The 57,671-nt window shown below is 35.4% G+C and carries 60 protein-coding genes and 1 other annotated feature (2 of these 61 cut by a window edge); of the genes, 6 read left to right on the top strand and 54 right to left on the bottom strand.

Going from position 1 to position 57,671, the window contains the following annotated elements:
• From dnaJ to gpr, 8 genes are all read right to left on the bottom strand, one after another.
• On the bottom strand, positions 1-782 hold the 5' portion of the coding sequence (gene dnaJ, locus CS063_RS05570; protein ID WP_099448728.1) for a molecular chaperone DnaJ. Its footprint begins 355 nt before the window's first position; only the first 782 of its 1,137 coding nucleotides appear in the window; its start codon is at positions 780-782; its stop codon lies off the left edge, out of view.
• A gap of 132 nt (positions 783-914) precedes the next feature.
• The gene (gene dnaK / locus CS063_RS05565; protein WP_099448701.1) at positions 915-2,759 is read right to left on the bottom strand and encodes a molecular chaperone DnaK; all 1,845 of its coding nucleotides are present in this window, start codon (positions 2,757-2,759) and stop codon (positions 915-917) included.
• 18 nt (positions 2,760-2,777) lie between these two features.
• Entirely contained in the window at positions 2,778-3,341 is a 564-nt protein-coding gene (grpE, locus tag CS063_RS05560; RefSeq protein WP_099448700.1) for a nucleotide exchange factor GrpE, read from the bottom strand.
• Positions 3,342-3,354: 13 nt separating this feature from the next.
• The gene (gene hrcA, locus CS063_RS05555) at positions 3,355-4,392 is read right to left on the bottom strand and encodes a heat-inducible transcriptional repressor HrcA (RefSeq protein ID WP_099448699.1); all 1,038 of its coding nucleotides are present in this window, start codon (positions 4,390-4,392) and stop codon (positions 3,355-3,357) included.
• A gap of 113 nt (positions 4,393-4,505) precedes the next feature.
• The gene (gene hemW / locus CS063_RS05550) at positions 4,506-5,636 is read right to left on the bottom strand and encodes a radical SAM family heme chaperone HemW (protein ID WP_099448698.1); all 1,131 of its coding nucleotides are present in this window, start codon (positions 5,634-5,636) and stop codon (positions 4,506-4,508) included.
• A gap of 9 nt (positions 5,637-5,645) precedes the next feature.
• On the bottom strand, positions 5,646-7,457 hold the full coding sequence (gene lepA / locus CS063_RS05545; RefSeq protein ID WP_099448697.1) for a translation elongation factor 4: 1,812 nt from the start codon (positions 7,455-7,457) through the stop codon (positions 5,646-5,648).
• A gap of 63 nt (positions 7,458-7,520) precedes the next feature.
• Positions 7,521-8,708, bottom strand: coding sequence for a stage II sporulation protein P (locus CS063_RS05540; RefSeq protein WP_099448696.1), 1,188 nt, complete (start codon positions 8,706-8,708; stop codon positions 7,521-7,523).
• A gap of 55 nt (positions 8,709-8,763) precedes the next feature.
• A complete protein-coding gene (gene gpr, locus CS063_RS05535) occupies positions 8,764-9,777 on the bottom strand; it encodes a GPR endopeptidase (protein WP_099448695.1) in 1,014 nt (337 codons plus the stop codon).
• Positions 9,778-9,981: 204 nt separating this feature from the next.
• Here gpr and rpsT point away from each other — a divergent pair, with 204 nt between their 5' ends.
• Entirely contained in the window at positions 9,982-10,245 is a 264-nt protein-coding gene (rpsT, locus tag CS063_RS05530) for a 30S ribosomal protein S20 (RefSeq protein ID WP_099448694.1), read from the top strand.
• A gap of 87 nt (positions 10,246-10,332) precedes the next feature.
• Here the strand turns inward: rpsT and holA are convergent, their stop codons facing one another.
• Genes holA through CS063_RS05500 form a run of 6 tightly spaced genes read right to left on the bottom strand, consistent with a single transcriptional unit; the run spans position 10,333 to position 17,367 of the window.
• A complete protein-coding gene (gene holA, locus CS063_RS05525; RefSeq protein WP_099448693.1) occupies positions 10,333-11,319 on the bottom strand; it encodes a DNA polymerase III subunit delta in 987 nt (328 codons plus the stop codon).
• Positions 11,316-13,604, bottom strand: coding sequence for a DNA internalization-related competence protein ComEC/Rec2 (locus CS063_RS05520; RefSeq protein ID WP_308415435.1), 2,289 nt, complete (start codon positions 13,602-13,604; stop codon positions 11,316-11,318). Before CS063_RS05520 ends, holA begins: the two co-directional genes overlap by 4 nt.
• Positions 13,591-14,547: a GerMN domain-containing protein gene (locus CS063_RS05515; RefSeq protein WP_099448691.1), complete on the bottom strand. Its 957-nt coding sequence runs from the start codon at positions 14,545-14,547 to the stop codon at positions 13,591-13,593. Before CS063_RS05515 ends, CS063_RS05520 begins: the two co-directional genes overlap by 14 nt.
• Positions 14,544-15,986, bottom strand: coding sequence for a sensor histidine kinase (locus tag CS063_RS05510; protein ID WP_099448690.1), 1,443 nt, complete (start codon positions 15,984-15,986; stop codon positions 14,544-14,546). Before CS063_RS05510 ends, CS063_RS05515 begins: the two co-directional genes overlap by 4 nt.
• 1 nt (position 15,987) lies before the next feature.
• Positions 15,988-16,674, bottom strand: coding sequence for a response regulator transcription factor (locus CS063_RS05505; RefSeq protein ID WP_099448689.1), 687 nt, complete (start codon positions 16,672-16,674; stop codon positions 15,988-15,990).
• 18 nt (positions 16,675-16,692) lie between these two features.
• Positions 16,693-17,367 carry a helix-hairpin-helix domain-containing protein gene (locus tag CS063_RS05500; RefSeq protein WP_099448688.1) on the bottom strand — a complete coding sequence of 225 codons (675 nt, stop codon included), beginning with the start codon at positions 17,365-17,367 and terminating at the stop codon, positions 16,693-16,695.
• Between the two features lie 114 nt (positions 17,368-17,481).
• Between CS063_RS05500 and CS063_RS05495 the strand changes: the two genes are divergently transcribed.
• Positions 17,482-18,813: a D-alanyl-D-alanine carboxypeptidase family protein gene (locus CS063_RS05495; RefSeq protein WP_099448687.1), complete on the top strand. Its 1,332-nt coding sequence runs from the start codon at positions 17,482-17,484 to the stop codon at positions 18,811-18,813.
• A 61-nt stretch (positions 18,814-18,874) separates the two neighbouring features.
• On the opposite strand, the gene rsfS is transcribed toward CS063_RS05495, so the two are convergent.
• The 39 genes from rsfS to CS063_RS05300 all read right to left on the bottom strand — a co-directional run bounded on the left by rsfS (position 18,875) and on the right by CS063_RS05300 (position 52,691).
• On the bottom strand, positions 18,875-19,222 hold the full coding sequence (gene rsfS / locus CS063_RS05490) for a ribosome silencing factor (RefSeq protein ID WP_308415434.1): 348 nt from the start codon (positions 19,220-19,222) through the stop codon (positions 18,875-18,877).
• On the bottom strand, positions 19,203-20,465 hold the full coding sequence (gene nadD / locus CS063_RS05485) for a nicotinate-nucleotide adenylyltransferase (RefSeq protein ID WP_099448686.1): 1,263 nt from the start codon (positions 20,463-20,465) through the stop codon (positions 19,203-19,205). Before nadD ends, rsfS begins: the two co-directional genes overlap by 20 nt.
• A 207-nt stretch (positions 20,466-20,672) precedes the next feature.
• Entirely contained in the window at positions 20,673-20,972 is a 300-nt protein-coding gene (yhbY, locus tag CS063_RS05480) for a ribosome assembly RNA-binding protein YhbY (RefSeq protein ID WP_099448685.1), read from the bottom strand.
• An 11-nt stretch (positions 20,973-20,983) separates the two neighbouring features.
• A complete protein-coding gene (gene obgE, locus CS063_RS05475; RefSeq protein ID WP_099448684.1) occupies positions 20,984-22,261 on the bottom strand; it encodes a GTPase ObgE in 1,278 nt (425 codons plus the stop codon).
• A gap of 78 nt (positions 22,262-22,339) precedes the next feature.
• Positions 22,340-22,630, bottom strand: coding sequence for a 50S ribosomal protein L27 (rpmA, locus tag CS063_RS05470; protein ID WP_099448683.1), 291 nt, complete (start codon positions 22,628-22,630; stop codon positions 22,340-22,342).
• A gap of 12 nt (positions 22,631-22,642) precedes the next feature.
• Entirely contained in the window at positions 22,643-22,978 is a 336-nt protein-coding gene (locus CS063_RS05465; RefSeq protein WP_099448682.1) for a ribosomal-processing cysteine protease Prp, read from the bottom strand.
• A 5-nt stretch (positions 22,979-22,983) separates the two neighbouring features.
• Positions 22,984-23,295, bottom strand: coding sequence for a 50S ribosomal protein L21 (gene rplU / locus CS063_RS05460; RefSeq protein ID WP_099448681.1), 312 nt, complete (start codon positions 23,293-23,295; stop codon positions 22,984-22,986).
• 130 nt (positions 23,296-23,425) lie between these two features.
• Positions 23,426-24,847 (bottom strand): ribonuclease E/G, encoded by a 1,422-nt coding sequence (locus tag CS063_RS05455; RefSeq protein WP_099448680.1) that lies wholly within the window; start codon positions 24,845-24,847, stop codon positions 23,426-23,428.
• Between the two features lie 2 nt (positions 24,848-24,849).
• Positions 24,850-25,530, bottom strand: a complete 681-nt coding sequence (locus CS063_RS05450) for a TIGR03936 family radical SAM-associated protein (protein WP_099448679.1) — start codon at positions 25,528-25,530, stop codon at positions 24,850-24,852.
• Positions 25,520-27,367, bottom strand: a complete 1,848-nt coding sequence (locus CS063_RS05445; protein ID WP_099448726.1) for a TIGR03960 family B12-binding radical SAM protein — start codon at positions 27,365-27,367, stop codon at positions 25,520-25,522. Before CS063_RS05445 ends, CS063_RS05450 begins: the two co-directional genes overlap by 11 nt.
• Positions 27,368-27,392: 25 nt before the next feature.
• Complete coding sequence (locus CS063_RS05440; protein WP_099448678.1) at positions 27,393-27,650, bottom strand: hypothetical protein; 258 nt, start codon at positions 27,648-27,650, stop codon at positions 27,393-27,395.
• 98 nt (positions 27,651-27,748) lie between these two features.
• Entirely contained in the window at positions 27,749-28,144 is a 396-nt protein-coding gene (mgsA, locus tag CS063_RS05435; protein WP_099448677.1) for a methylglyoxal synthase, read from the bottom strand.
• Positions 28,145-28,159: 15 nt separating this feature from the next.
• Positions 28,160-29,278, bottom strand: a complete 1,119-nt coding sequence (locus CS063_RS05430; protein ID WP_099448676.1) for an FtsW/RodA/SpoVE family cell cycle protein — start codon at positions 29,276-29,278, stop codon at positions 28,160-28,162.
• Positions 29,279-29,328: 50 nt separating this feature from the next.
• Positions 29,329-29,613 carry a cell division topological specificity factor MinE gene (gene minE / locus CS063_RS05425; protein ID WP_099448675.1) on the bottom strand — a complete coding sequence of 95 codons (285 nt, stop codon included), beginning with the start codon at positions 29,611-29,613 and terminating at the stop codon, positions 29,329-29,331.
• 12 nt (positions 29,614-29,625) lie between these two features.
• Positions 29,626-30,426 carry a septum site-determining protein MinD gene (gene minD, locus CS063_RS05420; protein WP_099448674.1) on the bottom strand — a complete coding sequence of 267 codons (801 nt, stop codon included), beginning with the start codon at positions 30,424-30,426 and terminating at the stop codon, positions 29,626-29,628.
• A 27-nt stretch (positions 30,427-30,453) separates the two neighbouring features.
• Positions 30,454-31,146 (bottom strand): septum site-determining protein MinC, encoded by a 693-nt coding sequence (locus CS063_RS05415; protein ID WP_099448673.1) that lies wholly within the window; start codon positions 31,144-31,146, stop codon positions 30,454-30,456.
• 12 nt (positions 31,147-31,158) lie between these two features.
• A complete protein-coding gene (locus tag CS063_RS05410) occupies positions 31,159-34,122 on the bottom strand; it encodes a penicillin-binding transpeptidase domain-containing protein (RefSeq protein ID WP_308415436.1) in 2,964 nt (987 codons plus the stop codon).
• A gap of 2 nt (positions 34,123-34,124) precedes the next feature.
• The gene (locus CS063_RS17605; protein ID WP_180270704.1) at positions 34,125-34,295 is read right to left on the bottom strand and encodes a hypothetical protein; all 171 of its coding nucleotides are present in this window, start codon (positions 34,293-34,295) and stop codon (positions 34,125-34,127) included.
• A 17-nt stretch (positions 34,296-34,312) separates the two neighbouring features.
• Entirely contained in the window at positions 34,313-34,822 is a 510-nt protein-coding gene (gene mreD, locus CS063_RS05405) for a rod shape-determining protein MreD (protein WP_099448671.1), read from the bottom strand.
• Positions 34,823-34,833: 11 nt separating this feature from the next.
• Positions 34,834-35,655: a rod shape-determining protein MreC gene (gene mreC / locus CS063_RS05400; protein WP_180270703.1), complete on the bottom strand. Its 822-nt coding sequence runs from the start codon at positions 35,653-35,655 to the stop codon at positions 34,834-34,836.
• A gap of 17 nt (positions 35,656-35,672) precedes the next feature.
• On the bottom strand, positions 35,673-36,683 hold the full coding sequence (locus CS063_RS05395; protein ID WP_099448669.1) for a rod shape-determining protein: 1,011 nt from the start codon (positions 36,681-36,683) through the stop codon (positions 35,673-35,675).
• 146 nt (positions 36,684-36,829) lie between these two features.
• A complete protein-coding gene (gene radC / locus CS063_RS05390) occupies positions 36,830-37,507 on the bottom strand; it encodes a RadC family protein (RefSeq protein WP_099448725.1) in 678 nt (225 codons plus the stop codon).
• A 100-nt stretch (positions 37,508-37,607) separates the two neighbouring features.
• Entirely contained in the window at positions 37,608-38,180 is a 573-nt protein-coding gene (locus CS063_RS05385; protein WP_099448668.1) for a Maf family protein, read from the bottom strand.
• An 18-nt stretch (positions 38,181-38,198) separates the two neighbouring features.
• Complete coding sequence (locus CS063_RS05380; protein ID WP_180270702.1) at positions 38,199-38,459, bottom strand: DUF4321 domain-containing protein; 261 nt, start codon at positions 38,457-38,459, stop codon at positions 38,199-38,201.
• 32 nt (positions 38,460-38,491) lie between these two features.
• Positions 38,492-39,301: an RnfABCDGE type electron transport complex subunit B gene (locus CS063_RS05375; RefSeq protein ID WP_099448666.1), complete on the bottom strand. Its 810-nt coding sequence runs from the start codon at positions 39,299-39,301 to the stop codon at positions 38,492-38,494.
• A gap of 14 nt (positions 39,302-39,315) precedes the next feature.
• Positions 39,316-39,891, bottom strand: coding sequence for an electron transport complex subunit RsxA (rsxA, locus tag CS063_RS05370; RefSeq protein ID WP_099448665.1), 576 nt, complete (start codon positions 39,889-39,891; stop codon positions 39,316-39,318).
• Between the two features lie 11 nt (positions 39,892-39,902).
• A complete protein-coding gene (gene rsxE / locus CS063_RS05365; protein WP_099448664.1) occupies positions 39,903-40,499 on the bottom strand; it encodes an electron transport complex subunit RsxE in 597 nt (198 codons plus the stop codon).
• Complete coding sequence (locus tag CS063_RS05360) at positions 40,500-41,060, bottom strand: RnfABCDGE type electron transport complex subunit G (RefSeq protein WP_099448663.1); 561 nt, start codon at positions 41,058-41,060, stop codon at positions 40,500-40,502.
• Complete coding sequence (locus CS063_RS05355; RefSeq protein ID WP_099448662.1) at positions 41,057-42,010, bottom strand: RnfABCDGE type electron transport complex subunit D; 954 nt, start codon at positions 42,008-42,010, stop codon at positions 41,057-41,059. The genes CS063_RS05360 and CS063_RS05355 overlap by 4 nt, the downstream gene beginning before the upstream one ends.
• Positions 42,011-42,030: 20 nt before the next feature.
• Entirely contained in the window at positions 42,031-43,350 is a 1,320-nt protein-coding gene (gene rsxC, locus CS063_RS05350) for an electron transport complex subunit RsxC (RefSeq protein WP_099448661.1), read from the bottom strand.
• A gap of 132 nt (positions 43,351-43,482) precedes the next feature.
• A complete protein-coding gene (locus CS063_RS05345; protein ID WP_099448660.1) occupies positions 43,483-44,040 on the bottom strand; it encodes an ATP-binding protein in 558 nt (185 codons plus the stop codon).
• Between the two features lie 68 nt (positions 44,041-44,108).
• Positions 44,109-45,266 (bottom strand): phosphoglycerate dehydrogenase, encoded by a 1,158-nt coding sequence (locus CS063_RS05340; protein WP_099448659.1) that lies wholly within the window; start codon positions 45,264-45,266, stop codon positions 44,109-44,111.
• A gap of 11 nt (positions 45,267-45,277) precedes the next feature.
• Positions 45,278-46,354 carry a 3-phosphoserine/phosphohydroxythreonine transaminase gene (serC, locus tag CS063_RS05335; RefSeq protein WP_099448658.1) on the bottom strand — a complete coding sequence of 359 codons (1,077 nt, stop codon included), beginning with the start codon at positions 46,352-46,354 and terminating at the stop codon, positions 45,278-45,280.
• A 113-nt stretch (positions 46,355-46,467) separates the two neighbouring features.
• Positions 46,468-47,403, bottom strand: a complete 936-nt coding sequence (argF, locus tag CS063_RS05330) for an ornithine carbamoyltransferase (protein ID WP_099448657.1) — start codon at positions 47,401-47,403, stop codon at positions 46,468-46,470.
• Between the two features lie 294 nt (positions 47,404-47,697).
• A complete protein-coding gene (locus CS063_RS05325; RefSeq protein WP_308415433.1) occupies positions 47,698-48,420 on the bottom strand; it encodes a pseudouridine synthase in 723 nt (240 codons plus the stop codon).
• 12 nt (positions 48,421-48,432) lie between these two features.
• Complete coding sequence (locus CS063_RS05320) at positions 48,433-49,797, bottom strand: RsmF rRNA methyltransferase first C-terminal domain-containing protein (RefSeq protein WP_099448723.1); 1,365 nt, start codon at positions 49,795-49,797, stop codon at positions 48,433-48,435.
• Positions 49,775-50,521 (bottom strand): metallophosphoesterase, encoded by a 747-nt coding sequence (locus CS063_RS05315; RefSeq protein WP_099448656.1) that lies wholly within the window; start codon positions 50,519-50,521, stop codon positions 49,775-49,777. The genes CS063_RS05320 and CS063_RS05315 overlap by 23 nt, the downstream gene beginning before the upstream one ends.
• Before the next feature lie 289 nt (positions 50,522-50,810).
• Positions 50,811-51,764: a TIGR01212 family radical SAM protein gene (locus CS063_RS05305; RefSeq protein ID WP_099448654.1), complete on the bottom strand. Its 954-nt coding sequence runs from the start codon at positions 51,762-51,764 to the stop codon at positions 50,811-50,813.
• Between the two features lie 3 nt (positions 51,765-51,767).
• Positions 51,768-52,691: a M14 family metallopeptidase gene (locus CS063_RS05300; RefSeq protein WP_099448653.1), complete on the bottom strand. Its 924-nt coding sequence runs from the start codon at positions 52,689-52,691 to the stop codon at positions 51,768-51,770.
• 199 nt (positions 52,692-52,890) lie between these two features.
• Between CS063_RS05300 and CS063_RS05295 the strand changes: the two genes are divergently transcribed.
• From CS063_RS05295 to pepT, 3 genes are all read left to right on the top strand, one after another.
• Complete coding sequence (locus CS063_RS05295) at positions 52,891-53,112, top strand: DUF378 domain-containing protein (protein WP_099448652.1); 222 nt, start codon at positions 52,891-52,893, stop codon at positions 53,110-53,112.
• 183 nt (positions 53,113-53,295) lie between these two features.
• Positions 53,296-53,709 (top strand): twitching motility protein PilT, encoded by a 414-nt coding sequence (locus tag CS063_RS05290; protein WP_099448651.1) that lies wholly within the window; start codon positions 53,296-53,298, stop codon positions 53,707-53,709.
• A gap of 107 nt (positions 53,710-53,816) precedes the next feature.
• Positions 53,817-55,043, top strand: coding sequence for a peptidase T (gene pepT / locus CS063_RS05285; protein WP_099448650.1), 1,227 nt, complete (start codon positions 53,817-53,819; stop codon positions 55,041-55,043).
• 120 nt (positions 55,044-55,163) lie between these two features.
• Here the strand turns inward: pepT and CS063_RS05280 are convergent, their stop codons facing one another.
• A complete protein-coding gene (locus tag CS063_RS05280; RefSeq protein WP_099448649.1) occupies positions 55,164-57,116 on the bottom strand; it encodes an alpha-amylase family glycosyl hydrolase in 1,953 nt (650 codons plus the stop codon).
• Positions 57,117-57,285: 169 nt separating this feature from the next.
• Positions 57,286-57,476: a binding site (T-box leader), on the top strand.
• Between the two features lie 49 nt (positions 57,477-57,525).
• On the opposite strand from CS063_RS05280, the gene tyrS reads away from it, so the two are divergent.
• Positions 57,526-57,671, top strand: the beginning of a protein-coding gene (tyrS, locus tag CS063_RS05275; protein WP_099448648.1) for a tyrosine--tRNA ligase. It continues 1,081 nt past the right edge of the window; the window shows 146 of its 1,227 coding nt (coding positions 1-146); its start codon is at positions 57,526-57,528; the stop codon falls past the right edge of the window.

Raw genomic sequence — 57,671 nt, 5'->3', positions numbered from 1 at the left:
GGTTTTACAGAAACGGTTACTAATAAGTCACCATTTTGTGCTCCTACATCTCCTACTTCTCCTTTACCTGAAACACGTAAAGTCTGTCCGTGGTCAATACCTGCTGGAATAGTAATAGTTACTTTTTTAGTTGTCCTTATCTTACCTTGACCGTGACAAGCTTGACAAGGTTCTTTAATAATCTTACCTTGACCATGACAAGCATCACATGTTTGAACACTTTGCATAGCTCCCAAAATAGTACGTTGTGTTACACGAATTTGACCACTACCCCCACATTTGCTACAGGTTGTTGTACTGGTACCTGGCTTAGCCTTTGAACCGTTACAAGTGCTACAGGTTTCAGACGTATTAATAGTTATTTCTTTTTCGCACCCAAAAGCTGCTTCTTCAAAAGAAATTTGAATAGTTTGACGAATATCTGCACCTGGCATTGGACCACGTTGTCTTTGGCGACCTCCTCCAAAAATATCACCAAATACACTTCCAAAAATATCATTCATATCAAATTCTGCACCAAAACCACCACCAAAGCCACCAGCACCACCACCCATTTGGTCAAAGGCGCTATGTCCATAGCGGTCATATGCTGCACGTTTATCTGTATCACTTAAAACCTCATAGGCTTCTGTCACTTCTTTAAACTTAATTTCTGCTTCTTTATTGTCTGGATTGGCATCCGGATGATATTTTTTTGCTAATTTTCGATAAGCTTTTTTTATGTCTGCATCACTAGAAGATTTATCAACTCCTAAGACTTCATAATAATCTCTTTTATCCACGCTTTTCACCACCACAATCCTTCTTTATTTATTTCTCATTGTTCTATCTTACACCATTTATAAGAAGAATACAATTTTCAAGACAGAAACAGTCAAAGAGAGAGTTCTCTTTGACTGTTTGCCTAGGGCTATTTATTCTTCTTTAAAATCGGCATCAATGACGTCATCATTTTGAGCACCACCGGTTGCCCCAGCATTCATATCAGCACCTTGCATATCAGGAGCTGCTTGGCTATACAATTTCTCAGATACAGCATAGAAAGCTTGTGTAAGCTCTTCTTTAGCTGCTTTAAGTTCTTCTACCTGTGCATCAGTCATCGCACCTACTACTGCTTTATCATTCAGTTCTTTAAGTTTTGTTAAGCTTGCTTCGATTTTTGCTTTATCTTCTGCCTGAAGCTTATCTTCCATATCTTTCATCATTTTTTCAGTTTGGAATACCATACTATCCGCTTCATTTTTTACATCAATAGCTTCTTTACGTTTCTTATCTGCTTCTGCAAATTGCTCTGCTTCTTTTACAGCTTTATTAATTTCATCATCACTTAAGTTTGTACTTGCTGTAATGGTAATATGTTGTTCTTTACCTGTACCTAAGTCTTTAGCAGATACTTTAACGATACCATTCGCATCAATATCAAAGGTTACTTCGATTTGTGGTACCCCACGAGGAGCTGGCATGATACCATCTAATTTAAAGTTACCAAGGGTTTTATTGTCATTTGCCATTGGTCTTTCACCTTGAACAACATGGATATCAACGGCTGGTTGATTATCTGCTGCTGTTGAGAAAACTTGTGATTTCTTAGTTGGAATCGTTGTATTTCTTGGAATAATAGCTGTTGCCACACCACCCATTGTTTCAATACCAAGTGTAAGAGGTGTAACGTCAAGAAGAAGGATATCTCCAGAACCTGCTTCACCAGAAAGCTTACCACCTTGGATAGCAGCTCCTACAGCTACACATTCATCTGGATTAATACCTCTAAATGGATCTTTACCTGTTAAACGTTTTACAGCATCTTGAACAGCTGGAATACGTGTAGAACCACCTACTAATAAAACTTTATCCAGTTCAGAAGCATTAATACCTGCATCACTAAGTGCTGTACGAACAGGTACCATTGTACGCTCTACAAGATCAGCTGTAAGCTCATCAAATTTAGCACGTGTAAGCGTTATATCTAAGCTTTGACCTCCTGCACAAATAAATGGGATAAGTATATTTGTACTTGTTTTTTGAGAAAGTTCTTTTTTAGCTGTTTCAGCTGCTTCTTTTAAGCGTTGCATAGCTACTTTATCTTGAGAAAGGTCAATGCCTTCTTGTTTGTTAAATTCTGCAACTAAGTAGTTAATAATTTTTTGATCAAAGTCATCTCCACCCAGGTGATTATCACCACTTGTTGCTAATACTTCAATAACACCGTCTCCAATATCAATAACAGAAACGTCAAAGGTACCACCACCAAGGTCATAAACCATGATTTTTTGTTCATGTTCATTATCTAATCCATAAGCAAGAGCTGCTGCTGTTGGTTCGTTAATAATACGTTTAACATCTAATCCTGCAATTTTACCTGCATCTTTAGTAGCTTGACGCTGACTATCTGTAAAGTAAGCAGGTACTGTAATAACAGCTTCCGTTACACTTTCACCTAGATATGCCTCTGCATCTGCCTTTAATTTTTGAAGGATAATAGCTGAAATCTCTTGTGGAGAAAAAGCTTTATCATCAATTTTCACACGGTAATCTGTTCCCATGTGTCTTTTAATAGAAATAACAGTTCTTTCATGATTCGTTACAGCTTGACGTTTTGCCACGTCACCTACTAGTCTTTCACCTGTTTTACTAAAACCTACCACTGAAGGAGTTGTACGGTTGCCATCTGCATTTACAATAACAACAGGTTTACCACCTTCCATAACTGATACACATGAGTTAGTTGTTCCTAAGTCAATACCTATAATTTTTCCCATAATTGTTTCCTCCTATCATTAATTAGCTACTTTTACCATACTATGTCTAACTACTTTTTCTTTATAGAGATATCCTTTTTGAAGTTCTTCTACAATGATATTTTCACCTACATTTTCATCTTCTATGTGAAAAACTGCATTGTGAAGATTTGGATTAAAAGTTTCATTTACTGCCGGAATAACTGTGACTTGTAAAGTTTCAAGAATACTCATCATTTGCTTGTAAATCATTGAAACACCATCAAAAAACTTCTTATCAGAACTTTCTACTTGAAGTGCTCTTTCAAAATTATCTACAAGTGGAAGTAACTCTTGAATAGTATTACCTACGGCAAAGTCATACATATCTTTTTTTTCCTTTTCACTACGTTTTCTGTAGTTATCAAACTCAGCCATTAAACGTTGTAGTCGTTCGAGATACTCGGCAGCTTTATCTTTGGGTTCTGATTCTATTTTTTCTTCTACTACCTCTGTTTCTTCTACTGTCTCAGCTTCTTCTGCATTTGACTTTGTTTCCTCCACCGATTCGACAGTAGATTCCTCCATCACTATGTCTTCTACTACTTCCTTATTCTCTTCCATTGTGCCACCCTTTCTATGAATCATTTAGTGAACTTAACATACTGGTAATATAATGTGAAACATATTCAAGCACTGAAACAACTTGCCCATAATCCATACGGGTAGGACCAATAATGCCAATGTTACCAAGCGTATAGGGTCCAATAGTATAACTCGTCGTAACAATGCTACAATCCTTCATTGGTGTAAAAATATTTTCTTCACCAATACGGATATTAACTTGGTTACTTGGACTATTATCCAGAAGTTCCATTAAATAAGGCTTCTCTTCTAAAAGCTTAAAGATTTCACGTGTTTTATCTTTATCAGTGAATTCTTGAAAATCTAAAATGTTCGTTGCACCACGAATAAAAACATCAGGAATAGCTTCTTCTTTTAAAATATGATGAATAGCACCTAAAATACTTTCGGCAATGCCACTATATTCCCTTAATTTTTCTTCTATGGAAAGTCTTATTTTATCTAAGCTAATCTCGCTTAAAGTTACACCTTTTAAGCTGTCATTTAAAATATTTGAAAGCACTGTACATAAATTCATATCTAGGGCTTTAGGTGTACGTAGGATATGATTTTTCACACTATTCGTATCTGTTACAATAACACACGCCACACTTCGTTCATCTACAGGTACAAGCTGTAAATGTTTAACCTTAGTTTGGCTCATTGTAGGTGTTGAAGCAATAGTTGCATAATTGGTAAGCATAGAAATCAGTTTCGCTGTCTCTTCGATAAGGGTGTCCATACGCGTTACCTTTTCTTTTATCATCTCTACAATTATTCGTTCCATTTCAGGCTGTAGGCGTGTTCTTTGCATCAGATTGTCTACATATAAGCGGTAACCTTTATCGGAAGGAATCCTTCCGGCGGAAGTGTGAGGTTGCATAATAAATCCAAGCTCTTCAAGATCAGCCATTTCATTACGAATGGTTGCAGAACTAATACCTAAATCATATTTCTTTGAAATGGTTCGTGAACCAACCGGATCACCCGTTTGTATATAATCACGAATGATAGCTTCTAGTATTCTCACTTTTCTTTCATTCATGTCCATATCATCACTTCCTTCCAGCTTGTTAGCACTCACCACTAACGAGTGCTAACTATAGATTAAAGATATCACTATTCTCGGCATCTGTCAATCCTTTCTTTAAATATTTTTTAAGATTATAAGAACGAACTAAACACCACATTACAGATATCCATACCGTAGTCAGATAAAAATAATCTATCTCTATTTTGAACCAACACCTTATAATCTATCCATTTTTTAAGCTGGGAAGGATAGACATTCCAAAGGTCTTGTCCAAATAGAGCTTTAAATTCCGAAAGTGAAATTCCTTCTGTCATACGAAGACCTAAAAACATAAACTCTTCCCTAGCCATTTCTAATGTAAGTGGTTCTATATCTACTCTTAGACTATTTAAATCACCTTTTAATGCCAAATAAGTATCTAAATTAGTTACATTATGGTAACGTGTTTCTTGAAATAAAGAATGCGCTCCAAGTCCTACACCGATATAAGGTTCACGACGCCAATAAAGGCTATTATGACGACTCGGTTTACCTGGCTTAGCCCAATTAGAAATTTCATATTGATGATAGCCTTGTTCCTTGAGGTAAGTTTTTGCCCAATGATACATTTGACGGTCTAATTGCTCGCTTACTTTTTCTAACTGACCTTTAGCTTCTAAATTACCAAAAGGTGTATCTGCTTCTATAATAAGAGCATATAGTGAAAGGTGGGAAAGTTCATAGCTCCCCACACAACGTACACTTTTCTTAAAACTTTCAAAGCTTTGACCTGGCAAGGCAAACATCAAATCTGTACTAATGTCACAGTCTGTTTCTTCTTTTAAAAAACACATACTCTCTTCCCACTGTTTAAAAGTATGAATACGTCCTAATTTTTTAAGAAGCTGATCATCAGTTGTTTGCAATCCCATACTTACTCGGTTGATAGGATGCGCATGAAATACTTTTGTCATCTCCTTAGATAACGTCCCTGGATTAGCTTCAATGGTCCATTCCACGTCCTCTTCTATTTGAAAATATTTTTCCACTGCTTCACAGATTTTATCCAATAAAAGGGGTGGAAGAACCGTAGGGGTCCCTCCACCAATAAAAACGGATTGCAGTGTATAAACTTTACCTAGTTTTTTACCTACTGCCTGTAACTCTGCAATTAAAGCTTCTACATAAGGTGCCTGCATATCTTGTCTGGGAAAAGAAAGGAAGTCACAATAGTAACATTTAGAGTGGCAAAATGGTATATGAATATACAGTCCTATTTTCATACAATCCCTCTATTCATCTAATTTAAGTACACTCATAAAGGCTTCTTGAGGTACTTCTACACTACCTACTTGACGCATACGCTTTTTACCTTCTTTTTGTTTCTCTAACAGTTTACGTTTACGCGAAATATCTCCACCGTAACATTTTGCAAGAACATCTTTACGCATAGCACTGATGGTTTCACGCGCAACAATCTTATTACCAATGGCTGCTTGAATAGGGATTTCAAACAGATGTTTTGGAATTTCTTTCTTAAGCTTTTCTGCAATCTTACGTCCTTTTTCTGCGGCATTGGATTCATGTACAATAAGAGAAAGGGCGTCTACTACTTCTTTATTAACTAAAATATCTAGTTTTACAAGTTTAGATTCTTGATAGCCTTTAAGTTCATAGTCAAAAGAAGCATAACCACGTGTTCTAGATTTTAAAGCATCAAAGAAGTCATAAATGATTTCATTAAGTGGTAAATCATAGGTTAGTACTGCACGTGTGGCCTCTAAATACTCCATACCATGATAGATACCACGTCTTTCTTGGCAAAGTTCCATAACAGCTCCCACATATTCAGAGGGCACAATAATTTTAGCACTCACCATCGGCTCTTCCATATAGGACATACTTGAAGGATCTGGTAAATTAGAAGGATTAGATAGTTCTATCATTTCACCATTCGTTTGATGTACACGATAGATAACATTAGGTGCTGTTGTTACAAGGTCTAGATTATACTCCCGTTCTAATCTTTCCTGAATAATTTCCATATGAAGAAGTCCTAAAAAACCACAGCGGAAACCAAAACCTAAAGCAATAGAAGTCTCTGGTTCAAATACAAGAGCAGCATCATTGAGTTGTAACTTTTCTAGGCTATCACGTAAATCTCCATACTTTGCACCATCTGCAGGATAAAGTCCACAATAAACCATAGGATTGACTTTTTTATAGCCTGGAAGAGGTTCTACTGCTGGATTATTGGCATCGGTTACTGTATCACCTACATGTGTATCTTTTACATTTTTAATACTGGCTGTAATATAGCCTACTTCACCTGCCATCAGTGTTTCACAAGGTCTAAATTGACCTGCCCCAAAAGTACCTGTTTCCACAACCTCAAACTCCGTTTTAGTAGCCATCATACGTATCTTCATACCCTTTTTAATTTTACCTTCCTTAATACGACAGAAGATAATAACCCCTTTGTAAGGATCATATAGAGAGTCAAATATAAGTGCTTTAAGTGGTGCATCCACATCCCCTTGTGGTGCTGGTACTGCTTTTACGATTTTTTCAAGAACAGCTTCAATGTTTAAGCCCGTTTTAGCTGAAATAAGAGGTGCATCACTTGCATCTAACCCTATAATGTCTTCAATTTCATGTTTTACTCGTTCAGGGTCTGCACTCGGTAAATCAATTTTATTGATAACAGGCATAATTTCCAAATCATGCTCAAGAGCTAAATATACATTAGCTAGGGTTTGTGCTTCGATACCTTGAGCCGCATCCACTACTAAAATAGCCCCCTCACAAGCAGCTAAGCTTCTAGATACTTCATAGTTAAAGTCTACATGACCAGGTGTATCTATGAGGTTAAAAATATATTCCTGTCCGTCTTGGGCCTTATAGACTAAACGTACAGATTGAGATTTAATCGTAATACCACGTTCACGTTCGAGATCCATATTATCTAGCACTTGAGCTTGCATTTCACGAGTAGTTAGTGTACCTGTCAGTTGAATAATACGGTCGGCTAACGTACTTTTACCATGATCAATATGTGCAATGATACAAAAATTTCTAATTTTATGTTGCATTGAAAGAGACATTATGCCCCTCCTTCTATCTTTTGTTAGTTTTCGCTCTATTATAGCATAGCCTTTCTTGAAGGTTCAATCTTTTTGCAGTACTTTTGCGATAATATTCGCCATAGGCTCTACTGCATTTAAAGCTTCCTCTCCTGTATTATTTTGATTACCTAGCTCAATAAGTGTGGATAGAGGCTTCATATGTAAACTATAGCGATACGGTTTAAAATAAATTTTTCGTGTTAAACCAGGATAATATTTATAAGCAATAGCTTGCATTTGGAAGGATAATGAAAGATTTTCAGGCAAATAAGGATTTTGTAAATCTTGCATAGGTACTAAATCTCCTGCCATATTACGATTCATACACACACCATTAAAATACATCCACTGAGCAGTGGGTTTGTCATTATATTGTTTAACAAATTTATAGTCACCATCTACCCCATCACGGTGTAAATCAATACACATTTGAATAGAGGGATAAGCCTTTAGAACCTTTTGAATAACAGGTTCCATAATTTCATAACATCCGGTTACATTTTCTGTTTCATCCTTATAAAAACTATCTGTAATATGCAAAGTTTCAATATCATAGCGTGCTTTTAATTCTTTTGCAAGAGCTTCTCCTACATCGACGACTGTTGTCCCACCAACGAATTTTTCCCGAGCATGTGTATGAAAAATGAGAATCTTTGGACCAGGTAAGTTCTCGTCTAATCGTAAGTCTCTTGTCATCAAATCATAAAAATCCCATTGCCTTAAAAAGTCAGCATCTATCTCTAGTACAGCTTCACCTGTTACAAAATTTTTAAGAAGGTAATAGGGATCTTTATAGTTTTCTATCTTTAAATCCTTTTGTGAAACAATTGGTAGTTGGGGTGCATAGTCACTTCCTTCCCTTTCTATATAGGGCAACTCTTGATCTTGCGGGAAGTAACCTGGTAAATCTTCAGTAAATAATCCATTGGTGTAGGTTTTTAACCTCAAACTAGGTAATACGCTTTGCACAAAAGTTAAAGGCTCTTTCCAATAAATGTGAGTTGCTTCATAAAACACTTGCTGAAAAAAGCCCGTATTTGCACACTTAAAACCATATGGCATAGCTTGGCTTACAAGTTGCCAACTTACCTCTTGCTTCTGAAATCCCTGTTCACCTGTTAAGCTCTTTAGAAATAGAAGTGCCAGCATACTGTAAAAAATAAGTTGCTTTATACCTATACCACTTTTTAGATGTTGCATTCTATAGGTTGTTTCTTCTTTTTGCCTCAATCCTGGCCCCCCTTTCACTCTTTACTAGTCTATAAACCTAGTCCACCATTTATGACTAATAGGTATATTTATTTATATCTTCTAAAGTAATACCGGGGTGGACAGCAATATTAATTGCATTAGCAATAATACTTGTTAGATACTCCATTACCTCATCAATGTCTTTAGGTGTTACAAATAAATCTGCTATTTCAGGAAAAATATTTTCACGAATTAATTGATACTTTTCTTGCTCTGTAAGTTCTTTAAGCATATCATAAAAAGGTGAATGTTCTGCTTCTTTTAACATACTTTGTAGCAAGGTATCAAACGTATCAGCAACTAATGTCGTCGTATCTACAACAGTTGGAACACCTATACCGATTACTGGACATCCCATAGACTCTTTATTAAGCTGTTTGCGACAGTTTCCTACACCTGCCCCAGGGGATATGCCTGTATCTGCAATTTGAATAGTCGAGTTGATACGTGAGGCACTACGAGCAGCTAAGGCATCAATGGCAATAATGCAATCGGGTTTTACATGTTCTGCTACCCCACTAATAATTTCAGCTGTTTCAATACCAGTTAGCCCCATTACCCCTGGTGCTAAACTACTTAATTTACACACTGACTCATCAATGGCATTAGGTACTTTGATGCTAAGATGGCGGGTAACGAGAACTTTATTAGCTACTTTAGGACCCAGTGTATCAGGTGTTGCAAAGCGATTACCTAGCCCAATTACTAAAACTTCTAAATATTTATTTTTCTTTTTAGGTAACACAGATTGGAGTGCTTCTGCTACTGCCTGAATAACAAAGTGATGGGCTTCAGGGTCATTTTCTTTAATAGTTGGACTTTCCACTGTAATATAATGTCCTTGAGGTTTACCCATTTGCTCTTCCCCTGTCTTATCTTTAATAATTACTTTTGTAACAGTAAGTCTATGCTCCTCATCTTGCTCAGTTTGCACATCTACACCTGGGATAACGTAATCTTCTTCTTTATTCGCTCTAAGCGTGTTACTAATCTCCAGTGCTAAATCAGTTCGAGGTGACCAATTGTCAAATTTTGTTTTTTTATTCATTCCAATTTCCTTCTTTCCTATTTGCGCACTCAAGGAGTAGCAGAGTTGTTATTTAAATTTTTTAGACTTTCTTTATGTATTTTTACCATAATTTTAGTCTGTATGCATTGACGAGATTCTATTCATACTATATACTGTAGAGTGTTGAAACCGTTCATAATTCCCCAAACCGTGTCCATAGAATATGAATGGAGGGACCATACAATGGCCAATATTAAATCAGCAAAAAAACGTATCCAAGTTATCGCAACAAAAACTGCTCGTAATCGTTCAATTCGTTCAGCAGTAAAAACTCAAATGAAAAAAGTTGTAGTGGCTGTAGAAGCTAACGATTTAACAGCAGCTAATGCAGCTTTAACAGTAGCTGTAAAAGCTATTGATAAAGCTTGTGCAAAAGGTGTTTATCATAAAAACACTGCTGCTCGTAAAAAATCTACACTTGCTCGTTTAGTAAAAACGATTGCATAAGGATGACGTTCCAACAAAAACCCCCTTTAGGAGTTAGACTCCTAAAGGGGGTTTTTGTCTCTTTTTAGGAAAAGCGACTAGACTCTCTTATCCTATCTTAGGTTGGTTTAAACAATTCATAATTAAAACTTCTACGCACTTAACCCCTTCCATTTTTCCTGTTTTAATTGCTTGATCTGTCTCTAAGCAAGCAGCTAAAATAGCTTCCAATTGCTTAAAAGAGTACTTTCTACTTTGCTCAGTGAGTTCTTTCACAGCAAAATAGGGTAGCTTAAGCTGAGTTGCTAACTCCTTTTGTGAAAGATTACGTTTACTACTTAGATATTTTATTTGAAGCATCACACGGTAATGTCTTGCAATAAGCACTAAAATACCAATTGGGGATTCCTTACTCTGAATCATACGATTATAGATGGCTAAAGCTTCACTTGATTCTTTGGCACCTATCTTTTTTACAAGTTCAAAGACCCTTTTCTCTAGAGAAAATATGCAGACTGCATCAATGGCTTCTTGAGTTATTTTTCCCTCTTCTACATAGGTGATAAGTTTCTGAAACTCTGTTAAGATAGCCTCCACATTTTCTGGCATATTCCGTATAAAGTAAAGAAGATTCCCCTTATCCATTTCAAGTCTGTTTTTTTTAAGCTCTTTTTGCAGAATAGTGATAACTTGTTCTTCACCTGGATAGTCACAAACAATGATTGCATAACGTTCTTTAAAGACCTTGTAAAGTTTATTGCGTTTATCCACTTCCTTTTCGTCAACAACTAAAAGAATATACTCAGGTAAATCCTTTATAAGTCCTAAGAAACTATCACTTTCTTCTTTTTTACCTGCTTTAAATAAACCTGAATCCTTTAAGTAAATTAATTTATGCGATGCAAAAAAAGGAAGCGTATTCAATGTATCTTCTAACTTACTAAAGGAAAGGTCTTTAGCTTTTATTTCTACATAATTCATCATATCTTGTTCATCAATGCAGTAGTCTTGCTTAAAAGTTTTAAACCATTTAGCTTTCAACCAATTGTCCTCTCCCATCAAAAGATAACCTTGTGTATTTAACATTTTTGTCATTCTTCTTCCCCCTTTCTATAAGTCCACATTTTTAATGTGTCCCCATCTGTTTCAAATGTAATAGCTCCTCTTTCATCTGTTCTTAAGATAGATATATCTTGAAGCTCTAAACGTCTCAAGACTTCTGCATGAGGGTGTCCGAACCGATTAGCTTTACCACAGCTTATCATAGCATATTTAGGTTTTACTTCATAGAGTGTTTTTTCATGAGTTGATGTACGGGAACCATGATGTGCTATCTTTAAAACATCAATATTTCCTAACTTATTAATGGCTCGCATCTCATCATTTGCTGATAAATCACCTGTCCATAGTGCATTAAATTGTTTATAGCCAATAAAGCAACTAAGAGAATTATCGTTTGAGTTATTGGCTCTTTCTCCTTTAAAAGGCGTCAAAATATGAACCTCTAAAGCTCCTCTTTTAAAATAGTCTCCTCGTATAAGGCGCTGAACGGAAACTTGTTTTTGTTCACATATTTCTAGAAGCTGTTGTTCTAGCTCTGAAGAATCCGTAGCAGATAGAAAAACTTTTTTAATCCGTAAGTTACTTTGTAAAAGTTCCAATACACCACCAATATGGTCAAGATCAGAATGTGAAACAAAAAGAGCATCTATTTGTTTCTTACCTTGATATTTAATAAAGCGTTCTAGTGTCTTGCCTTTTCCTTTATTACCTCCATCAATTACCCAAACCTCTCCATAAGGAGTTGTCATAACCATTCCATCACCTTGTCCCACATAAAGCTGTGTAAATCGAAGAGGTATAGGAAGGAGACTTTGAACAAGGATATATAAACCACTTATAAGGATAGTTCCTTTAAGATAAATGGAGCGTGCATAATAACCTAATAAATAACCTATTATTAAAGTAAACAAAAAATAATAACCTATTAGCTCCCACATATTCGGCCTACCTATACACCATGTCCCTAAAGGCCAACTACAAGCCCACGTTGCTAATTTCTCTACTAATACTAATACACCACACACTGCATCTCCTAACTGAGCTGCTAAAGGCATACAAAAAATGCTCATGCCTATGATCCCCCATCCAATTAAAAGAAGTAATGAAAAAAGAGGAACCAAAAAAGGAGTAAACACTTGTGTTAAAAAAGGAATCTCAAAAAAATGATATGCCAAAAGAGGAGATAGAACAAGCGTTACCATTACCCAACTTAGTAAACTTATTTCCCAATTCTTTAATCTTCGTCCCTTTTCTTCCCATTTTCTTTTAAGGAGCTTACTTAAAAGGAGTGCACCTACCGCACCAAAAGAAAGTTGAAAGCCTGCTTGATAAAGCTGATAAGGTGCGTCTAAAAGAAGAAAAACTGCTGCTATGGCAAGACTTGTCCAATCATCTTCTTGTTCCCACAAACATCTAGCTACGATAAAAAGAGTGCACATCACTGTTGCACGAAGAGTAGGTGTACTACCGCCCATCATAAAAGCATAAAACCAAATCAAACAGCCCGCTACACTATACCTTAAAATATAGTTTAGACCTAACAAACTACCTATTCCTAATAGAAACGTTAAAACCAAACCTACGTGCAAACCAGATATAGCTAAAACATGTACCACTCCCATTTGAGAATAAAGCATATAGGTCGTATCAGGAATTTCTTCGGATTCACCGCCTAATAAAGCTAACATAATTCCTTTATCTTGACTTTTAAAAAGATAATGAATACGTTCTCTTAGCTTCTGCTGCATTTTTTCTAGTATTGTTAACTTATAGCCTAACTGCTTAACTTCTTTTCCTTTTAAATAGCCGATTTGATTTTTGCTTTTTAAATAGTAAGGATAATTCCAATCACTTGGATTCATAGGTGGTAATGGTTTCTCAAGAGTTCCCTTCACCTCTATTAAGTCCCCTTCTTTTATAGTAGCACTTAAAGGTAACCCTACAAGCACATTAGATTTTAAATGTTTGGCTCCCCCTTTTTCATATAAAGCTACTTGTCTAAGCTCAATTTGTTTGTTGTAACTTGTCTCCTTAGATGCTTTGACTATCCCTGTTAAGGTTAGTACCTGCCTTTTTTCTAGCCAACTTTCTTCCTTTACTGTTGAGTTGCCTAATAGCACCCCTAATCCTAAAAGAAAGCAACACAAATAGGCAATGGCCAATTCATATTTTATATACCACCACCCTATGAGGCTTATCAAAAGAAATACTAGCAATAAAAGGAGAAATGGTGCCTTTTGACATACCATTTCTCCCCCTATTATCCCAATAACTATATAAACTGCCCCCCCTACAAGGGGTCTTTTAATCTTTCGCAATGAGTGATTCATCCCTTCCTAGGAATTCACTTAAATCAATATCTTTACTAAACTCACTCTCTTTTTTTCCATCAATCAAAAAAGCAACTTTACGAATATCTGATTTTTTAGGCTCTGGTAAATCTGTTAAAGCATTGACAATAGAATACACCATTAATTTTTTACTAAGCGATGAGGTAAAATGCTTTGATTTGATATCAAAAGATAAGTCCACCTGACAAACACCATCCTTAGTTGTAATGGCATTAAGCTTTGTTTCTTTTGGAAGCGTAGCATGCAATCCCTCTATCTGTGGCCCTTTAATAAGCTCTTCTACCACATAGCGCTCGAGAGGAATGCTGTTGTTAGTTAAAATCATCCTTTCTTCTTTCACTAATGCTGTTCCCTCTGCATTAGCAAAATAAAGCTTAATTTTTTGTTGTGTAGTTGGTGGATTAGGTTCTAAAACATTTGTAACCACATCATTATATGTTACAGCGCCAATTACATCTCCCATTAAATTAGTTAGTGGCTTACCTTTCATAGAAAAATCAACGGCTTTTACAAAGTCTAATTGAGTAAGGGAATAAACAAGTGAAGCACGCGTAGCAATTTGTTCTTGTGGTGAAAGTAGCTCATACGTTCCATCAAAGTTAATACTTACAATCCCATCCTTTAAACTAATAGCATCAATTGGTAAGGTTAATTTTGTTTGTAACGTATTTGTTGTTTGGGCTCCCTTATACAAGGCTTTTATAACCACGTCTAACAATTTATCACTTGGTGTATTGGGTGCCAAATCTACAGCCACATTTTCTGTAATCAAACTTCCATCCTCAGCATTATAAAAATACACTTTTAAACTATTTTCTAACTCTTCTTGATGAACTTGAGATTCACAGCCTACTAAAGCCATGCTTATTAAGCTAAGTCCTAATAATAAGCTAAATATGCGTTTTTTCATCGAGTGCCTCCTTCCCAAACATGGCGAAGAGGTATTTGTATAACAAAGGTAGACCCTTCTCCTTCTTCACTTTCTACTACAATTGCCCCATTATGCATCACAATAGTTTTATAAGTAATGGCAAGACCTAAACCTGTACCTCCTGTTTCACGATTGCGTGTTTTATCCGTACGATAAAACCGTTCAAAGATTTTAGACTGCTCTTCTTTTGCAATCCCAATCCCTGTATCTTTGACTGTAATAAAGACATCCTGTAAATCACTTTGAATAATGACCTTTACTTCCCCACCATTAGGTGTGTATTTAATGGCATTTTCAATAAGATTAGAAATAGCTAAAGTAAATTTCACTTCATCAATTTCTGCTGTAATATCTTTATGACTTTCATAAATTAATTTAATTTCCTTCTTCTTCGCTAGTGGAATAAGTCTTTTGAGTATACCTTGTGTCACATCATTCAGGTTGACCGTATTAATATTGAGTGGGACTTCTCGTTGGTCTAAACGTACTAATGTTAAAAGATCAGAAATAATATTATTTAAACGATCTACTTCTGAATTAATATCTGTAAAAAATTCCTTATACATTTCTACTGGTACATTCTCTTGAAAAATAAGAGACTCTGTCAACACTTTAATTGAAGAAAGGGGCGTTTTTAATTCATGAGATACATTGGATACAAATTCTTGACGTGATTGCTCTACTCGTTGCAATTGCTCAGCCATATGGTTAAATGCATTGCCTAGCTCTGCAATTTCATCCTTCCCTACAACATCTACTTTTTGATCAAGCTGACCTGTTGTAATACGTTGTACAAACTTCATTAAAGTTTTCAAAGGTTTTGTAATCAGTGAGGATGTGACAAAGCATAGAATTCCTACAAATAAACTCGTGACTAAAGAAAGAAGATAAATCTGACTCTTCATGTCAGCTAATGACTTGTATACGGAGTCAATGTTACCAGATAAAATAACAACTCCTAACACTTCATCTTTATTATTTTTATCTGGAACAGAAACAGCAGCATTAATAATAGTTTGATCGCCAAGCTGATATTTCTCTGCACTATCTTTTTTATTAAGTGCATCAAAAATCTGTTTATTCATAATGGTTTTGTTAAGAGCAGTAAAGCTAGAGTCTACTACAACAAAACCATATTTATCCACCACTAAAATACGACAATCAAAGTCTTTTTCCTTACTCATCTCTATGATTCGAGAAGAAAAATAGTTATAATTACTCGCATCTTTTAAGTAATTTCCTTCTTTAGTTTGTATAGACACTAAATTGGCTTTACTGAGCCACTCCTGCTGTGCCTTTTTTACAAAATAAAATTCCATACGACTTAAAAGTACAGAAGAGAAAAAAGTAAGTGGCATAAAACTCACAATGAAGAATAAGACAAGTAGGCGCCATCTTAAGCTTTGAAACCACTTCATTCTAATCTTTAAAATAATAACCTACCCCCCATTTTGTATAGATATATTCAGGTTGTCCTGGATTAGGCTCCACCTTTTCTCTAAGTCTCCTTACATGTACATCCACCGTACGCACATCACCAGGATATTCATGTCCCCAAATAGTATCTAGTAGTTGGTCACGACTATATACTTTACCTGGATGTGTTGCAAAGAGTTCAAGAATATCAAATTCCTTAGCAGTTAAATTGATTTCTTGTTCTTTAATAAATACACGACGACTATTTACTTCTAGACGTAACTCGCCTACTTCAATTACCTTTTTATTAGGTTCCTTTTCAACATGTGTTGATCTTCTCAAAATGGCTTTAATACGTGCTTTTAGCTCCAAAATGTTAAACGGCTTTGTTACATAGTCATCTGCCCCATACTCAAGTCCCATTATTTTATCCATGTCCTCACCTTTAGCAGTTAGCATGATAATGGGAATATTAGAGAACTCTCTTACTAATTGACATACCTCTAATCCATTATATTTAGGTAACATCACATCTAAAATCATTACATCATATTTTCCGTTACGCACATTATTAAGCGCTTCTTCCCCGTCATAAGCTGCATCAACTTCCCAGCCTTCTTGTTCGAGGCTAAACTTGATACCTTTGACAATAAGTTTCTCATCATCTACTACTAAAATTTTACTATTCATTTTAGATCCTCCCTCATTCTATCGTGTCACTAAGTCTCTTATTTTTTCTAAGGTCTTCTCTCCTATTCCAGATATCTGAAGCAACTCATTTATATCCTTAAAGCCACCTTTTTCTTCTCTGTAAGCAACAATGGCTGCTGCTTTGACTTTTCCAATACCTGGCAACTCTTGAAGCTGGGCTTCACTTGCACTATTAATGTTTATTTTTTGACCTTCTTTTGAAGAGACTTCTTGCTTGTTTCCCAAGTACTCTTCTCTATTGTCATATGAATTAGCAAATTTGTCAATTTCTTCTCCAACTTTTGGTACAACTATTTTTTCATGAGGGATAACAGGACTTGCTAGATTTAAATAATAGGGTTCTGCTTCCTCCGTTAAGCCGCCACACATAGTCATCAATTCTGCTAGAATAGCCCCTTCTTTCATGTAATAAACACCTGGCTTAACAACTTCTCCACAAATATAAACAGGTACCTCACGTGTAACTTCTGGTGAAGGCAAGGAAACTTCTACTGTATCTTGAGTTGTTATTTCTTGAACTTGAACTTCCTTAGATACTTGTGCTATTTGTTCCTCCTGTATACATTTATCAACAAGTGGACGCTCTATCTGCTGTACACCGTAACCTATAGCTAGTAGGATACCTATACCTACTAAAAGACCTATGTTTTTGTATTTTTTTTCATCTTTCATTTTTATGCACCTCTTGCATAAAGTTTTAACATTTTTTTAATAAATTAGTCAGTTTACCCTTACTAATTTAAAAGACATTTGTTATAATTGATAAGAGAAAGGGGTCGTCAAACAATGAAATTTAAACGTTTACTTAAACTGAGCCATTATCTACTTGTCTTCAGTTTGTGTGCCCAAAGCTTACTAGCGACAGAGGTTGCTTATCAAGCACCTGCTGTTAGCGCTACTTCTGCTATTTTAATGGATGTTAAATCTAAAACCATTCTTTATCAAAAAAATGCTGAAGATAGGCACTATCCCGCCAGTATTACAAAACTTATGACTGCCCTATTAACCATTGAAAACCTAAAACCTACCGATAGGGTTACCTTTTCTAAAGAAGCTATCTATGGTATTGAAAGAGGAAGCAGCCATATTGCGCTAGATGTTGGCGAGGAAATAACTGTGGACCAAGCTCTTCATGGTTTACTTCTCGAATCTGCCAATGAGGTTGCTAATGGACTTGCAGAAGCTACGAGTGGTAGTATTGAAAATTTTGCAGTACGTATGACAGAACGTGCTAAAGAGTTAGGAGCTAAAAATACAAATTTTATGAATCCTCATGGTCTAGATAATGAAAATCATTATACGACAGCCTATGATATGGCTCTTATTTCTAGTTATTTAATGACTAATTCCTACTTTTTAGAAATTATGAGTCATAAAACTTATCAAATTCCTTATACCAATAAAACAAACGAGGTTCGTTATTTTTCTCAACAACATGGTCTAATGAATGAAAAAAGAAATAGTCGCCTCTATCGACCCGATGTTATTGGTGGAAAAACCGGCTATACAGATATTGCTCGTCATACATTAGTTACTATGGCTAAAAAAGGAGAGGTAGAGCTTGTAGTAGTTATCTTGAAAGCAGATGACAAGGAAATGATGTATGCAGATACCAATGCTTTATTGGACTATGGTTTTAATGCTTATCGTACACTTTCACTTCATAGTCCTCAAACAACATTAAAAACCTTGCCGCTTTATAGTATAAGAAGTGGAGAACTCTATCAAGCTGGTAATGTATCCATTGGTACTCAAAATCCGCTCTCTATTTTAATGCGTAAAGATATTAAAGAACGCGATATTACTACTCAAATGAAACTACCCGATTATTTAACTCTTGGAATAACTAAAGGGAGTACCATTGGGGAAATTACTTATTTATATAAAAGTGAAATTCTTGCTAAAAACACGTTAGTCATTCAAGATATCTCTTATTTACCCTCCCCTTATATCACAGTGTCTCCTACACCTGAGTCACTTTTTCCTATCTCTTATAAAATTCTTTTCGCTATAATCATTACTATTGTAGGAAGTTTATTTCTTTTATTATCCTTTAAATGGAAAAGGAAACGCCATCGTCAAAAAGTCAAGATAAACTTGGACAAACTACTTAAATAATGATAATCAACATAAAAAGGCTTGTTACTTAACCTTTTAGGATTAATAACAAGCCTTTCATCTATTCAAAAGTAAATTTGGGGGCATCCTTCCACAAACGATTTAAACCATAAAACTCTGCTTCTTCCTCATGTAAAATATGAATAATAATGTTACCATAATCCATCAAAATCCATTTTGCAGTCTGATAGCCTTCCTTTTGACGCAAACGGATACCTTCTTCTATGAGCATATCCTCCACATCATTTGCAATAGCTTGAGTTTGCCTGATATTAGAAGCTGTTGCAATAATAAATATATCTGCTAGTGGAGTTAATTCGTGGACATCTAAAACATCAATTCCCTGTATACTTTTCTTATTAATGATTGTAAATATTTTTTTCGCACAATCAAGTATCTCTTTGTTCAAATTGTGTTTGCTCCTTTCGCTCACTTTTAGTCCTAACTTTCTCGTATTCTGCAATTAGCATCGTCGTAATAGGATGTGCCTCCTGCTTTAGTATATTGGTGACATAGTTATAAGAAGAACAGAGCGCTACGTACATTGCTTCATTTAAATCATACATAGCTAAGTGACGAATTTCCTCTTTTGCTTTATACGGGCTACGTCCTGCTTCTGTCATATCTGCTAAATAAATAACCTTTTCTAAATCTGTCATATAAGGTCGTCCAATAGTATGAGAAGCAATACTTTGTAAAACAGAGGGAGTTGTAATGTGCCAATCTCTTTTTAGCAACTCAGCTGCTATTTTACCATGAGCTAAATCAATATGCTTTTCTTCAAAGGCATCTAAAGTAATATCATAAGCCTTACAAAGTTTTCTTTTTTCATCCCCAGAAATCTCTTTTGCTACATCATGAAAAAGTGCTGCTAAAAAGACTTCATCATAGTTTAGTTGATGCACCCTAGCAAATTCCAGAGCCATTTCGATAACTCCTTTTGTATGTGCATAACGTTTAGCGGATAAACGCTTAGCCACATAAGCACACATCTTTTCTCTTTTCTCAGTTGTTAAACAAATGGCATAATGATATAATTTATATTTTTTTATATAATTTTCAACTTCAGGAGGCACTAAATATTTAATAGGCTTTTGATTTTCAATCCGATAACGAATATCAGAAGATGAAATAGCTAAAGCTGGTACCTCAAGAAAATGAATATTCGTCTCATATTTTCTTTTAAGTTCCTCAATTTGTTTAATTAACTCTTCTTTATTATAGCCTGGTCTTGTTACTGCTACAAATTCACAGATTTGCAAAAGCTCCTCTGAAGATTTCCACGTTAATATTTTATGAATGGCATCTGCACCTGTAATAAAATATAGCTTTACCTGTTCACCATAAATTTTTTTAAGTTCTTTAATCGTATCAATGGTATAGGTAACACCTTCTCTATTAATCTCTAATTTAGAGACCTTAAAACTAGGATTAGCTGCTGTTGCAAGTACGGTCATCAAATAGCGATGTTCACTCGTCGTCATATTAATGCTGGCTTTATGAGGGGGATGACCTGTTGGTATAAATAGTACTTCATCAATATCAAATTCCTGTCTTACTTCTTCTGCCGTTACAAGATGTCCAATATGAATAGGATCAAATGTTCCCCCCATTATGGCTAACTTACGCATGGCTCCAAATTGTGAGATCATACAATCTTTCTCTCCTCTTATTATCAGTCTACCCTATATACTTTTCTTATTATAACCTATTTTTATGAATTTGAAAGTCCTAATCCATAAAATCTTCCCTTCTTGTTTTTCTAAAAATAAACTTTTTTATAACATGCTTCTAAAAGCAAAAAAAGTCTTTTCCTCTAGTAGTCTAAACTTACTAAAGAAAAAAACTCTCTTTTATTTTTACTGAGGAAGCATAATTCTATGATTTTCTTTAGAAGGCTTATAGAGCACAATCTTTTTACCAATGATTTGAACAGGTAAAGAATGTGTTCTTTCACTTAACTTCTCACATACATCACGAGGATCTTCCAGACAGTTATTTAAAATACTAATTTTAATTAACTCTCTAGCTTCTAAAGCTAAAGCAATGGCTTCCGTTACTTCTGGTGTTACACCATTTTTGCCAATTTGAAAAATGGGATCTATTTTTTGAGCCAACCCTTTAAGGTAAGCACGTTGTTTACTTGTTAAAGTTTTCATTTTGGATTCTCCTATTTAAAATACTCAAATTCTAAATCATAAATATTAACTACGTCGCTTTCCTCTATTCCAGCGTCTACTAAAGCTTGTATAATCCCTTTATCTCTTAAATATTTCTGGAAGAAAGCAAAACCTTTTTCTGTATCTAATGCCGTATAACCCATCATACGCTCAATAGCCCTACCTTCAACCACATAATAACCTTCACCTGCTTTTGTCACAGTAAATGGTTCGTCATCAGCCTCAGAGTTTTCTTCAAATTCTGGCTCGAAAATAATGGTGTGATCGGGTACTTTTTCAAGAAGCAATCCAATAGCCTTTAATAAGTCTTGTAAATTCTGATTACCTGCTGCTGAAATAGGTATAACTTCTATACCTTGAGGTTCAAATTCTGCCTTTAAGTGTGCTAAATTTTCCTCATAATTTCCTACATCCGTTTTATTGGCTGCAATAAGTTGAGGCTTATTTTTTAAAATCTCTGGATTATAAAGTTTAATTTCTTTTTGAATAGTATAAATATCTTCTACTGGGTCTCTTCCTTCTGTTCCCGCTACATCAACTACGTGGACTAGCACTTTTGTACGTTCCACATGGCGTAAAAAGGAATGACCTAATCCAATTCCCTCTGATGCACCTTCAATAAGTCCAGGGATATCAGCCATTACATAGTGTTTACCATAAGAATTGCTAATAACCCCTAAATTAGGTGCTAAGGTTGTAAAATGATAATTAGCAATTTTAGGTTGTGCATTACTCACCATAGAAAGTAAAGTTGATTTTCCAACATTGGGATAACCTACAAGTCCTACATCCGCAATCATTTTAAGTTCAAGAATAACCCAGTATTCTTTACCTGGTTGTCCTTTCTCTGAATAGCGTGGCGCTTGGCGCGTAGCTGTAGCAAAATGCTGATTACCACGTCCACCTCGTCCCCCACTAAAAACAATTTCTTTTTGATCTATACCATGTAAATCTGTAATAACTTTACCTGTTTCTGCCTCACGAATAATGGTACCTTGGGGTACACGAATAATTAAATCTTGTCCGTCCTTGCCATGGCAACGCTTTTTGCCTCCACTTTCCCCATTTTCTGCTTTATAATGACGATTATGTCGAAAGGCCATTAAGGTATTGACTCCCGGATCCACTTCAAAAATCACATGACCGCCACGTCCACCATCACCGCCATCTGGACCACCATTAGGCACATATTTCTCTCTTCGAAAAGAAACATGTCCGTCACCACCTTTACCTGATTTAACAAATATTTTTACTTTATCAACAAACACAGTATCACTCCTTTCTATCTATAGTTTATACATAAAAAGAAGGTTTCAAACTGTAGTTGAAACCTTCTAAAAGTCTTCTTATGCTTCTTGTGCTACTGGATATACAGAAACTTGTTTTTTATCTCTGCCTTTACGTTCAAATTTAACGCGTCCATCCACTAATGCAAATAACGTATCGTCGCCGCCACGTCCTACATTCTCACCTGGATGAATTTTAGTTCCTCTTTGACGATATAGAATGTTACCAGCTTTTACAAATTGTCCATCTGCTCTTTTCGCACCAAGGCGTTTTGATTCAGAGTCACGACCGTTTTTAGTTGATCCTACCCCTTTTTTATGAGCAAAAAACTGAAGGTCTAAACGTAACATATAATTCACCTCCTATTTAGTTCTAATTTGAATATATTTTTCTCCGTACGTTTCTTGAATAGTCTTAAGACCTAATACCATACTTTTTAAAAGTAATTCGGACTCCTCTTCATATCTTCCTAATTTACGATTAGGAAAAGCAATATCAAGAAGCCCTCTTTTTGAATCCATACTAAGTTCCGTATAAGGCTCCTTAGTATATAAACTAATGGCATTAATTGTATTAATAGTTAACATACTAATTGCGGCACAAACGATGTCTTCACCATGTACTGCAAATCCAGCATGTCCATCTACTTTAAAACGCCAAAGTAAATCATCCTTATAATACAAAGTTACCTTTGTCATACGACTTAAGCTTCAATGGCTGTAATAGTAACTTTTGTGAAAGGTTGACGATGACCACGTTTTTTGTGGTAAGATTTTTTAGATTTGTATTTGTATACGATAATTTTTTTACCTTTACCGTCGCCTACAACATCTGCTTTAACTGTTGCACCACTTACAAAAGGAGTTCCAACTGTTAAAGAATCTTCTTTACCAACAACTAATACGTTGTCGAATACAACTGCTTCACCAGCGGCTACATTTAATTTTTCAACACAAATACTATCTCCAACTTGAACTTTGTATTGTTTGCCACCTGTTTCAATAATTGCGTACATGTGTACACCTCCTTAAACCGAAAACTCGCCGAATACGGTACATCTTGTTGATGTTTTCAACCTCTTCGTGCGGCTTAAAACACTTAAATAGTCTAGCATAGTTCCCCTAGCCTGTCAATAATCAAAACGGTTAAAATTGACATAAAAAAGCTTTTCCTTGAAGTTCTTTTGATTTCTCAAGAAATAATGTCATGTCATACGTCTTTTCTAATTGCTTTAGTATGTCATTTTCTATTAGAAAATCGTAAAGTCTTTCATGACAATGGATATAAAGCTGACGTTGCATCGTTTGCTCATGAAGATTTTTTAACTTTTGCTCCAATAAAAAAGCTTCATACAGCATGTTATAACGCCCTTCTCTTGCTCCACAAACATTACATCCCTCCAATAGCTTTTGTCCCACACTAAGTTGCTTTTTACTTCTCGTACACTGCAAAATACCTAATTCAGTTAATGGATAGACAAGAGTTCTCTTTTCACCATAGGTTTCTAGTATCTTTTTTGCATAATGATAGGCAGCCTCTCTATCCTCAGCTTCTGTCATTTCCACTAAATCCATTAAAATAATTCCTGATAAATTACGCCTTAGTACTTGCAATAGTCCTTCCTGTATAGCAAGCTGATTCAGTTCTAAAATAGCTTGTCTTGCATTTTTAGACAAAATAGCCTTAGCACTATTCACATCGATTACTGTCATAGCTTCTGTACAATCAATAACAATGTTACCCCCATTTTTAAGCCAAATTTTACGTTCAAAAAGCTTATCCCACTGCTTTTGAATCCCATAGACAAAAAAAAGATTACTTTTTTCTGTTAACACTTGTAAATCTAACTTTTTATCTGTATAGCCATATTGATGGCACACTTCTTTTAATTTTTCACTATAATCCGCATCATCACAAATAAGTGTTATTTCATCTTGCATGGTCATATGATCAAAAATCCAACTTAAAGAAGTTGGTAATTCTTCATATAGAATGCTTCCCTTCGAAAGATAATCCTTACTTTTCATAAATTGATCTGCTTTTTGAATTAAATCCTTTAGTTCTTTTTCAAAATCCTCTATCGAACACGTCATAGCCTCTGTTCGAATAATAAATCCATACTCTCTCTTACAACTTTGACGAATCTGCTCTTTAAGTTTTTCTCTTAAAGCAGATTGCTTAATTTTTTTAGATATACTGATACCCGGTTCAAAGGGTAGACAAACCATATAACGACCTTGCATAGACACCTTAGCAGTAAGCTTATTCCCCTTATCTCCTTTATTAAGCCTAGTAACTTGAATAGGAAGGCGCAATCCTTGTTTTAATTTTGCTCTATATTCTTCAGGAATCTGCGCAAAATGTAAAAGACCTTTCTTTTCAGCACCATAGTCCACAAAAACTGCCTTGAGATTTTTAACAATTTGGTCCACCTGTCCTACGAGTATTTTATTTTGCAATTCGGGTTCAAAAGGAGAATCAATGTAAGTGGCTATTAGCTCACCCTCTTGAAGATAGGCCATACGTGTTAATACTCTGCTTTTTTCAATTAAAATAGTCTTTTTCATCCCTATCTCCCATAATGGTCTAAAGGTATATATTCCTTATCATAAGCATATAACTCTTCTCGAGTAATCTCAAAATAATGGTTCTCTTGAACGTCTGTTAAAAGTGCCTTGATGACAAGCTCTGGTTTTAAATTAGCTTCACTTCCTGCTAAAACATGAAGCTTCAGACAAAATGCTTGTTCCTCTTCATTTACTTCTGTTCCTAGAATAAGAGGTTTAATATCTATCTCTTTATTCCCTTTTTTCCCCTTTTTCTCTACTAATAACTGCTGTTGTCCTAAACCTTTTTCAAGTATTTCACATGTTAAATAAGGAAATTCTCTTTTAGGCAAAATCACTTGATAGTCTGCCGCCTTTACTAAACTCATTAAGGAGTCTTTTATATCAGGAGCTCTAAAAATCTCACAAATACGTATACCATCTACTAAAACCTGATTAAGTTGATCCTTCACCCATTCAGGTTCTATTTCCTTCTCAAGAACGATGTCCAAATACTCACCCTTACTGCTCATACCTACTGCCAAAGGAAGAGCAAAATAAATAAGAGAATGAGGACTAAAACCTTGTGAGTATGCAACTGGTATTTTAGCAACCTTTATAGCACGTTGAAATAAGCGTACCGTATCAAGATGCCCTACAAATTTAACAGGGCCTTCTTTAGTAAATTTTAATCTAACCTTCATGACAAACTCCTTTTCCTAACTTATTTGCTCCACATCCTGAACATTTTTCTAGGCAATGAGGAGTGGTACTAGCCGCCTTAGCCTTTTCATTTTCAGCCATTAAGAAACGCTTTGTTACACCAATATCAATGTGTTCCCAAGGCAGAAGCTCCTCATAACTCCGTTCACGTTGTGCATAAAAAGCTAGTTCAATCCCACTGTCTTTAGCTGCTTCTTGCCATTTGTTTTCATCAAAGTGCTCGCTCCAACTATCAAAGGTACAGCCTTTTTGATAGGCTGTATAAAGGAGGTTGCCCACACGTCTATCTCCTCTTGCAATAACAGCCTCTAATACACTCGTTTTAGCATCATGGTGGTTATAGCGAATTTGCCTACGCGTTATAGCATGCTTCAGCAGATTATGCTTGGTCATAAAGCTTTCTGCACTATCTTGTGCTGCCCACTGAAAAGGTGTAAAAGGTTTAGGCACAAAACAAGATGTACTTACTACAAGTTGTAAGCCCGCCTGCCTTTTTTCTTTTTCTACTCCAAAATAAGTTTGTGCTACCTTTTCAGCTAAAGCTGCAATACCTTGTACGTCTTCTACTGTTTCATAAGGCAAACCAAGCATAAAGTAAAGTTTAACCCTATTCCAACCTCCTTCAAAGGCTAGGCGACACCCCTTTAAAATCTCTTCTTCAGAAATATTTTTATTAATCACATCACGCATTTTTTGTGTTCCTGCTTCTGGAGCAAAGGTTAAACTACTTTTTCTCACCTCTTGTACTTTTTGCATAAGATCTACTGAAAAAGCATCTACACGTAAAGACGGTAATGAAATATTTACATACTCCTCATTACACATCCCTATAAGTTCCTCTGCAAAGGCTGGTAACTCTTTATAGTCACTGGTACTTAAAGATGCAAGAGAAATTTCCTCGTACCCTGTTGCTTCTAAAAGTTTTTGAGCATAACCAAGTAATACCTCTTTGCTTTTCTGACGAACAGGACGGTAAATCATACCCGCTTGACAAAAACGACACCCTCGGATACACCCTCTAAACATTTCTAAGGTTACACGGTCATGAATTGCACGAATCCATGGTACAACTTGCTTTTCTGGATAAAAACTCTCATCCATCTTTTCAACAATAACTTTTTTGATAGTATCAGGTGCTTCTTCATAATTTTTCTTACGTTTACTTAAGGTACCATCTTCCTTATATATTTCTTCATAAAAACAAGGAACATAAATACCAGGAATTTTAACAATATGTTTTAAAAAGTCTTGACGACTTCCACCTTCTCGTTTCCATTCCTTATATTTATCCAATAAAGCATCATAGGAAACTTCACCTTCACCAATATAAACAATATCTACAAAGTTAGCTAAAGGTTCAGGATTATACGCACAAGGCCCCCCAACAATAACAAAAGGATGTTCTTCTCTTCTATCCTTACTCCATAAAGGAATCCCACCTAACTCTAGCATGTTTAAGATATTGGTATAACTCATTTCGTATTGTAAGGTAAAGCCTACAAAATCAAAGTCACTAAGTGGGCTATGGCTCTCTAAACTAAAGAGAGGAATCTTTTCTTCTCGCATTATTTTTTCCATATCTACCCAAGGTGCAAAAACTCTTTCACAAAAAGTATCTTCTCTACGATTTAAGAAGTGGTATAAAATTTGCATACCTAAATGACTCATACCTACTTCATAAACATCCGGAAAACAAAAAGCAAAACGGATTGTCTCTTCTTCAATAGTCTTTTTATAACTATTTAATTCTCCTCCAATATAACGCGCTGGTTTATCCACTCTATTTAGAAGTGAATCAGATAAATTAACTGTATTCATTTTTTCCTCCAGTATATTTTCCATTCTATTTTAAAGTATAGTCACGAATCACTTCTCTTCCTTTTTTAACCCACTTTTGTAAATCTTCTATTTCTATATTCTTAGAAATTTCTTGTTGAAAAGTGTCTTTCCATTTCGTGCTTTCTTTAGTATTTAGCACAAGAAACGCTCCTATACCTATTACAGTACAAATGAGTATTTGATTCAAAAGATCATTTGCAAATGTAGTGGGCTCTTCTTTTGGCTTATCTTCCCATGGTCTCTTTCTCTTTACTTCTCCCATTTTCTCACCTCTTGAATATCTTTTATAGTCTATATATATGGGACAAGAAAAAGCTTTATTCTTAAGGCACAAAATAAAAAAAGACTTAAAAAAGTCTTTTATCGCATAACCTCACGCCAACTTAAATCGCCTCTTTCTAAGGCTTTTACAAGGAGTTCAGCTGTTGCTAAATTGGTAGCAATAGGTATATTGTGAATATCACATAATCTTTCTATACTTCCTAAATCTGGTTCGTGAGGTTTCTGAGAAACAGGGTCTCTTAGAAAAATCACCATATCCACTTGATTGTGAGCAATTTGTGCGCCCAACTGCTGTGCCCCACCTAAATGTCCTGCTAAATACTTATAAATATTTAAATTTGTTGCCTCTTCTACGAGTCTTCCCGTTGTTCCAGTCGCATATAAGGTATGCTTCATTAAAATATGGCGATACGCAATTGCGAAATTTTCCATTAACTTTTTCTTTGCATCGTGTGCAATGAGTGCAACGTTCATAGGGTTCAACCTCCTTTAAAACATAGTTTCTTCTTTTGTCATCGCAACATTTAATACTAACCCCATCCCAATCATGTTTGCCCATAAAGAACTCCCACCATAACTAATAAATGGAACGGGTATCCCTGTATTAGGGAGTAAATCGGTAGCTACTCCAATATTAACGAAAGACTGCATAGCAATCATACCGATATAACCTACAACGATAAACTTACCTAAATCATCAGGTGCTCCTCTTGCAATCCATAATCCTCTTAAAATAAAAAGCATCAAGAGTGCTATCACACCTGTAGCTCCAATAAAACCAAACTCTTCACCAATTACAGCAATAATAAAATCATTTTGAGATTCTGGTAAATAATTGAGTTGACTGATAGAACCTTGATAGAGCCCTTTACCTTTAAGCCCACCTGAGCCAATGGCATGAATAGCTTGAGTTGTTTGGTAACGTTCATCTAAGCTATCCCCGCCATGAATCTTATTTACGATACGGTCTCTTTGATACTTAGCAATTAGCTTCTGATCTGGATTCTTTACAATATAAACAAAGGCAACCGTTACAATTAATATGCCTATCCCTACAGCTGAAGCAATATACTTGAAATCGAGTTTGGTTACAAATAATTGTATCATTAAAATAACAACAAGTACAATACTTGTAGACAAATTAGGTTGACGATTAATAAGAATAAAGGGCACAAAGTCAAATGCTCCAATCACTAAAATAGGCCATAATCGATTAATCTTTTTATTGTACTTATCAATTAGTTTGGCACAACATAAAATCATAGCAATTTTAGCAAATTCGGAAGGTTGCAGTTGAAAACCTCCAATCGAAATCCATCTTGCAGCTCCATTTACTTCTTTCCCTAAGAAAAAAACAGATAATAAAACAAGATTAGTAAGCACATAAATAATTAAATACCAATCCCCCAGCATATGATAGTCAATACTCATCACAATTAACATTAAAACAAAACCAATGCCAAAAAAGACAAGCTGTTTTTTGACTAAATCCTCATCGCCAAAGGAAGCTGTTGCACTGCTAATTGCTAATATGCCAATACCTGTTAGTAACATCATTAGAACAATAAGCCAACCATCCATTTGTTTAATTGAAAATTTTTTAAACATAAAAAAATAACGAATCCTTTCCTAGTGCCCCCTATGAAACTCTTAGAGAGTCACTTCACTTTCTTTAAATTCTTAATAGGTATATTGGCGGATAATACAGGTGCCTTTTTGCCACCTTCTTCATATTGCCTATTCGATATTTCAATATTAAAGTCGTCGGTATCAATATCTACATACTTAGATATTACCGCTACAATATCTGCCCGCATCATTTCTAAAAGTTCAGTAGAACAATTCATACGATCATGAATAAGTACCAACTTCAATCGATCCTTTGCTACTGAACTTGATTTATTTCTCTTTCCAAACAAGCTATTAAAGTCCATTACCCCCATCACCTACTCCCTTTATTGATTTCCAAATCCAAATACCTTTTTGATTTTACCTACTAAACCAGTAGAAATATTTAAATCTAAAAATGGACGCTCTAAACCTTGTACGCGATCTGCAATATTACGGAAAGCTTTACTTGCTAAAGAGCTCCCTTCAATAACTGCTGGTTCACCTTTGTTAGTTGTTACAACAATATTTTCATCATCTGGTACAACTCCAATAAGATCAATAGCAAGAATTTCAACTACATCTTCCATTGCCATCATATCTCCACGTTTTACCATATTCATACGTACACGATTGATGATAAGATGAATAGTTGAAACGCCATGGGATTCTAAAAGCCCAATAATACGATCTGCATCTCTTACAGCTGAAACCTCTGGTGTAGTTATAACTAAAGCACGATCTGCACCTGCTATAGCGTTTTTAAAACCTTGTTCGATACCAGCTGGACAATCTAATAAAATATAATCAAAATCCTCTTTTAATGAATCACATAGTTTTTTCATTTGTTCTGGGCTTACTGCATTTTTATCACGTGTCTGAGCAGCTGGTAAAAGAAAAAGTCCTTCAAAACGCTTGTCCTTAATTAAGGCTTGTTTTAAACGGCACCTTCCTTCTACTACATCTACTAAATCATAAACAATTCTATTCTCAAGCCCCATAACAACATCAAGATTGCGAAGTCCAATATCTGCATCCACTAATACGACTTGTTTACCTGCTAATGCTAATGCTGTACCTACATTGGCAGAGGTAGTTGTTTTACCTACACCACCTTTACCAGAGGTAATTACAATTACTTCACTCATTTTTAACCCCCTCTAATTCATTTCTTTTTATTTTAACATATGACTTAATGTTTTTGTATCCATTTGATTGATATAGATTTCTTCTTCATACAAATAAGCCATTTGCATACCACCCTCACCTATATCCATATACTTATTGCCCTGGGGTGACTGAGCAATAATAGAAGCAATACCAATCTGAATAGGTTGCATACTTTGCGCAATCACAAAAGGATGTGAAAAGCTAGGGTCCATGCCTGCATGTACTTTTCCTTTCAACGAACCCATTATAAGGATATTTCCACCTGCTGTTACAAGTCCTCCCGGGTTTACATCACCTAATACAACAACATTTCCACTAGCATGTACATGATTACCTGAACGCACAATACCATAATGAAAATGTGTAAGTGAAGCTTCACCTGATTCAATCTGCTCTTTGATCCATTTCAAATAATCAGTTTCTTTAAACATTTCTTTTTCATTTTCAAACTCATGTACAAAAGAAATATTAACAATATTTTGATTGGCTAAAAGTTCCAAAAGTATCTCTTGCTGTTTTTCGCTTAAAGGTCTTCCTTTAAAACGTAAAGACACTCTAGAGCCTTTAAAAAAGCGTTCAGAATCCTTCAGTTTTTGTTTGAAACACTCCAATACCGCCTCAAAGTTAGCCATTTCATCTAGTAAAACAATAATGCCATCTGCATAACCTTTGAAGACAACTAGATTATCTTGCACCATCTTCCTCCCCCTCTAGTCAACAAATATATTCTCTAAAGTAGCTTGTTTATCTTGACTCTCCTTAAAATAATTTTCCAAAATATCTTTGGCAATCAATTGACTTGTACTACCTAATCCATCTGTGTTGTAAAGTGTGACTACTAATGCGATTTGAGGTGCCTCATAAGGTGCAAACCCCGCAAACCAAGCATGTTCATGTTTACCGTCTTCTGCCGTTCCTGTTTTGGCACCTATCGCTACAGGAAAGTTTTTAAAAATCTCTCTTGCTGTTCCTTCTTCTCCCTGTATTACATCTAGCATACCTTGATGTATAAGGTTCATCGTATAATCGGATACTGTAATATCCCTAATAGGGTGTGGCAAGGTTACTTCATAGAGCGATCGACCTGCTTCATAGCTTCTAATTCCTTGTACCAGTCGTAAATCATAAGTTACTTTTTTATTAGCTATGCCTGCAATATAGCGTACAATTTGCAAAGGAGAAAAAGCATTGTATCCTTGCCCCATGGCAGTACGTACGGTTACTCCATCTGTCCAATTTAATTCTACACCAACAAACAACTCATTGACAATCAAATTTATAATATTTTGTCTTATTTTTGCTACCAGTTGCTCTTTATATGTCTCTATCTTGGTAGGTAATTGATTTTTAGCTAATAGTAAGGCTTTTGCACTTTCTCTTTGATCTGCTTTTCTTATTTGCATACGATAAACCTTCAAAAAAGCTTGCTCATAAGCATCTAATAATTCATCTTCAGGAATTTGATTAATTGCTTGTTTTAAGGACTCATCCAGTGTCTTATCTACATAAATCTCCAGACTTTGAATAAATACACTTTTTACTTTTTGTTCTAAAGAGGTACTCGTCGTTCTCTCCATTGTGTTAACTATAATTTGTTCCATAACCTGAGTAAAATCTTTTGCCACACCTTGCTTAATTTGTGATAAAATCTGTGGTAAAAACACATCATAATGTGGCTCTAAAACCTTTTGCAAAAGTGGTTCTAACTGACGTTTCAATTCATATTGGAATGCTTCTTCTACCTCTAACCTAGTCTCTCCTAATGAATCTGTTAAATAAACACCTTTCTCAAGTTGTGCTTTAAGGGTAGTAAGTAGCTCTTGCTCTTTACTCATTGACAAATCTTTTAACTTATTTAAAACCTGTCTTACACACTGCTTGACTAAATTAAAAGGTGAAGAAATATTAGGCTGTACCTCATCTAGTTCAATTCCTGTTTTTTCACTTAAACCAAACAAATCCGCGTAACGATTTAATGTATTAATTCCTTCAAAATTAGACCCCATCTTTTGAGCTAAGCGATAAGCGACTTCATAAAAATAATAATTGCAAGATACTTCTAAGGCACGGTTTAAATCTACTTCACCATGCCCATTACCTGAAGAACTTAGTACCCAACATCTTGGATAAGGCGCCCCTGCCTGTGTAAAGGTTCCTGTATCATTAATTTTCTCTGTTGGAGTAATCACTCCTTCTTCAAGTCCTGCAATAGCAGTCACCATTTTGTAAGTAGAACCAGGTGCTTTAGCTGTCTTGGTCACACGATTAACTAAAAGGCTACGCTTATCAAACCCATCTGTAAGTTGTGCATAATATGAATTAAAAGAAGTACTTAGCTGATTATTATCAAAAGAAGGATATCCTACTAAACTTAAAACTTCACCTGTCTGTACATCTACCACTGCTGCTGCACCACTACAAGGATCAATTGCAAAGTATTTAGGCTTTAAATAGCCTTTTTCAAGTTGATCTATTAAAAGTTCCTCTGTAGTTCCCTGCTTATTTTTTTGAAATTCACCTAGAACAGAAGGTTCTAGTTTTAAAATTCCTTGCTCATGAAGTATCCACAGAATTTCTTTCTCTGTTAATTTGCCTTCATCAAACCACTCTAAAAGTAACTTCTTAAGAGAAAAGTCTTGTCGCATCAAAGGATCTATTTTGTCGTAAGCTTGTTCCAAAATACTCACTATAGCATGACTCTTTGTCTCTTGAGGTGCTACCTGCAATGCCTTTATATCTAAAATATTACTTTCAATCATAGAACGAATAAGGGTTTTAGCATCTAGAGGAAGCACAGAACCACCTGGGTTTTTAAGACGCATTATAATCGCTTCACTCAGCCTTCTCTCTAAACTATTATACGTAGCCTTTTGTAGGGCTAAATCAAGCGTTAAGTAAATATCTCTTCCTGCTTGCCCTTCTTCTCGACTTAATGTATAAATACGCCTGCCAAAATTATCAACTGCTACCTTTTCAAGCCCTTTTTCACCTTTTAATTTATCTTCCATGGATTGCTCAAGGCCCATTTGTCCAATTAAGTCATTACGCTCATAATTTTTTCCTTGTTTTTGAAGCTGTTCCAACTGATTTTCCGTAATGGTTCGCGTATAACCCAAAAGATTGCCTACTATTTCTCCTTCAGGATAATAACGCAGGGGGATTTGATCGATACTTAATCCTACAAATTTTTCCCTATTTTCTTCTATTTGGCTCATCGTCTTATCAGATACTTTCAAAGCAAGGTTAACCAATTGGTACTGTGAATAGGAGGATTTAAAAATTTCTACACGCAAGGCAATAATTTTTCTTGCTTCCTCATCTGTTAATTGTGGGCTTATTTCAAACTGTTTTTTTAAATATGCCATCCATTCTTGCCCACTATAGGTAAGAAGCTCTTGACGTTGTTCTTCATTTATATAGGGTACATTATAACTAAAACGATTTACTTCATACGTATCTCCTGTTAAAATAAATGGAGCTTTTTGAGAAAGAGGTACATTATCAATAAAGGTATCGTCATTTTGTTCTAATATATTTATGGCTTGTAATAAAGTCTCATTTAGTTTTTCCTTATTAGTAAAAGCTTGTTGGTCAAACTTTAAAACATTAACAGGTTCATTAATGGCTAATGGATTGCCATAACGATCAAAGATAAGTCCACGAGTGGCTGGAATCTCTATGCTTCGTTGTGTTTTATAGTCATATGACTACTATACTCTTCATGATGAATAACCTGAAGATCGTATAACCGTACCACCAACCCTAGAAATAGAAGTCCACTGGTACAGCAGAGGATAAAAAAACGATCATGTAGGAGGGGTATAGGTTCTAAAGCTTGCTTTTTCATCTATACGCCACCTCTATTTAAAAAATATTACGAGTTTTTCTTTCATGCCATTCAATTTTTTCATTAATTAAATAACTTATTTGATACACAACCAAAGAAAGAGTAATGGTATAAATAAGTTCTGGCATAATAAGAGATTTAAAGAAAAAGAAGAAATTAATTTTTCCTCTTAGCATAAACCCAAAAGTGAAAAAGATACTATACACTAAATTACTTGCTAATGTGCATAAAAATGGAATAATAAAATTTTCACGATAAAAATTTCTATTTAATTTGCCAATTATATAGCCAATGCCTCCATAAATGATAGCTGTTGGTCCAACCAATAAACCAAAAGATAGATCATATAAAAGACCTCCTGCAATACCAACCAGAGTTCCCTCTGTGCTCCCTCTTAGCAACGCAAAAGAAACAATAATCATAATCATAAAGTTTGGCAAAATATTACCTATTCTTAAATGCTGAAAAATTGTGGTGCTTAGGACTTGCACCACAACTAATAAAAGGCCGATAACTGTTGTCCTCATCTTACACCCCACTACTGTTCCTGATTTAAGAGAACCAAAACTTGTTCTAAATGTTTAAAATCTACAATGGGCCTAACATAGGCATACTGTGTTAATCCATTTTTACCTGGTACAATTTCCTCTACTGTACCTATTGGAATACCCGTAGGATAATAAATAGAACTGAGATGAGAAGTTACTACTTGGTCACCCTTTACTACTTCAGATTCTACATTGATTTCCAGTTTGCAAAGTCCTTCAGCTGTCATTTCAATATCACCACGTAAAATACCTGTATCACCTGTGCGGACAATTTTTGCACTTACAGAACTTCGATCATCAATAATAGTAAGTACCTTCGAAGAAAAGAGATCCACTTCACTGACACGCCCAACTAGACCACCATTCGCTAAAATAACACCATTATAGGTTATACCTTGATTAAGCCCTTTATCAATTTTAAAAGTCTTATACCAATTTCCATTATCTTTCGCAATAACATTCGCACCTAAACCTTCATAATCACGATAAAGCTGCTTCATCTCCAATAGGCTCTTCAAACTATTATTTTCACTCTTATACTGCACGAGAATACTATTCTCGTAAGAAAGCTTTTGATTTTCCTCTTTTAGGGCCTTGTTTTCTTTTAAAAGTACATCTACATTTTTAAAATAATCCGTAACACCTTGTACCTTTTGTGTAGCATAGAAAAATGCTTTTTCAAAAGGATAAAGGAGAGAGTTTACTCCTGTACTTACTACAGGAATGTTATATCTTTTTCCCAGAAAAATGACAATAAGGAGGATAGAACTTATTACTATACCTACTTTTTTAATTTTTTTTGTTAACTTCAAGGCTATCTCCCCTTGTATTATTTATCATCTGCAAAAAGTACTGCCCACTTTTCAATGTCTTCAAGGGCATAACCTGTTCCTTTTGCTACACAATCTAATGGATCTTCTGCAATTTTAACTGGCATACCTGTTTCTAGGCTAATGAGCGTATCTAAACCTGTTAATAAAGCGCCCCCACCAGTTAACATAATCCCACTTTCCATAATATCTGCTGATAATTCAGGTGGTGTCTTTTCTAAGGTATATTTAATCGCATCAATAATGGCATTAACAGGTTCTTTTATGGCATCTGTTACTTCACTTGAAGTAATAGTTAAAATTTTAGGTAGACCTGTTACAAGATCACGTCCTCTAATATCCATGGTTTGGTCTTCACCTGTTGGATAAGCTGCACCAATAGTAATTTTAATCTGTTCAGCTGTTCGTTCACCAATCATTAAATTATATTCTCTTTTAATATAAGAAACAATATATTCATCAAATTCATCTCCTGCAACACGTAAAGATTTGCTTGCTACAATACCGCCTAGAGAAATAACTGCTACGTCTGTTGTCCCTCCCCCAATGTCAACAACCATATTACCTGTAGGTTCCTCTACACGTAAGTGTGCACCAATAGCTGCTGCCATAGGTTCTTCCATAATAAGAGCTTTTTTAGCACCAGCTTTTTCTGTTGCTTCTTCTACAGCTCTTTTTTCTACAGAAGTAACACCTGAAGGTACACACACAATAACACGTGGTTTAGGTGCAAATATAGATTGTTTATGTGCTTTGCCAATAAAATATCTAAGCATTGCTTCTGTTGTTGCAAAATCTGCAATGACTCCATCTTTAAGTGGGCGAATAGCAACAATGCTTCCAGGTGTACGTCCAATCATTTGTTTTGCTTCATCACCTACTGCTAACACTTCATTCGTTTTTTCTTTTATGGCAACTACGGAAGGTTCATTTACAACTATCCCTTTCCCTTTTACAAATACCAATGTATTGGCGGTTCCAAGGTCAATACCCATATCTTTTCCAAACATCTTCCAATCCTCCTAATTTCATCTATCTTATTGAGTAATGTGTTTTTAATCTCATCTCTACCATCATACAGCCTTTTTTTACCTTTTTCAACCGTTCACTTGGAAAATACACGATAAAACTAAGGTATTTTTTGGAATTTAATCTTCTAAAGGTAACTTTCTTCTTTTAAACTAATGTAACACCTATCACCAATAATGATATGGTCTAAAAGAGGAATACCTATCACTTCTCCTGTTTCTTTAAGTCGTTTGGTAATGTATAAATCTTCTTTACTAGGTGAAGGATCTCCACTAGGGTGATTATGCACTGCAATAATACTATAAGCTGACTTCTGAATGGCTACCTTATAAACCTCACGTGGATGAACAATAGAAGCTGTCAAACTTCCTTGAGAAATTTTTTCATACGTGAGCATTTTAGATTTAGCATCTAATAAAACGACAATAAAAAGTTCCTCTCTACTATGTCTTACTTCCTCCATAAAATATTCTGATACTTGTCGTGGACAAGTAAACTTTTCAGTGGGTTCATAGCGTTGTCTTGCAAGTCGTTTACAGATTTCTAAAAGCGCTAAAATCTGGATTACCTTTACCTTACCCATTCCTTTTATCGTTCTTAGTTCCTCTTCACACCATTGAAAAAGGGAAAGCAGGGAACCATAGGGTGCTTTTTCATTTAAAAGCTTACACGCTAATTCTTCTACATTACAACCTTTGGTACCACTCCTTAAAAGAATGGCAAGTAGCTCATAATCTGTTAAAGCCGTAATACCTAACTGCTCACAACGTTCATAAGGACGGATTGCTGCTGGCAAATCTTGCATGCGCACATCTATCACCCCACTTTCTTATAAGATTATTGCCTTAATTAAAATAATTCATACCAATTTACACAAAAAAAGTAAGCCTTTAAAGGCCTACTTTTTAGTAAAACTTATAAAACTCCATTATTTCTTTATAGAGCCGACAAAGAGGTAATCCCATAACATTATAATAATCACCTTCTATACCTTCAATATAAAGTCCACCTTGCCCTTGTATGCCATAAGCACCCGCTTTATCTAACGGTTCACCTGTTATCACATATGCTGTTACTTCTTCCTCTGACAGTTGTTTCATATGAACCTTGGTTTTTTCACTAAACACCTTTAAAAAACTATCTTGTGCTCTTATAATACAGATACCTGTATAAACAGAATGAACTTTACCTGAAAGCTGATAAAGCATCTTCCTTGCCTCATTTGCATCTTGAGGTTTACCTAAAATATGCTGTTCCAAAGCAACTAATGTATCACAACCAATAATCCATTTGTTAGGATGCTTTCTAGCTACTGCTTCTGCCTTTTGCTTAGCAAGATTTTCAACGTTTTGGCGTGGAGAGAGGGAAGAACAAATTGTCTCTTCCACTTGAGCAACTTCTACCGAAAAGCTAAAAGGAAGTCTTTCTAAAAGTTCCTGCCTACGAGGTGAACTAGAAGCTAAAATCCACTCTATCATTTATCTATCTCCTTTACCTCATATCTTTTTATAAATAAGCACACCTGCTACCATCCCTAGTATACCTGCTAAAGTAATGTTAAGATGTGCTTGAAAAGAAAGCCACATAACACCTAAGTCCAGTTGAATAGGATTATCCAGCCCAAAAACTCCTGCATAATTCATCCACTTTAAAAAACTGACTTGAGCACATAATTCTCCTAAAAAATTACCAACAGTTAAGCCTGCTAGCATACATAATATAAGAATCCATGTATTTGCTGATTTATTGGATGTCATTATCTTCCCCCCAATTTCATTTTCCATTCACCTTAAACATGTTCTAAAAGTAATGCACTAATTGCCTTAGTAGGGCATTTGGTTTCACATTTGCCACATCCTATGCATAGACTTTGATCAATATGAGCAAGGCTATTTTTTACTTTTATCGCATCTACTTCACATTGTTTCATACAAATTCCACACCCAATACACCCCACACTACAAGCAGCTTTTACATCTTTCCCCTTATCTTGAGACATACAACTTACTTGATAAGTTGTATCTTCCGGCAATATTTGAATAATCTCCCTTGGACATTCTTTTTGGCAAGCTCCACAACCTACGCATTTTTCTTTATCGACAACAGGCAGACCGTTCACAATAGTAAGTGCATCAAATTGACATACTTTAACACAACTTCCATAGCCTAAACATCCATAGCTACATACTTTTGGCCCCCCACCAATTAGTTGTGCATCTTGGCAAGTAAGGATACCTTCATACTTAAACTTAAGTTTAGCCACATCCGGGGTTCCCTTGCAACTAATAAAAGCTATTTTTCTAATACTATTTGTTGCCTCAACCCCCATAATTTGAGCAATCTCTGCTATTTGTCCCTTATTACAAACAGGACAAGCATTAACAAGACTTTCACCATTTACTATAGCTTTTGCCAAGGCTTCACATCCGGCAAAACCACACCCTCCACAATTAGCACCAGGCAAACAATCCTTAACAGCTTCTACACGTTCATCTATAGGTACAGCAAACTTCTTTGCTGCAATTCCGAGCCCCACTCCAAATATGAGGCCTAAACCTCCAATACACGAAACAGGAAATAAAATTGCTGATATATCCATCTCTATGCTCCTTCCTATTTAATTAGATTTTGGAAGCCTAAAAAGGCTATAGCCATAAAACCAGCTGTAATAAGCGCAATAGGTAAACCTTTAAAGCCTTCTAAAATATCATTATCTTCTAAACGTTCACGAATACCTGCAAAAAGTACCATAACAAGTGTAAAACCAATAGCTCCACCTACTCCATTTACAATGGATTGAGTAAGGGAATAACCCTTTTGCATATTTAAAATAGCTACTCCAAGAACAGCACAGTTGGTTGTAATAAGTGGAAGATAAACACCTAATGCACTATATAGTGAAGGGCTTACCTTTTGAATGACCATTTCTACAAATTGGACAAGAGATGCAATAACTAAAATAAAAGCTACTGTATAAAGGTATTCTAACTTTAAAGGTACTAATAAAAAATGATAAACTAAATAAGACATCATTGAAGCAAGACCCATTACAAATGTAACAGCGGCACCCATCCCTAGAGAGGTTTCTACCTTTTTGGAGACACCAAGAAATGGGCAAATTCCTAAAAATTTAGTTAGTACAAAGTTATTTACTAACGCTGCACTTAAAAATAATAAAAATAAATTCATGTTTCCCCCTCCTAGTGCTTTTTAGCCTTTAATGTATTTAAAATAGCCATAAGAATACCTAATGTAAAGAAGGCTCCTGGTGCTAAAATCATAATAATAGCGGGTGTATAGCTTTCTGGCATCACATTATTGCCAAAAAGTTGTCCTGCGCCAAGGATCTCGCGAATCATGCCAATAACGGTTAATGATGTAGTAAAACCAAGTCCCATTCCTAAACCATCAAACATAGAAGGAAGAGGTTTATTCTTAAAAGCAAAAGCTTCAGCACGTCCTAAAATGATACAATTTACTACAATCAGTGGAATAAAAAGACCTAAAGCCGCATGCAAACTTGTGATATAAGCTTGAAGTATTAAATCAATAATCGTTACAAAACTTGCAATAATAACGATAAAGGCAGGAATACGAATTTTATTTGGAATACACTTACGTAATAAGGAAATAACTAAATTAGAGCAAATAAGTACTGCTGTTGTAGCAAGCCCCATTCCCACTGCATTTTCTGCACTGGTTGTAACTGCTAAAGTTGGGCACATCCCTAATACTTGTACAAAAGTAGGATTATCCAAAACAATCCCAGCCTTTAATCTTTCTTGTAATGCCTTCATTTAGTTTCCCTCCTTTAAAAGTTCTTTTTGATGATTGAGAACATATTCTGCTACTTGATTCACTCCATCTGTTATTGCCTGTGAAGTAATAGTAGCACCTGTAATAGCTACTATCTCCTCATCAGATGTTGTTTTAGTTACCTTAAGTGGACTCGTTTTATCTATAAATTGGTTAATAAAGCTTGGATTTTTAGCATTTGCGCCTAGTCCAGGTGTTTCAGAATGGGCTAAAATTTGTACTCCCATGATTTTGTTTGCTTTATTGATTCCTACCATTAGTTCAATGCCGCCACCATAACCATTTGTTGTTACTTTTGCCACAATCCCCACACTTTGTCCTTGTTTGGTTCCTACATAAAGGCTACTAATCATAGGGTCATCAATCTCTTCGACTGATACAAAATCATCTGCTTCTTGCAAAAGTTGTCCCATGGCCTCCTTTTCTGCTTTTTCTTTATTGAGGCTAATAATAGGTGTAGTGAGGCTATTAATAAAGCCTAGTGAACCTACACAAATAGCAGTAATGAGAAAAAGTATAGCACCTAATTTTAATTCTTTCATGCCTTTTTCCCTCCCCCAAAACGTTTGGTTTTAACATAACGATCAATTAATGGTACTGTTAAATTCATAATGAGTAAACTGTAACTTACACCTTCTGGATAACCACCAAATAAGCGGATAATAGCAGCAAGAACACCAGCACTTATCGCAAAAATAATTTGCCCTTTAACAGTCATTGGAGATGTTGTATAATCTGTTGCCATAAAGAGCGCACCTAACATAGCTCCTCCTAAAAATAAGGAATAAAAACTCATCTCTATTCCTTGTCCTCCACATAGGGCAGTTACTAAGAAGAGACTCCCTAGGTAAAAAACAGGAATATGCCATCTAATAACGCCTTTAATAAGAAGATACGCTGCACCCAAAAGAAGTGCTAAAGCAGATACTTCACCAATACATCCTCCTATATTCCCTATAAAAGCATCCAGCATGCTCGGTAGCTCATTGTAATTGCCTGCTTTTATTAAGGCAAGGGGTGTAGCTGTTGTCACAGCATCTATGCCGCTTAACCCAGTAGGGGCTGTAAAAGTTGCCACAGCTTGAGGATAAGCTGCTAACAAGAAAGCTCTTGCTGCAAGAGCTGGGTTAATAAAGTTTTGACCAATCCCTCCAAATATTTGCTTAGCCAATATAATTGCTACAAAACTTCCTACTATTACAATAAAAAAGGGTATCTCTGGTGGAAGATTAAAGGCTAATAATAAACCTGTAACCACTGCACTTAAATCTTTTATCGTACTATCTTTTTTAAAGATTTTTTGCCAAAGCCATTCCCAACCTACACAGCAAACCACACTTAACAAAGTCACCCAGAGCGCACGTAAGCCAAAGAAAAGGATACCGGCTAAAAGGGCTGGTATTAAAGCGATGATTACATCATACATAATACTCTTTGTTGTGTGCTTCGCACGTGCATGAGGGGATGGTGAAACAGTTAATATTTTTTCCATCTTCTTATTCTCCTTTTAGTTTATTTCTTTGCACGTAATTGAGCTTTTGCTGTTCGTATACTTTGTACCAACTCGCATTTAGCTGGACAAATAAAGGAACAACAGCCACATTCAATACAATCCATACCATGATGTGCTGTAAAGTTTTCTAATTTATCATGAATAGCACTCCTATGTAAAACATTTGGTATAAGTCCCATCGGACAGACTTGCACACATTTACTACAGCGGATACAATGAGAAGTCTTTTCACCCTTCACCTCTTCTTCTGTAAAGCATAAGATAGCTGAGGTTCCTTTGACAACAGGCACATCAACATCCGAAATAGCCACCCCCATCATCGGACCTCCAGCAATAATTTTAACCGTTCTTTCTTCATCCCACTGTGCATAGTCTAAAATCTCACGATAGGAAGTTCCAGTTCTTACTTTAAGATTACAAGGGTTTTTTACGCCACTTCCTGCTACCGTTATAATACGTCGCATAATAGGTCTACCTTTTGTAACAGCACGCCAAATAGCCACAATAGAATCAATATTCTGTACAATACAACCTACTTCAATAGGCAACTTGCCACTTGGCACCTCTCTGCCTGTCGTAGCATAAATTAAATGTTTCTCAGAACCTTGTGGGTATTTAGTATGGAGTGTACATACCTCTATTCTTGTCATCTCTTTGGCAAGATGTGTTAAATTTTCTATGGCATCCATTTTATTATCTTCGATACCAATCAATGCTTTTGCTTTAGGAAAAACCTGAAGTAGTATTTCAAGACCTGCAATAATTCGCTCTCCTTCTTCTAGCATGACACGATGGTCTGAGGTAAGATAGGGTTCGCACTCTGCCCCATTAATAATAATGAATTCTACTTCCTTATCTTCTGGGATATTCAGTTTAACATGGGTAGGAAAAGCTGCTCCTCCCATACCAACAAGACCTGCTTCCTTTACAATATCTACTAGCTCTTTACGTCCTAAAGATTTTATATCTGGCATTCTATAAGCCTGCAATTCTTGTATTTCCTCATAGAGAAAGTCATTTTCGATGACAATACATTTATCTTTTATACCTCTAAATGTAAGCCTTTCTTCAACTGCTTTTACTGTCCCCGATACACTAGCATGAATAGGGGCAGCCACAAAACCTGTCACCTCTCCAATTTTTTGACCAACATATACATGATCACCCTTTTTTACTAGAGGTGTACAAGGCGCTCCAATATGCTGTGACATAGGATAAACCATTTCACCCTTTGGAGCTAAAATAGTAATGGGTTTATCTTGTGTGGACTCCTTATGATAGTGTGGATGAATTCCTTTTTTAAAGGTTAAACCTTTCATGTTACTCCTCCTTTCAATATTTAAATCACTAATGATATTTAAACCATTATTTACAAATCATGTCAATTATAGCATGGTTATAGCTATTAGACTAGATAATTAAAAAAATAACGTGAATAAGTAAATTTATTATTATTTTGACGCCTCCATTTGGTAAAGTGCCGTAATATTTATTTCAATATAATTTTCTAGCCATGCAATAATCTCTAAATTTTCTATTGGCACACCTTCTAATACCTCTTTAATTTGTTCTGTACTTAATTCAAAACATTTTTCATTATAAAAATGCCTATATGTATAGGTAATCTCAGGCTTTGCCATAATAACTGTACCTAAAGTACTGGCTATATTGCCTAAAGGGAGCCGATCAATATGATTATAAACCAAAGTCGCTTCTAGCTTTGTGCCTCTTCCTAGCTCACTCTCTATCTTAAGCTCCCCTTCACACTCCTTACACAGTTGATATAAAAGTGGGATGCCTAGACCAACTTTGCGTAAAGTACGTGTCGTTACATAAGGATGAATCACTTGGTTACACATTTCTTTACTCATGCCTTTACCATTATCTTCAACCTTTAATATTAATTTATTTTGAAGTACCTGCTCACTCACCTCCAAATGAATGTGAGTAGCTCCTGCTTTAATACTATTTTGCATGATGTCTAATAGATGTAGTGCAAGTTCTCTCATAACTTCCTCCTTTATTCCATAAAAGAAGGAATTAAGATGATTCTTAATTCCTTCTTTTTATTTGTTATCTATTTCACAAGGAGACGTACTTTGATGATGTGCTCCATATTTTCAATGGCTTTTAAGTTGTCTTCTGAAACATAGGTATCTGTATCAATGAGCGTATAAGCAAAATCACCTCGGCTACGATTACTCATATCTCGAATATTAATGCCTTCTCCAGCAATAATAGCTGTTATTTTTCCTAGAATAGCTGGGGTATTTTTATGAATAATAGCAAGGCGACAATTGGATGCCCATGCCATTATACACTCAGGGTAATTTACAGAATTAACAATATTCCCATTTTCCAAATAATCTTTCACTTCTTGAACCGCCATTACAGCACAGTTTTCTTCTGACTCTGGTGTAGAAGCACCTAAGTGAGGAATTGTTAGGATATTAGGATTTCCCATTACTTCTTCTACTGGGAAGTCTGTTACATAAGTTGTAACAATGCCTTCTTCAATAGCTTTTAATAAATCCCCATTATGTACAAGTGTATCTCTAGAGAAATTGAGAAGTCTTACACCTGGTTTCATCTTGCTAAAAGCTTCTTTATTAAACATGTATTTGGTAGCTTCTACAAGAGGTACATGTACAGTAATATAGTCAGCTTCAGCTAATACCTCATCAAGGGATACAGCATGGCGAACATGACGAGAAAGTCCCCAAGCAGCATTAATAGAAATGTAAGGATCATGGCCAATTACCTCCATTCCTAATGCTTGTGCACTATTGGCAACCATAACACCAATTGCCCCTAGTCCAATAACTCCTAGTTTTTTGCCTAAAATTTCTGGTCCTACAAAAGCACCTTTTCCTTTTTCAACTGCTTTTGCTACATCTGTATCTAATGTTTTTGCCCAATTGATCCCCTCTACTACTTTACGTGAAGAAAGGAGCAATCCTGCTAATACTAATTCTTTTACCGCATTAGCATTGGCGCCAGGCGTATTAAAAACAACTATCCCACTTTTTGCACATTCCTCAATTGGAATATTATTCACACCTGCTCCTGCACGTGCAATGGCTTTCACTGTACTAGGTAATGCTATATCATGCATCTTAGCACTGCGTACTAAAACTGCATCTGCACCTTCTAAATTATCTTGAATAGTATAATTATCACCAAAAAGTGCTAAACCTGATTGTGATATTTTATTAAGGGTTTGTATGGTATACATCCTAACTCCTCCTAATTCTCTGCTTCAAATTTTTTCATAAATTCAACTAATTTTTGAATTCCTTCTACTGGCATAGCATTGTAAATACTTGCACGCATACCACCTACACTACGATGACCTTTTAAATTCACAAATCCAGCTGCTGTTGCTTCTTTTACAAATTTAGCATCTAAATCAGCATCACCTGTTACAAAGGTTACATTCATCATTGAGCGGTCTTCCTTAACAGCTGTTCCTTTAAAAAGTTTAGATTGATCTAAGAAATCATAAAGAAGTGCTGCTTTTTCGCGATTAATTTTTTCAAGTACTTCTACGCCACCTTTTGCTTCTATCCACTCAAACATAAGTTTCAACATATAAATACCATAAGTTGGAGGGGTATTGTACATAGAATCATTTTCTACCATTACCTTGTAGTCTAACATAGTAGGTACATTTTCTTTTGCAAAACCTAATAAATCATTACGGATAATCACTAAAGTGACACCTGCTGGTCCGAGATTTTTCTGTGCACCTGCAAAAATAAGACCAAATTGAGATACATCTACTTTTTCAGAAAGAATACAAGAAGACATATCTGCTACTAATGGTACATCACCTGTATCTGGGAACACATTAAATTTTGTCCCATAAATTGTATTGTTGGCACAAATATAAAAATAATCTGCTTCTGGATTTACATCTTCTTTTGTTATCTTTGGAATATAGCTATAGGTATCTGCTTTAGAAGAAGCTACTACTCTTACTTCTCCAAATTTTTTAGCTTCTTTTAAAGCCTTCGACGCAAATTGTCCCGTTTCCATGTAATCTGCTGTGTTGGACTTTCTAAATAAGTTTAGTGGAACCATAGCAAACTGAAGCGAAGCGCCACCTTGTAAAAATAATACCGAATAATTATCTGGAATATCCATTAATTTACGAAGTCTAGCTTCTGTTTCCCCTATTATCGCTTCATAAGGTTTGGAGCGATGACTCATCTCCATAACACTCATTCCACTTGTACCATATTCTACTAATTCTTTTTGTGCTTTTTCTAGTACTTCAAGTGGTAATACACCTGGCCCTGCTGAAAAATTAAATACACGCATTTTATACCCTCCTATTTAGAAATCACATTGACACACAATATGTCGCTATCTTTAAAATTATAGATAATTTTTAGATGTTAGTCAATATTTCGTTCATATTTCTCTACTATTCTTTAACTAAGTGTTGCTACCATCACTGCCTTAATTGTATGCATACGGTTTTCAGCTTCATCAAAAACAACGGAGTAAGGTGCTTCAAAAACTTCTTCTGTTACTTCATTACCTTTAACGGCTGGTAAACAATGCATAAAAATAACTTGTTTATTTTGTGTTTTAGCTATAAGCTCTGTATTTACTTGATAAGGCTTAAGAAGTGCAACGCGTTCTTTTGCTTTCTCTTCTTCTCCCATGGAGCACCAAACGTCTGTATAAATAACATCTGCTCCCTTTACCTCCTCTACATCCTCAGTAATAATAATCTTTGAACCTTCTATTTCGGCATAGCCTCTACAAACCTCAACATGTGCCTCCTCTGGCCATAAAGTCTTAGGTGCAATAACGGCAATATGAATTCCCATTTTAGCACAGCCAATAAGTAAGCTATTTGCCATATTATTACGCCCATCTCCTATATAAACAAACTTCTTCCCTTTTAATGTCCCAACATGCTCTTTCATAGTTAAAAAATCTGCCAAAATTTGAGTTGGATGATAAAGATCTGTTAAACCATTATACACAGGAACTCCACTGTATTTTGCCAAATCCTCTACCACTTGTTGAGAAAAACCACGAAATTCAATAGCATCAAATAAGCGTCCTAATACACGTGCCGTATCTTGTACACTTTCTTTATGACCTAACTGAATATCATCTTTACCTAAGTATTCAGGATGCGCACCTTCATCTACACAGGCTACTGTAAAAGCACAGCGTGTGCGTGTAGAAGGCTTCTCAAAAATAAGTGCTACATTTTTACCTGCTAAAAGCTCCCCCTTAATACCCATGCGCTTTTTAGCTTTTAATTCTGCCGCTAAGTCCAATAAATAAGTAATTTCTTGTTTTGAAAAGTCATGCAAAGTAAGAAAAGATTTTCCTTTTAATCCAAACATACTGAATCCTCCTTGTATATTTATTAAATTTTTGAATATTTATTAGTTTATTATACACTATAATCCTACTTTTTCAATATGCATATAAATTTTTATCGTCTAATTTTTTCTATTTTTAGTTGTTGCTTTTTAGTTATTGCTCCAAAAGAAAAACAAGTGCTTCTTTACAATTCTCTCAGTTGTAAAAAAACACTCGCTCCACTTTTACTTACGATATATATTAAGAATAACATTCTATCCTCTTTTCAACTAGAACCATTTTCCAGTTTTTAGAGGTTTTAAACCCAATAAAGACTATTTGCTTAATTGTTCAAGCTCTTCACTCGTTAATGGACGATAAGCACCTGGCTCTAAATCACTCGGTAACGAAAGTCTTCCCATTTGAATACGCTTTAAGTAAATAACTTTTTTCCCTACTGCTAAAGCCATACGTTTCACTTGATGGAACTTCCCCTCTCTAATCGTCACATGGACTTCTGATTCAGCACCTGTTTTAATAATCTCAAGCTCTGCTGGCTGAAGCTTTGTACCATCTTCTAAAGTCAAACCTTCTCTAAAACGCTCTATATCTTCTCTTCCAACTTCTCCTTCTAGCTTTGCATAATAAACTTTATCCACATGTTTTTTAGGTGAAAGCAATGCATGATTAAGCTGTCCATCATTAGTAAGAATAAGAAGCCCTTCCGTATCTTTATCCAAACGTCCCACAGGACATAAACCTTTATTACGATCAATAGGATCTAATAAATCTAGTACGGTTTCCTGCCTTAAGTCTTCCGTAGCCGTAATATAGCCTGCCGGCTTATAAAGAATATAATAATAGAACTCTTGGTATGAAACATTTTCACCCCTTACTTTTACTTCATCTTCTAGCACATTAATGGAAGTATCTGATTTTTTTATCACTTCACCTTTAACAGTTACCTTGCCTTGTTTAACTAACTTTTGTACTTCACTTCGGCTTCCATACCCTGTATGCACTAAAAAGCGATCTAATCTCATTTTTTTTATTTTCATTATCCTCATCCTTTATCCCATCATTCGCCAACTTGGTGGGTATTCATTTTTAAGCCTGTCATTTTGAGCTTTTACCCAACCTAAAGGATAGCCATCTACTGTTATAACATGATATCCTTTAGGTGCTTCATAGAGAAGCGTTTCTCCCTTTAAATAACGCTTAACAGCTTCATCCTCTGCCTTAAAATCAATGGTATGTTTAAAACAATCCTTTTCATAGCCCAGCACTAAAGCATGGGAAGGTTCAAAACGTTTATTTTTAAGTTCTCCTAATAAAAGACCATTACGAAGAACTCGAAGGCCACTTAAATCGGGGCTTTCCTTTGGGACAGCATAAATTTTACCCTTTACTTCCATCACAGGTGTCTCTAAAGAGATTGTCGTTTCCTTTTCGAAGAATGTAGCCATATCTGGATAATCTTTAATACGTTTTTCTAGAGGCAGATAAGACCTATATTCTTTCTTTTCCCCCTTTTTTTGTAAAAGACATACAAAATGTCCTTCACCTTCTAGATGGTGAGGCCATAATCTAAGTGCATCCTTCAGAGCTTCTCTCGCACCTCCCCATTCAGGATGAGCCTTTTGAATACCACCTTTAGGCGTTAGAGGTATCACTTTAAAATCCGGATGTTTAGTAAGAAATGCTTCCATCATCCCCTCATTTTCTTCCGGCGAGAAGGTACAGGTAGAATAAAGAATCATTCCTTGTGGGCGTAGCATATGTGCCGCATAGTCTAATATCTCACGTTGCAAGTTACAGCAGTGGCTTACTCCATATTTTTCCCAGCTCTTAATGGCTTCTTCACTTTTTTTAAACATCCCTTCACCTGAACAAGGGGCATCAATCAAAATTTTATCAAAATAACCTTCTAATTTGCTAGAAAGACGTTCAGGTGTTTCCGCTGTTACAATTGCATTTCGGATACCAAAGCTTTCAATATTTTTAAGAAGAGCCATTGCTCGGGTGGCACTAATATCATTAGAAACAAGAACCCCCTTTTGACCAAGTCGCGAACCAACCTGAGTGGATTTTCCTCCAGGTGCTGCACATAAATCCAATACACGATCTCCTTCTTCAATAGGAAGATAAGCCCCTGGTGCCATGGCACTAGGTTCTTGAATATAGTAAAGTCCTGCAAAGTAGTAAGGATGCTTAGTAGGCTTTTCCTTAGCTTCATAATAAAAACCTTGCTCACACCAAGGCACTCTTTTTCGTGTTTCAAAGGGGGAGATTCGATTCCATTCCTCCATAGATACTTTTAATGGGTTGATGCGAAAACCTCTACTTTTAGGATGGTTATAAGAAGCTATATAGTGAGCATATTCCTCACCTAATAATTTCCTCATTTTTGTTTCAAATGCAACTGGTAATTTCATGAATATTCCTTTCATCATTTATTGTCCTATCTTCTATTAAACAAAGTGGCTTAAACTCTAAATAATCAGCAGCTACAAGTCGATAAAGTATTCCTTCCTGATAACCTTTTAAAGCCTTCTCCCAGGAAGTAGTATCATGGAGATGTCCATAAACAACCTGTTTCACTGGATACTCTTTAAGAAGTGTGGTAAGTGGTGACTGAGCTTGTCCACCCAAGGTAGGTGGATAGTGGAGCATTACAAGAAGTTCTTCTGCCCCTTCTCTCCTTGCAGCCTCTAAAGAAAGTTTTAAACGTTTTATTTCTCTTATAAATAACTTTTCATCTTGCAAAGTCGTCCCTTCTTGTCCAGGACATAGCCATCCTCTTGTACCACATATTCCCCATTTGCCTAGTATAAACGTATTATTTTGAAGAAATAAAAGTGTCTTAAATCCACTATTATTTAACTTTCTAAGGCTCTGCCACCAATAATCATGATTGCCTTTTATACATATTTTTTTACCTGGGAGTGCATCAATGAAAGCCAAGTCTTTGTACGCCTCAGCAAGGTTCATCCCCCAAGATAAATCACCGGGTAAAAGAATGACATCCTCAGGTTCTATACAAGCCTCCCATGCTTTTTTTAGCTTCTGAGTATGCTGCTCCCAATGGGCTCCAAAAATAGCCATTGGCTTATGGAGAGCTTCACCTAAGTGAAGATCTGCTATTGCCCATATTTTCATTTAAGACCTCCTTCTTTATTTTTTCACTATAACATATTTGCAAAGAGTTGGAAATATCCATTGATTTTTCAGCTTGTTTGATAAGATGATTACAACCTTTAAGTATAAGGAAGAAACCTATTATAATACAAATACTTCCCACCAACCTTAAGGCATTATGATTGAATCGGTAATTAAGACGTTTCATTTTATAATAGTTTTTTCTTTTATAAAAATACACTTTTTCTTTTATCCACTGTTCTAGCTTTAACCCCCTTACCATCCCTACTCTCCTCTCTTTGCTTAATTTTTAAGAAGATTCTGTCCACCTTCTTACAGCTTTTCCTTGTCTATAGTTATAGAGATCTCCTTGCTTTTGTCCACTCTCTTGCATTTCTGCCACAAGGTCATCATGAATCTTCCACCAACTAGTATCCCAATTTGCAAAAATTGTTACCTCTTCTGGCGCTCTGCCTATGAGCCGCTGTACAACAATTTGAGGATTTAGATACCGCAAAAAAAGCTTAACACGCTCTTTGTAACCTTCAAGAGAAAGCATTTCAAAATTTCCTTTTTCATAAGCTTTCGCAAGTGGTGTTCCCTTTATTAAATAAAGTGCATGTAATTTCACATAATCACTTTGGAGTACAGAAAGACACTTAGCTGTCTCTATAGTATCTTGCTCTGTATCCCAAGGTAAATTTAAAATGACGTGAGTACATACCTTAAAGCCATAACTTTTAATCATAAGTATAGCATCTAAATACTCCGCTAATCCATGTCCTCTATTGATTTTTTTAAGCGTATGATAGTTTATTGTTTGCAAACCTAATTCTATACATATTTCCTTTTGGTGCTTAATCGCCCACGCTTTTAAAATCTCTAAGTAGGCTGGATGAATACAGTCAGGACGGGTAGAGACTGCTATTTCCACAATATCTTTATCACGAATGGTCTCTATCACTTGACTGAAGGCTTCTAGAGACATATAAGTATTGCTATAATTTTGAAAATAAGCAATAAACAATCTTGCCTTATAACGTTTTCCCATATAGTCTTTATTCTTCTGAAGCTGTTCAGCTATACTCTCAGTTGCTTCATACATTTCAAAGCCTGTTCCTATGTCTCCACAAAAAGTACATCCTCCACTGCCACACGTTCCGTCCCGATTAGGACAGGTAACAGGAAGCTGAATGGGTAATTTATAAACCTTTTCTCCATATTTTTCACGAAGATAGGTTGAATATTTTAAATAAGTGTCCACACATTAATCCTCTTTTCTTAAGTCCTTAGAAGCCAATACCAAAATAGGTAAAGTGGCTTTTACACAATCTTCCAATTGGTCAAGTGGTAAAGGATTCTCACCTAAACCACATTCTATTGTATATCCAGGCTTTTGGAAGGTCTCAATAAACCAATCTTTATAGCCTCCTGAAGCAGCTTCAGGTTCTGGCGTGTCCAATTGATACCCACTAGCTTCTGAAAACATTTTAGCATATTTTAAACCATTATCAACCTCTAATGCCTTGTAATTCCAATAGATGACTTGCCCTTGACTATGGTACGCTAGTACAAGATCATATTTTTGACGCCGTGTTAAATCTGCCAATGCTTTTGTTTCCTTTTCACTTTCTGGAAAAGGTCCTGCAAAGTAAGCATAACTGGGAATTTTTTGTTTACTCTGCATGGTATACTCTATAAAACCAGCATTATAGTTACGATTAAGATCAACACCTCTTCCATTTGCTTTCCAACGTGTAAAATCTTCCAATCCTTGATTCCACTCTTTTAACCTCCTACCTACTTCACCATCAGGAAGCTTTCCTGCACAGAGTTGTACACCATCTGGATTAACCATCGGTACAAAATCATAGGTTACTTTTTCTAAAAGCTGATAAGCATCTATTCCATATAGTGTTTCTCTCCTTTGAATTGCTTTACTCAGTCTATACATGCTTTCTATTAAAATAAGTGAAGTTAACCACTCATTACCATGGTGACTCCCATTAATATGTATCTTCCTTGAACCTTTTCCTATTCGCACAAGATAAAGAGGATTTCCAAATGTACTTTTTCCACATATACTTTTTTTAAAAAAGGGATAAACTATTGTAAGTTTTTTTAAATCTTTTTCCATTTCAAGCACATCATAAACACCTTGCTTATTGTTTCTTTTTATAAATAGTGTCATTTTTTACCTCTTCTATAGAAGGGTCTCTTTTCATTTATATTGTATTTTCAACGAATTTATGAGTTTTAGTAACTGACTTTTTAACTTCTTTTTATCATTTCAAAGAATTTTTTAAAAGATGCATAAAAAAAAGAGATTATGCCATAATAAGGTTATCCTTATGTTAAACAATACTTACTAGAAAGGTGGCAATAAGGTAATGAAATCTCGTACTTTTGATTATATCGCAATTACACTTATTATTATTGGTGCTATTAACTGGGGACTTGTTGGCTTTTTCCAATTTGACCTAGTAGCCTTTTTATTTGGTGGCATGAGTTCATGGATTAGCCGTGTAATCTATGCAATCATCGGTATCGCAGGCATTTACTGTCTTACTCTTTATGGACGTGTTTACGACCAACCCTATTCTAATAATTAATAAGTCTTTAAAAACCACTTATTTTTAAGTGGTTTTTATTATAACCTTTATTTTTGGTTATATTTACCTAATAGAACCTTATTTCAAAAAAAAATTTTATATTTTTCATAAAAAAAGAGGTATTTGATAAAGTATATGGAATAAATATAATAATAAAATAAATATTTTAAGAGGTGATGTGTTATGATAAAGATTATTGCAGGGCAAAATGGTGAAGGCAAAACCAAAAAGATGATTGATGTTGCCAACACTAAAGTAACAACTCTTAAAGGTCATATCGTTTATATTGATAGCGCTACTACTCATCGCTATGCACTTTCCCATCAAATTCGTTTAATTGAAGCCTCTACCTTCCCTATCCATTCTCCTAATGATTTCTTTGGTTTTCTGTGCGGTGTCCTCTCTAGTAATCATGATATTGAAGCAGTGTTTATTGATGAGCTTATTAAAATCACACATGCTTCTATGGATGATCTTCTCTATTTCTTTGATAAACTTAACACACTCTCTGATAAGTACCAAGTTGAATTCTTTGTAGGTGCCTCTTGTTCTTCCAATGATCTTCCTGCTCATTTAGTGCCTTATCTTATTGCTTAATCTCTCAAAATAATTTCGTTTTATAACTTAAAAGGCACTAAATCCTTGTGATAAAGTGTCTTTTTGTTTTATACTAAGTAAAAATTACTTAATTAAGGAGTTTCATTATGACCGAAAAACTACTTCAACGTTTTTTAACTTACGTACAATACAATACACAGTCTCAAGAAGGAAGTCTTTCCTTTCCTTCTACTGCTTCTCAAATGGATTTTGCAAAGCTCCTTGTTCAAGAGTGTGAAATGTTAGGACTTAAAGATGTACAGCTCGATAACTATGGCTATGTGATGGCTACTTTACCTGCTACAACAGATAAACCTTTGCCTACCATTGGTTTTATTGCCCATATGGATACATCACCAGACTGTAGTGGAAATCAGGTCAAGCCACGTTTAGTTACTTATTCAGGTGGAGATCTTTTCTTAGATGCTGCACATTCCTACTGTTTGTCACCTCAAGATTTTCCTATTTTAGATACTCTTGTTGGTGAAACCCTTATTGTCACTGATGGTACTACCTTATTAGGAGCAGATGATAAATGTGGTATTGCTGAAATTTTAACAGCTATGGAATATCTTCTTTCCCATCCTGAAATCCCTCATGGTACCATTCGTATTGCCTTTACACCAGATGAAGAAATAGGACATGGTGCTGACCACTTTGATGTGGCGCGTTTTGGAGCAGATTTTGCTTATACTGTTGACGGTGGAGAATTAGGTGAATGTGAAATAGAAAATTTTTATGCTGCCTCGGCTAAAATCATTTGCAAAGGACGCAATATTCACCCCGGTTATGCAAAGGGTAAAATGAAAAATAGCCTTACTATTGCAAATGCCTTTCATGCGCTTTTACCAGTGCACGAAGTACCTGAATGTACAAGTGACTATGAAGGCTTCTTTCATCTTCATCATATGGAAGGTACTGTAGAACAAACGACACTCTCTTACATTATTCGTGATTTTGATCAAGACAGCTTTGAAAAACGCAAAATATTTCTTTATCAAATAGCTACTCAGCTTCAAGCTATTTATGGTAAAGAAGCAGTTACTGTTCTCATCACCAATCAATATAACAATATGCGTACAATTATTGAAAAACATCCTCATGTTTTAGCTTTAGCCAAAAAAGCTATGGCTCATTTGGAAATTCCTATCAAAAAGGTACCTATTCGTGGGGGGACAGATGGTGCTCGCCTTTCTTTTATGGGGCTTCCTTGTCCCAACCTTTTTACCGGTGGCTATAACTTTCATAGTCACCTTGAGTTCGCCGTTCTTTCTCATATGGAGGCTGCTACTCAAACCCTTTTACAAATCATTCGTTTAAGTGCCCTTGAATAATAAATGTTAAAGGCTCCTCCTTTATAAAACCTTGCAAAAAGTTTTTTCTTTAATATAAATAGAAGAGAAAACTTTCTATAAAGTTTCTTTATCTAGGAGAAGCCCTTTTATTCTTATTATTTACACTTTACTTTCTTTAAATAAACAAATACTGTAACACTCTGCCAAGTAACGATTTTCATATACTTCACTTCCTGTAAAATTTAAATCCTCGGACATACTAAGATTTGTATCCATCATACAGATCCATTTTGAAGCTGTAGGAGGTAAGTCAAACAATAAAGCATCTGAATAATTATTAATGACAAGATAAAAGGCTTCTTTCTCATGCGTCAAATGATAAGCGATGGTACGTGAATAATACGACCAGTCTGGACGGTTATATTTTACACCATGCCAAGAGACTGTATACTGTCCTTCTTTTTTTATAAATAAAAGTTTTTTTCTAAGAATTATCAATTTTTTTATAAAATATTCTAAATCTTTAAAGTGGGCTGCTCTCTTCCAATCTACCCAAACCAAAGAGCTATTTTGACAAAAAGCATTATTATTACCACCTTGTGTCCGCCCCATTTCATCTCCCATTAAAAGCATAGGTATCCCTTCTGCAAGTAAAAGTAAAGCCATATAATTTTTTATTAAACGTTTACGTTTATTTAAAATGCTTTGTTCTTGTGTTTCTCCTTCAAACCCACAATTCGTACTATAATTGGCATTGTTCCCATCTCTGTTTTCTTCACCATTTTCAAGATTATGCTTTTGTTCATAAGATACCAAATCCCACATTGTAAAACCGTCATGGGCTGTTATAAAATGTATAGCATGGTTACTTCCTTTATAGGTATCTGAAAAATAAACTTCTTTTCCACCTAAACAATCCGCTAAAGATTTTGTTAAACCTTGGTCACCTCTTACACATTTACGAATGGTATCTCTAAAATAATCACTCCATTCTCTAAAATGATAGGGCATACGTCCTACATCATAACTTCCTTTCGCATCCCAGCTCTCACTAATGAGTTTTACATGTGATAAAATAGGATCTTCATTGATATCATTTAACAAGGAACGCACCATCCATTTGCCTTCTACATCTTGCCCTAAAATAGAGGCTAAATCAAAGCGAAAACCATCTACCCCTTGATAAACAACCCAATACCTAAGACTTTCTAAAATAAGGTTTTTAACTACCTGATGATTAGTATTCAAAGTATTTCCTGTACCTGCACAGTTTAAATAGTGACCGTCTTCTGTTAACTTATAATACGTTGCAGATGAAAGCTTTTTGAAACTGGAGTAGCCACTAGCCTCTCCTCCTTCACCTGTATGGTTATACACAACATCTAAAATAATTTCCATTCCCATTTCATGAGCCTTTTCTATTAACTCATGAAACTCATCTAGGACCTCTTCACAATCCTTATGTGTACTATAGCTTTCATCTAGCGCAAAGAAGCTTAGAGAATTGTACCCCCATTCATCTTGAAGCAGCACACCAGTTTCAGGGTGTCTATTTTTAAGTGTATGCCTATTCCACTTAAAGATGGGTAGAAGTTCTATAGTGGTGATACCTAATTCTCTTAAATAGTCTAGTTTTTTACAGAGCCCCTTAAATGTTCCTCTCTCTTCTTCCACCACTCCTGATGTTTCACTTTTAGTAAAATGACCTACATGGAGCTCATAGATAACTGTTTTCTCCCAAGGAATACAAGGCCTTTTTAACTTTGGCAACTTCATTTTTTTTATAACATTTAAGTAATCTCCCTTTGGTCTTTCTCCTACACAGTAACTATATGGATCAATAAGGCACTCGCTCACTTCCCCCTTTTCATCAATAAGTTGCCATGTATAACACATACCTACTTTTATATCCTCTATATAAATATGAAAAATATCCCCTGTGGCATATTGCAATCGATCACACTTCACTTGACAAAGAGGTTTTATTTCCTCTTTATTATTATAAATGGTTAGGAGCATGGCCTCTGCATAATCTGAGAAAATCCCAAATGCTGCACCTTGATTCTCCCAATGACATCCAAGAACGGGTATTCCCCTTCTTATGGTGTACATATGTTAACCTCCTAAATACAACTTCTACTAATAAAATATGGTTTTATGACCCTATTTTACACTATTCAAACATCTTTTTCTATAAAAATAATTTTATATATTTTAAATCGAAAAGTGAGACTTGAAAATCTATTTTTTATATGCTATGATTAGGCATAATAAAATACACTAAATCACTTAGATAAAGTTTAAGTAGAAAAATAAGTTTTGTTCTAGAGAGTGTGTGGTAGGTGAAAACGCATCAAGCTTATTTTTTGAATTACACCTTTGGAGTGATTTTCGGCTATCAACCGTTATCTTGACTGGAGGCAGATTTTTTCTGTAAATTAAGGTGGTACCACGGGTTTTCTCGTCCTTATGGGGGATGAGAAGCCCTTTTTTATTTCAATAATTATATGGAGGTAGAGAAATGAATGTTTTTGATACGTTGATGGAACGTGGTTTTATAGAACAAACCACTCATGAAAAAGAAATTAGAGATCTTTTAGATAAGGAAAAGGTCACTTTTTATATTGGTTTTGACCCTACTGCTGATAGTCTTCATGTAGGGCACTT

The sequence above is a fragment of the Sporanaerobium hydrogeniformans genome (assembly GCF_002735925.1).
Classification (GTDB): Bacteria; Bacillota; Clostridia; order Lachnospirales; family Cellulosilyticaceae; genus Sporanaerobium; species Sporanaerobium hydrogeniformans.
This window is presented reverse-complemented; position numbering and strand designations above follow the sequence as displayed.

Bases quoted from the DNA above. Each gene is read 5' to 3' on its own strand.
- CS063_RS05340 (WP_099448659.1), bottom strand. From the start codon at position 45,266: ATGTATACCATACAAACCCTTAATAAAATATCACAATCAGGTTTAGCA.
- serC (WP_099448658.1), bottom strand. From the start codon at position 46,354: ATGCGTGTATTTAATTTTTCAGCAGGGCCAGGTGTATTACCACTTGAA.
- CS063_RS05385 (WP_099448668.1), bottom strand. From the start codon at position 38,180: ATGATAGAGTGGATTTTAGCTTCTAGTTCACCTCGTAGGCAGGAACTT.
- nadD (WP_099448686.1), bottom strand. From the start codon at position 20,465: ATGATCTCACAATTTGGAGCCATGCGTAAGTTAGCCATAATGGGGGGA.
- CS063_RS05515 (WP_099448691.1), bottom strand. From the start codon at position 14,547: ATGAAAAAACGCATATTTAGCTTATTATTAGGACTTAGCTTAATAAGC.
- gpr (WP_099448695.1), bottom strand. From the start codon at position 9,777: ATGAATAAAAAAACAAAATTTGACAATTGGTCACCTCGAACTGATTTA.
- CS063_RS05455 (WP_099448680.1), bottom strand. From the start codon at position 24,847: ATGAAAAAGACTATTTTAATTGAAAAAAGCAGAGTATTAACACGTATG.
- CS063_RS05375 (WP_099448666.1), bottom strand. From the start codon at position 39,301: ATGGATATATCAGCAATTTTATTTCCTGTTTCGTGTATTGGAGGTTTA.
- CS063_RS05445 (WP_099448726.1), bottom strand. From the start codon at position 27,367: ATGAATACAGTTAATTTATCTGATTCACTTCTAAATAGAGTGGATAAA.
- rsxA (WP_099448665.1), bottom strand. From the start codon at position 39,891: ATGAATTTATTTTTATTATTTTTAAGTGCAGCGTTAGTAAATAACTTT.
- minE (WP_099448675.1), bottom strand. From the start codon at position 29,613: ATGGGGGTAATGGACTTTAATAGCTTGTTTGGAAAGAGAAATAAATCA.
- CS063_RS05345 (WP_099448660.1), bottom strand. From the start codon at position 44,040: ATGAGAGAACTTGCACTACATCTATTAGACATCATGCAAAATAGTATT.
- CS063_RS05430 (WP_099448676.1), bottom strand. From the start codon at position 29,278: ATGTTTAAAAAATTTTCAATTAAACAAATGGATGGTTGGCTTATTGTT.
- CS063_RS05280 (WP_099448649.1), bottom strand. From the start codon at position 57,116: ATGTACACCATAAGAAGGGGAATACCCGTTCTTGGATGTCATTGGGAG.
- CS063_RS05465 (WP_099448682.1), bottom strand. From the start codon at position 22,978: ATGACAAAGGTAACTTTGTATTATAAGGATGATTTACTTTGGCGTTTT.
- rplU (WP_099448681.1), bottom strand. From the start codon at position 23,295: ATGTACGCAATTATTGAAACAGGTGGCAAACAATACAAAGTTCAAGTT.
- CS063_RS05500 (WP_099448688.1), bottom strand. From the start codon at position 17,367: ATGAAAGATGAAAAAAAATACAAAAACATAGGTCTTTTAGTAGGTATA.
- CS063_RS05355 (WP_099448662.1), bottom strand. From the start codon at position 42,010: ATGGAAAAAATATTAACTGTTTCACCATCCCCTCATGCACGTGCGAAG.
- mreD (WP_099448671.1), bottom strand. From the start codon at position 34,822: ATGAGGACAACAGTTATCGGCCTTTTATTAGTTGTGGTGCAAGTCCTA.
- CS063_RS05300 (WP_099448653.1), bottom strand. From the start codon at position 52,691: ATGACACTATTTATAAAAAGAAACAATAAGCAAGGTGTTTATGATGTG.
- CS063_RS05320 (WP_099448723.1), bottom strand. From the start codon at position 49,797: ATGAAATTACCAGTTGCATTTGAAACAAAAATGAGGAAATTATTAGGT.
- mgsA (WP_099448677.1), bottom strand. From the start codon at position 28,144: ATGAACGTTGCACTCATTGCACACGATGCAAAGAAAAAGTTAATGGAA.
- CS063_RS05440 (WP_099448678.1), bottom strand. From the start codon at position 27,650: ATGGGAGAAGTAAAGAGAAAGAGACCATGGGAAGATAAGCCAAAAGAA.
- rsxC (WP_099448661.1), bottom strand. From the start codon at position 43,350: ATGAAAGGTTTAACCTTTAAAAAAGGAATTCATCCACACTATCATAAG.
- holA (WP_099448693.1), bottom strand. From the start codon at position 11,319: ATGACAAAAATGTTAAATACACAAGGTTATCTTTTGATGGGAGAGGAC.
- CS063_RS05325 (WP_308415433.1), bottom strand. From the start codon at position 48,420: ATGAAAATAAAAAAAATGAGATTAGATCGCTTTTTAGTGCATACAGGG.
- CS063_RS05295 (WP_099448652.1), top strand. From the start codon at position 52,891: ATGAAATCTCGTACTTTTGATTATATCGCAATTACACTTATTATTATT.
- dnaK (WP_099448701.1), bottom strand. From the start codon at position 2,759: ATGGGAAAAATTATAGGTATTGACTTAGGAACAACTAACTCATGTGTA.
- argF (WP_099448657.1), bottom strand. From the start codon at position 47,403: ATGTTTGGATTAAAAGGAAAATCTTTTCTTACTTTGCATGACTTTTCA.
- CS063_RS17605 (WP_180270704.1), bottom strand. From the start codon at position 34,295: ATGAAAAAGCAAGCTTTAGAACCTATACCCCTCCTACATGATCGTTTT.
- rpmA (WP_099448683.1), bottom strand. From the start codon at position 22,630: ATGTTACGTTTAGACCTTCAGTTTTTTGCTCATAAAAAAGGGGTAGGA.
- rsxE (WP_099448664.1), bottom strand. From the start codon at position 40,499: ATGAAGGCATTACAAGAAAGATTAAAGGCTGGGATTGTTTTGGATAAT.
- CS063_RS05415 (WP_099448673.1), bottom strand. From the start codon at position 31,146: ATGGTGCAAGATAATCTAGTTGTCTTCAAAGGTTATGCAGATGGCATT.
- CS063_RS05510 (WP_099448690.1), bottom strand. From the start codon at position 15,986: ATGAAGTGGTTTCAAAGCTTAAGATGGCGCCTACTTGTCTTATTCTTC.
- CS063_RS05315 (WP_099448656.1), bottom strand. From the start codon at position 50,521: ATGAAAATATGGGCAATAGCAGATCTTCACTTAGGTGAAGCTCTCCAT.
- lepA (WP_099448697.1), bottom strand. From the start codon at position 7,457: ATGTCTCTTTCAATGCAACATAAAATTAGAAATTTTTGTATCATTGCA.
- grpE (WP_099448700.1), bottom strand. From the start codon at position 3,341: ATGGAAGAGAATAAGGAAGTAGTAGAAGACATAGTGATGGAGGAATCT.
- pepT (WP_099448650.1), top strand. From the start codon at position 53,817: ATGACCGAAAAACTACTTCAACGTTTTTTAACTTACGTACAATACAAT.
- minD (WP_099448674.1), bottom strand. From the start codon at position 30,426: ATGAGTGAAGTAATTGTAATTACCTCTGGTAAAGGTGGTGTAGGTAAA.
- CS063_RS05360 (WP_099448663.1), bottom strand. From the start codon at position 41,060: ATGAAAGAATTAAAATTAGGTGCTATACTTTTTCTCATTACTGCTATT.
- CS063_RS05505 (WP_099448689.1), bottom strand. From the start codon at position 16,674: ATGAATAGTAAAATTTTAGTAGTAGATGATGAGAAACTTATTGTCAAA.
- radC (WP_099448725.1), bottom strand. From the start codon at position 37,507: ATGCAAGATTTGCCAGCAGCAATCCGTCCTTATGAACGTTGTGAGCAG.
- hemW (WP_099448698.1), bottom strand. From the start codon at position 5,636: ATGAAAATAGGACTGTATATTCATATACCATTTTGCCACTCTAAATGT.
- CS063_RS05290 (WP_099448651.1), top strand. From the start codon at position 53,296: ATGATAAAGATTATTGCAGGGCAAAATGGTGAAGGCAAAACCAAAAAG.
- CS063_RS05395 (WP_099448669.1), bottom strand. From the start codon at position 36,683: ATGTTTGGAAAAGATATGGGTATTGACCTTGGAACCGCCAATACATTG.
- CS063_RS05450 (WP_099448679.1), bottom strand. From the start codon at position 25,530: ATGAAGGTTAGATTAAAATTTACTAAAGAAGGCCCTGTTAAATTTGTA.
- yhbY (WP_099448685.1), bottom strand. From the start codon at position 20,972: ATGAAAACTTTAACAAGTAAACAACGTGCTTACCTTAAAGGGTTGGCT.
- CS063_RS05380 (WP_180270702.1), bottom strand. From the start codon at position 38,459: ATGACATCCAATAAATCAGCAAATACATGGATTCTTATATTATGTATG.
- rpsT (WP_099448694.1), top strand. From the start codon at position 9,982: ATGGCCAATATTAAATCAGCAAAAAAACGTATCCAAGTTATCGCAACA.
- hrcA (WP_099448699.1), bottom strand. From the start codon at position 4,392: ATGGACATGAATGAAAGAAAAGTGAGAATACTAGAAGCTATCATTCGT.
- CS063_RS05495 (WP_099448687.1), top strand. From the start codon at position 17,482: ATGAAATTTAAACGTTTACTTAAACTGAGCCATTATCTACTTGTCTTC.